General features: G+C 49.8%; 50 protein-coding genes, 3 tRNA genes, 1 other RNA gene and 1 pseudogene (1 of these 55 running past the window's edge). 28 read left to right on the forward strand and 27 right to left on the reverse strand.

From position 1 onward, the window contains the following. On the forward strand, positions 1 to 227 hold a 227-nt coding region (locus ACTRXD_RS08575), incomplete at its 5' end, for a hypothetical protein (RefSeq protein WP_442431409.1). Between the two features lie 53 nt (positions 228 to 280). Here the strand turns inward: ACTRXD_RS08575 and ACTRXD_RS08580 are convergent. From ACTRXD_RS08580 to leuC, 3 genes are all read right to left on the reverse strand, one after another. Then, a complete protein-coding gene (locus tag ACTRXD_RS08580; protein ID WP_442431410.1) occupies positions 281 to 2,275 on the reverse strand; it encodes a cation:proton antiporter domain-containing protein in 1,995 nt (664 codons plus the stop codon). 246 nt (positions 2,276 to 2,521) lie between these two features. After that, complete coding sequence (leuD, locus tag ACTRXD_RS08585) at positions 2,522 to 3,157, reverse strand: 3-isopropylmalate dehydratase small subunit (RefSeq protein ID WP_442431411.1); 636 nt, start codon at positions 3,155 to 3,157, stop codon at positions 2,522 to 2,524. Positions 3,158 to 3,226: 69 nt separating this feature from the next. Further along, positions 3,227 to 4,633, reverse strand: coding sequence for a 3-isopropylmalate dehydratase large subunit (leuC, locus tag ACTRXD_RS08590; protein WP_442431412.1), 1,407 nt, complete (start codon positions 4,631 to 4,633; stop codon positions 3,227 to 3,229). A gap of 412 nt (positions 4,634 to 5,045) precedes the next feature. On the opposite strand from leuC, the gene ACTRXD_RS08595 reads away from it, so the two are divergent. The 9 genes from ACTRXD_RS08595 (at position 5,046) to ACTRXD_RS08635 (ending at position 17,009) form a co-directional block, all read left to right on the forward strand. Then, positions 5,046 to 6,089 (forward strand): rod shape-determining protein, encoded by a 1,044-nt coding sequence (locus ACTRXD_RS08595; protein WP_376753394.1) that lies wholly within the window; start codon positions 5,046 to 5,048, stop codon positions 6,087 to 6,089. A 142-nt stretch (positions 6,090 to 6,231) separates the two neighbouring features. Next, positions 6,232 to 6,987: a rod shape-determining protein MreC gene (gene mreC / locus ACTRXD_RS08600; RefSeq protein ID WP_442431413.1), complete on the forward strand. Its 756-nt coding sequence runs from the start codon at positions 6,232 to 6,234 to the stop codon at positions 6,985 to 6,987. 9 nt (positions 6,988 to 6,996) lie between these two features. Continuing rightward, the gene (mreD, locus tag ACTRXD_RS08605) at positions 6,997 to 7,506 is read left to right on the forward strand and encodes a rod shape-determining protein MreD (protein WP_442431414.1); all 510 of its coding nucleotides are present in this window, start codon (positions 6,997 to 6,999) and stop codon (positions 7,504 to 7,506) included. A gap of 10 nt (positions 7,507 to 7,516) precedes the next feature. Beyond that, on the forward strand, positions 7,517 to 9,349 hold the full coding sequence (gene mrdA / locus ACTRXD_RS08610) for a penicillin-binding protein 2 (protein WP_442431415.1): 1,833 nt from the start codon (positions 7,517 to 7,519) through the stop codon (positions 9,347 to 9,349). 40 nt (positions 9,350 to 9,389) lie between these two features. Beyond that, the gene (rodA, locus tag ACTRXD_RS08615; protein ID WP_442431416.1) at positions 9,390 to 10,514 is read left to right on the forward strand and encodes a rod shape-determining protein RodA; all 1,125 of its coding nucleotides are present in this window, start codon (positions 9,390 to 9,392) and stop codon (positions 10,512 to 10,514) included. Between the two features lie 321 nt (positions 10,515 to 10,835). Beyond that, positions 10,836 to 12,389 (forward strand): Rne/Rng family ribonuclease, encoded by a 1,554-nt coding sequence (locus ACTRXD_RS08620; RefSeq protein ID WP_442431417.1) that lies wholly within the window; start codon positions 10,836 to 10,838, stop codon positions 12,387 to 12,389. A 242-nt stretch (positions 12,390 to 12,631) separates the two neighbouring features. Then, positions 12,632 to 13,768, forward strand: a complete 1,137-nt coding sequence (dprA, locus tag ACTRXD_RS08625; protein ID WP_442431418.1) for a DNA-processing protein DprA — start codon at positions 12,632 to 12,634, stop codon at positions 13,766 to 13,768. 68 nt (positions 13,769 to 13,836) lie between these two features. After that, positions 13,837 to 14,016 carry a hypothetical protein gene (locus ACTRXD_RS08630; RefSeq protein ID WP_442431419.1) on the forward strand — a complete coding sequence of 60 codons (180 nt, stop codon included), beginning with the start codon at positions 13,837 to 13,839 and terminating at the stop codon, positions 14,014 to 14,016. Between the two features lie 374 nt (positions 14,017 to 14,390). Next, positions 14,391 to 17,009, forward strand: coding sequence for a DNA topoisomerase III (locus tag ACTRXD_RS08635; protein ID WP_442431420.1), 2,619 nt, complete (start codon positions 14,391 to 14,393; stop codon positions 17,007 to 17,009). Positions 17,010 to 17,356: 347 nt separating this feature from the next. On the opposite strand, the gene clpX is transcribed toward ACTRXD_RS08635, so the two are convergent. The 4 genes from clpX to ACTRXD_RS08655 form a co-directional block, all read right to left on the reverse strand. Next, positions 17,357 to 18,616, reverse strand: coding sequence for an ATP-dependent Clp protease ATP-binding subunit ClpX (gene clpX, locus ACTRXD_RS08640; RefSeq protein WP_442431421.1), 1,260 nt, complete (start codon positions 18,614 to 18,616; stop codon positions 17,357 to 17,359). A gap of 20 nt (positions 18,617 to 18,636) precedes the next feature. Beyond that, positions 18,637 to 19,266: an ATP-dependent Clp endopeptidase proteolytic subunit ClpP gene (gene clpP, locus ACTRXD_RS08645; RefSeq protein ID WP_442431422.1), complete on the reverse strand. Its 630-nt coding sequence runs from the start codon at positions 19,264 to 19,266 to the stop codon at positions 18,637 to 18,639. An 81-nt stretch (positions 19,267 to 19,347) separates the two neighbouring features. After that, positions 19,348 to 20,673: a trigger factor gene (gene tig / locus ACTRXD_RS08650; protein ID WP_442431423.1), complete on the reverse strand. Its 1,326-nt coding sequence runs from the start codon at positions 20,671 to 20,673 to the stop codon at positions 19,348 to 19,350. A 53-nt stretch (positions 20,674 to 20,726) separates the two neighbouring features. After that, a tRNA-Leu gene (locus ACTRXD_RS08655) sits at positions 20,727 to 20,809 on the reverse strand. Positions 20,810 to 21,498: 689 nt separating this feature from the next. Between ACTRXD_RS08655 and ACTRXD_RS08660 the strand changes: the two genes are divergently transcribed. The 7 genes from ACTRXD_RS08660 (at position 21,499) to recR (ending at position 26,028) form a co-directional block, all read left to right on the forward strand. Next, positions 21,499 to 21,744 carry a hypothetical protein gene (locus ACTRXD_RS08660; protein WP_442431424.1) on the forward strand — a complete coding sequence of 82 codons (246 nt, stop codon included), beginning with the start codon at positions 21,499 to 21,501 and terminating at the stop codon, positions 21,742 to 21,744. 25 nt (positions 21,745 to 21,769) lie between these two features. Beyond that, on the forward strand, positions 21,770 to 22,576 hold the full coding sequence (locus ACTRXD_RS08665; RefSeq protein WP_442431425.1) for a hypothetical protein: 807 nt from the start codon (positions 21,770 to 21,772) through the stop codon (positions 22,574 to 22,576). 262 nt (positions 22,577 to 22,838) lie between these two features. Beyond that, positions 22,839 to 22,928 (forward strand) — tRNA-Ser (locus tag ACTRXD_RS08670). 89 nt (positions 22,929 to 23,017) lie between these two features. Continuing rightward, positions 23,018 to 23,117: signal recognition particle sRNA small type (ffs, locus tag ACTRXD_RS08675), an RNA gene on the forward strand. Between the two features lie 93 nt (positions 23,118 to 23,210). Continuing rightward, complete coding sequence (gene dnaX / locus ACTRXD_RS08680) at positions 23,211 to 25,043, forward strand: DNA polymerase III subunit gamma/tau (RefSeq protein WP_442431426.1); 1,833 nt, start codon at positions 23,211 to 23,213, stop codon at positions 25,041 to 25,043. Next, positions 25,043 to 25,369, forward strand: a complete 327-nt coding sequence (locus ACTRXD_RS08685; RefSeq protein WP_312645783.1) for a YbaB/EbfC family nucleoid-associated protein — start codon at positions 25,043 to 25,045, stop codon at positions 25,367 to 25,369. The genes dnaX and ACTRXD_RS08685 overlap by 1 nt, the downstream gene beginning before the upstream one ends. Before the next feature lie 20 nt (positions 25,370 to 25,389). Then, positions 25,390 to 26,028 carry a recombination mediator RecR gene (gene recR, locus ACTRXD_RS08690; RefSeq protein ID WP_442431427.1) on the forward strand — a complete coding sequence of 213 codons (639 nt, stop codon included), beginning with the start codon at positions 25,390 to 25,392 and terminating at the stop codon, positions 26,026 to 26,028. Between the two features lie 11 nt (positions 26,029 to 26,039). On the opposite strand, the gene ACTRXD_RS08695 is transcribed toward recR, so the two are convergent. Beyond that, positions 26,040 to 26,654: a hypothetical protein gene (locus tag ACTRXD_RS08695; RefSeq protein ID WP_442431428.1), complete on the reverse strand. Its 615-nt coding sequence runs from the start codon at positions 26,652 to 26,654 to the stop codon at positions 26,040 to 26,042. On the opposite strand from ACTRXD_RS08695, the gene ACTRXD_RS08700 reads away from it, so the two are divergent. Beyond that, entirely contained in the window at positions 26,638 to 26,931 is a 294-nt protein-coding gene (locus ACTRXD_RS08700) for a hypothetical protein (RefSeq protein WP_442431429.1), read from the forward strand. The two genes, ACTRXD_RS08695 and ACTRXD_RS08700, sit on opposite strands and share 17 nt — an antisense overlap. 422 nt (positions 26,932 to 27,353) lie before the next feature. Next, positions 27,354 to 29,189 carry a tetratricopeptide repeat protein gene (locus ACTRXD_RS08705; RefSeq protein ID WP_442431728.1) on the forward strand — a complete coding sequence of 612 codons (1,836 nt, stop codon included), beginning with the start codon at positions 27,354 to 27,356 and terminating at the stop codon, positions 29,187 to 29,189. Positions 29,190 to 29,271: 82 nt separating this feature from the next. Here ACTRXD_RS08705 and ACTRXD_RS08710 read toward each other — a convergent pair whose 3' ends face one another. The 7 genes from ACTRXD_RS08710 to pyrF all read right to left on the reverse strand — a co-directional run bounded on the left by ACTRXD_RS08710 (position 29,272) and on the right by pyrF (position 35,383). Continuing rightward, positions 29,272 to 29,868: a class II aldolase/adducin family protein gene (locus tag ACTRXD_RS08710; protein ID WP_442431430.1), complete on the reverse strand. Its 597-nt coding sequence runs from the start codon at positions 29,866 to 29,868 to the stop codon at positions 29,272 to 29,274. Positions 29,869 to 30,101: 233 nt separating this feature from the next. Further along, on the reverse strand, positions 30,102 to 30,701 hold the full coding sequence (locus ACTRXD_RS08715) for a nitroreductase family protein (RefSeq protein WP_442431431.1): 600 nt from the start codon (positions 30,699 to 30,701) through the stop codon (positions 30,102 to 30,104). Between the two features lie 49 nt (positions 30,702 to 30,750). After that, the gene (locus ACTRXD_RS08720; RefSeq protein WP_442431432.1) at positions 30,751 to 31,329 is read right to left on the reverse strand and encodes a hypothetical protein; all 579 of its coding nucleotides are present in this window, start codon (positions 31,327 to 31,329) and stop codon (positions 30,751 to 30,753) included. Between the two features lie 29 nt (positions 31,330 to 31,358). Beyond that, positions 31,359 to 31,730, reverse strand: coding sequence for a response regulator (locus tag ACTRXD_RS08725; protein ID WP_442431433.1), 372 nt, complete (start codon positions 31,728 to 31,730; stop codon positions 31,359 to 31,361). Positions 31,731 to 32,018: 288 nt separating this feature from the next. Next, positions 32,019 to 33,986, reverse strand: coding sequence for a response regulator (locus ACTRXD_RS08730; RefSeq protein WP_442431434.1), 1,968 nt, complete (start codon positions 33,984 to 33,986; stop codon positions 32,019 to 32,021). Between the two features lie 162 nt (positions 33,987 to 34,148). Next, positions 34,149 to 34,283, reverse strand: a complete 135-nt coding sequence (locus ACTRXD_RS08735) for a hypothetical protein (protein WP_442431435.1) — start codon at positions 34,281 to 34,283, stop codon at positions 34,149 to 34,151. Positions 34,284 to 34,612: 329 nt separating this feature from the next. Next, positions 34,613 to 35,383: an orotidine-5'-phosphate decarboxylase gene (gene pyrF, locus ACTRXD_RS08740; protein ID WP_442431436.1), complete on the reverse strand. Its 771-nt coding sequence runs from the start codon at positions 35,381 to 35,383 to the stop codon at positions 34,613 to 34,615. An 800-nt stretch (positions 35,384 to 36,183) separates the two neighbouring features. On the opposite strand from pyrF, the gene ACTRXD_RS08745 reads away from it, so the two are divergent. Continuing rightward, entirely contained in the window at positions 36,184 to 37,023 is an 840-nt protein-coding gene (locus ACTRXD_RS08745) for a PAS domain S-box protein (RefSeq protein WP_442431437.1), read from the forward strand. 306 nt (positions 37,024 to 37,329) lie between these two features. Here the strand turns inward: ACTRXD_RS08745 and ACTRXD_RS08750 are convergent, their stop codons facing one another. From ACTRXD_RS08750 to ACTRXD_RS08770, 5 genes are all read right to left on the reverse strand, one after another. Beyond that, entirely contained in the window at positions 37,330 to 37,965 is a 636-nt protein-coding gene (locus ACTRXD_RS08750; RefSeq protein ID WP_442431438.1) for an NUDIX hydrolase, read from the reverse strand. Positions 37,966 to 38,789: 824 nt separating this feature from the next. Then, a tRNA-Gln gene (locus tag ACTRXD_RS08755) sits at positions 38,790 to 38,863 on the reverse strand. 53 nt (positions 38,864 to 38,916) lie between these two features. Continuing rightward, entirely contained in the window at positions 38,917 to 39,612 is a 696-nt protein-coding gene (locus tag ACTRXD_RS08760) for a class I SAM-dependent methyltransferase (protein ID WP_442431439.1), read from the reverse strand. After that, the gene (locus ACTRXD_RS08765; protein ID WP_442431440.1) at positions 39,576 to 40,067 is read right to left on the reverse strand and encodes an MOSC domain-containing protein; all 492 of its coding nucleotides are present in this window, start codon (positions 40,065 to 40,067) and stop codon (positions 39,576 to 39,578) included. The genes ACTRXD_RS08760 and ACTRXD_RS08765 overlap by 37 nt, the downstream gene beginning before the upstream one ends. 88 nt (positions 40,068 to 40,155) lie before the next feature. Further along, a complete protein-coding gene (locus tag ACTRXD_RS08770; RefSeq protein ID WP_442431441.1) occupies positions 40,156 to 40,929 on the reverse strand; it encodes an alpha/beta hydrolase in 774 nt (257 codons plus the stop codon). Between the two features lie 103 nt (positions 40,930 to 41,032). Here ACTRXD_RS08770 and ACTRXD_RS08775 point away from each other — a divergent pair, with 103 nt between their 5' ends. The 5 genes from ACTRXD_RS08775 to ACTRXD_RS08795 all read left to right on the forward strand — a co-directional run bounded on the left by ACTRXD_RS08775 (position 41,033) and on the right by ACTRXD_RS08795 (position 47,482). Continuing rightward, complete coding sequence (locus ACTRXD_RS08775) at positions 41,033 to 41,839, forward strand: symmetrical bis(5'-nucleosyl)-tetraphosphatase (RefSeq protein WP_442431442.1); 807 nt, start codon at positions 41,033 to 41,035, stop codon at positions 41,837 to 41,839. Between the two features lie 378 nt (positions 41,840 to 42,217). Continuing rightward, positions 42,218 to 42,559, forward strand: a complete 342-nt coding sequence (locus tag ACTRXD_RS08780; protein ID WP_442431443.1) for a hypothetical protein — start codon at positions 42,218 to 42,220, stop codon at positions 42,557 to 42,559. A 530-nt stretch (positions 42,560 to 43,089) separates the two neighbouring features. Then, positions 43,090 to 44,049 carry an ABC transporter substrate-binding protein gene (locus ACTRXD_RS08785; protein WP_442431444.1) on the forward strand — a complete coding sequence of 320 codons (960 nt, stop codon included), beginning with the start codon at positions 43,090 to 43,092 and terminating at the stop codon, positions 44,047 to 44,049. Then, the gene (locus tag ACTRXD_RS08790) at positions 44,036 to 46,363 is read left to right on the forward strand and encodes a GAF domain-containing sensor histidine kinase (RefSeq protein WP_442431445.1); all 2,328 of its coding nucleotides are present in this window, start codon (positions 44,036 to 44,038) and stop codon (positions 46,361 to 46,363) included. Before ACTRXD_RS08785 ends, ACTRXD_RS08790 begins: the two co-directional genes overlap by 14 nt. Before the next feature lie 228 nt (positions 46,364 to 46,591). Next, a complete protein-coding gene (locus tag ACTRXD_RS08795; RefSeq protein ID WP_442431446.1) occupies positions 46,592 to 47,482 on the forward strand; it encodes a response regulator in 891 nt (296 codons plus the stop codon). A gap of 704 nt (positions 47,483 to 48,186) precedes the next feature. On the opposite strand, the gene ACTRXD_RS08800 is transcribed toward ACTRXD_RS08795, so the two are convergent. The 3 genes from ACTRXD_RS08800 to ACTRXD_RS08810 form a co-directional block, all read right to left on the reverse strand. Further along, positions 48,187 to 49,596 (reverse strand): sigma-54-dependent transcriptional regulator, encoded by a 1,410-nt coding sequence (locus ACTRXD_RS08800; RefSeq protein ID WP_442431447.1) that lies wholly within the window; start codon positions 49,594 to 49,596, stop codon positions 48,187 to 48,189. Between the two features lie 70 nt (positions 49,597 to 49,666). Further along, on the reverse strand, positions 49,667 to 50,644 hold the full coding sequence (locus tag ACTRXD_RS08805; protein WP_442431448.1) for a hypothetical protein: 978 nt from the start codon (positions 50,642 to 50,644) through the stop codon (positions 49,667 to 49,669). Then, entirely contained in the window at positions 50,631 to 51,212 is a 582-nt protein-coding gene (locus tag ACTRXD_RS08810; RefSeq protein ID WP_442431449.1) for a D-sedoheptulose-7-phosphate isomerase, read from the reverse strand. Before ACTRXD_RS08810 ends, ACTRXD_RS08805 begins: the two co-directional genes overlap by 14 nt. Before the next feature lie 136 nt (positions 51,213 to 51,348). Here ACTRXD_RS08810 and ACTRXD_RS08815 point away from each other — a divergent pair, with 136 nt between their 5' ends. Genes ACTRXD_RS08815 through lipB form a run of 3 tightly spaced genes read left to right on the forward strand, consistent with a single transcriptional unit; the run spans position 51,349 to position 53,730 of the window. Further along, the gene (locus ACTRXD_RS08815; protein WP_442431450.1) at positions 51,349 to 52,611 is read left to right on the forward strand and encodes a TIGR02710 family CRISPR-associated CARF protein; all 1,263 of its coding nucleotides are present in this window, start codon (positions 51,349 to 51,351) and stop codon (positions 52,609 to 52,611) included. Positions 52,612 to 52,629: 18 nt separating this feature from the next. Next, the gene (locus ACTRXD_RS08820) at positions 52,630 to 53,034 is read left to right on the forward strand and encodes an acyl-CoA thioesterase (protein ID WP_442431451.1); all 405 of its coding nucleotides are present in this window, start codon (positions 52,630 to 52,632) and stop codon (positions 53,032 to 53,034) included. 12 nt (positions 53,035 to 53,046) lie between these two features. Beyond that, positions 53,047 to 53,730 (forward strand): lipoyl(octanoyl) transferase LipB, encoded by a 684-nt coding sequence (lipB, locus tag ACTRXD_RS08825; protein WP_442431452.1) that lies wholly within the window; start codon positions 53,047 to 53,049, stop codon positions 53,728 to 53,730. A 220-nt stretch (positions 53,731 to 53,950) separates the two neighbouring features. Here lipB and ACTRXD_RS08830 read toward each other — a convergent pair whose 3' ends face one another. The 4 genes and pseudogenes from ACTRXD_RS08830 to ACTRXD_RS08845 all read right to left on the reverse strand — a co-directional run. Continuing rightward, a complete protein-coding gene (locus ACTRXD_RS08830; protein ID WP_442431453.1) occupies positions 53,951 to 55,480 on the reverse strand; it encodes a Dyp-type peroxidase in 1,530 nt (509 codons plus the stop codon). Beyond that, positions 55,422 to 56,039, reverse strand: a complete 618-nt coding sequence (locus tag ACTRXD_RS08835; protein WP_442431729.1) for a SagB/ThcOx family dehydrogenase — start codon at positions 56,037 to 56,039, stop codon at positions 55,422 to 55,424. Before ACTRXD_RS08835 ends, ACTRXD_RS08830 begins: the two co-directional genes overlap by 59 nt. A gap of 549 nt (positions 56,040 to 56,588) precedes the next feature. After that, a pseudogene (locus tag ACTRXD_RS08840) lies at positions 56,589 to 56,684 on the reverse strand (IS5/IS1182 family transposase); the annotation flags it as partial. Positions 56,685 to 57,002: 318 nt separating this feature from the next. Continuing rightward, on the reverse strand, positions 57,003 to 57,671 hold the 3' portion of the coding sequence (locus ACTRXD_RS08845; protein ID WP_442431454.1) for a TfuA-like protein. The gene runs 696 nt beyond the window's last position; 669 of the gene's 1,365 nt are visible here — the last part of the coding sequence; its start codon lies beyond the right edge, outside the window; the stop codon is at positions 57,003 to 57,005.

The raw sequence follows: 57,671 nt of genomic DNA on the forward strand, positions 1-57,671 counted from the left end.
GTGCGCAAGGCGTGAAGGCTCGAACCTTGCTTGACGAGACCCTTTTGTTTAAAACACGAAAGGACCCGTTGGCGAAGCATTCCTTCAGCGAAAGCTCAGACGGCATCGCATCTCCTTCACAGGACCCACCTGGGATTCATGTTATCTCCAGCATGGAGCCCTCATGGCAGGCAAGCCTGAGATTTCAAGAACTTAAGACGTTCACGCCCACCACGTTCTATAACTGAAGAAAAAAAGCCATGGTCTTTGGGTGGAATAGGCCTGGGGGAGACCAAGCATTTCACATTTTGACATCCACGAGCAGGGCAATGGCCTTACGGATTTGCTCACGAGCTCCAAGAAGGACGAGGACATCACCTGGCTCCAGAATCGTTTCGCGAGAAGGATTGGATCGCGTCACGCCACCCCGTGTAATCGCAATCACCGAAGCGCCCGTCCGTCCATGGATATGCAACTGTGCCAATGGTTTTCCCAGCACGGGAGAATCGTTTTCCACCCGGCAGGTATCGACTTGCACATCAGCCAATGTTCCAGCACGCAGATGGTGAGCTAACTCAGGGAGTTCCCCTCTCCGGAGGAGGAGATACCCCTCCCGACGAATTTGTTCAACTTTATCTTGAATCCTGTCCTTCGGCGTCTGATAGGTACGAAGAACTAAGGCAAAAATCTCTATTGATGTTTCGAATTCTTCCGGAACGACATCATTGGCTCCTAATTCTTGGAGGTCCTGCAATTCCTTTAAATATCGTGTTCGTACGACAATATGAAGAGTGGGATTCAGTTGTCGTGCTTGCTGGACAATCCGGCGCGCGCCAAAAGGGTCAGAGGTCGCCACAACGAGGACTCGCGCCAATAAGATTCCGGCTTGAGTCAACACTCTGGGATTTGTCCCATCCCCATAGAGCATGGTGCCCCGTCCTTTTTGATCAGCCTGCATGACATCAGAATTGACGTCCAGCACTACAAATGGAATCTCCATATCACTTAAAACCCTGGCAAGATTCCGGCCATTTAAGCCATAACCCACGATTATGACATGGTCTTTGACCTTAATCTTGGTACTTTGCAGCGTATTGATCTGACGTCGAGGGAACCAATGCTTCAGACGGTCAAGGGCCTCGGTTCGTCTTGCCAGACGGGGAGCCCATTGAATCAAAAATGGCGTAATTGTCATGGACAACACCGATACTGCAAGAAATATATTATAGGCATGCGTGTCCAATAATCCTTCTCCCTGACCCACCCGGGCGAGGATAAAGGCAAATTCTCCCACCTGCGCTAATGCCACCCCCGTTAACAATGCAGAAGAAACGGGAGCTCCAGCAAGGAATACCGCTCCGGTTCCTGTAAGGAACTTGCCTAGTACGACAAGCACCAACAATCCCATCACCAGAATGGGAAATTCCGCGATGACCGAGGGATTCATTAACATCCCCACTGAGACAAAAAATAAGCTATTAAAACTATCCCGAAAAGGAATGACTTCGGCCAGTGCCTGATGACTATATTCCGATTCAGAAATCACTAGCCCCGCGATAAATGCGCCAAGAGCCAATGACAATCCCGCGAGGGAGGTCAACCAAGCTGTTCCCAGCCCCAATACAATAATCGACAGGAGAAATAATTCTCGACTTCGAGTCCCCACTATAAGATGAAGAACATGAGGAACAAGAACCCGAGCAGCCAACACGATCAGCCCCACAACCATGACGGATTTCATGAGTGTTTCGGCAATTACACGTGGGTCACCATGGGAACTGGGTCCCAATACCGGCGTCAGCAAAATCATAGCCACGACGGCTAAATCCTGGAAAATAAGAATCGCCATGGTCGCCTGCCCATGCAGCGCATCAATTTCGCCTCGATCCCCTAGAATCTTGAGGACAATGGCGGTGCTGCTCAATGACAACAACAGTCCCCAGAAAACCGACTCTTCCCATGATCGACCCAGAAACCAACCCCCAAGTGCTACAGCACTCAGCATGCTTAAAATTTGCAGAGGACCACCAACCCATAAGAGCCTTCTGGATGCCCGTATGCGCGAAAGAGAAGTTTCCAAGCCTATGGTAAACAACAACAACACGACACCGATTTCGGCGAGAGTTTCGACTTGGTGTAGATCGGAAATGAGGTTGAGGCCGTAAGGCCCCACTAAGGTGCCAGAAACTAAAAATCCCGCAACCGCCGGTAGCCGGAGTTTTTGAAAAACAAAAACAACCAGAACAGAAATAGAAAAAATAATGAGGACATCCCGTAGGATGTGGACTTCACTCATCTTTCAGAGGTACGGCTCTGGGCAATGACAACCATTCAGGGAATTTCCAGCAATAAACAAGAACAGGATAAGGGAGACGGGGATGATCTCAAGAGCCCATCATCCCTCGGATTGAGAATAATGTCTACCATGCGCTGCGCCCCATTCAACTGACATGGGTCAATGCTAGTCCGGTTAGGATCGGAAGCAGAATTGAGATGTGTCCTTCCAGGACCATCCCGATTAGTCAGGAAGATGAAGAGATTTTCACAAGCGATCTGAAGGCGAAAAATCCTGAAAGAGCCAGGGAGACTCCTGAGCCCGGCGTTTTTCATAAGCGGCAATGGCAGATTCGTGTTGAAGCGTGAGCCCAATTCCGTCTAATCCCTTTAACAAGCAATCCTTGCGAAATGGATCCAAAGTGAACGAATACGTCTCCCCTTCAGGAAGGGTGACCACCTGTTGAGCCAAGTCGACTGTGACGTGATATTGGTCAGTATGGGCTACCCGGTCAAACAAAGTTTGGATGTCTTCTCCTGGAAGCTCGACGGGAAGAATCCCATTCTGGAAACAATTATTATAGAAAATATCGGCAAAACTCGAAGCCAGAATACAACGAATGCCATAGTCCAATAAGGCCCATGGAGCATGTTCCCTTGATGATCCACAACCGAAATTTTCACGGGTCAACAGAATCGTGGCCTCTTGATAGCGCGGTTGGTTGACAAAAAAATCAGGATCCGGAGACCCATCTGCCCGTCGCCGCCAATCGGCAAACAATCCCTCTTTGAGGCCGGTGCGATGGATCGTTTTCAAATATTGCTTCGGGATGATTTGATCCGTATCAACATTGCCCCGATTTAACGGAGCGACCGTTCCGGTCAATATCGTAAACGCTTGCATATCTATCTCCCGTATTATGCTAGAGAAAGTAATGGCCATCCTGAAGACAAAAAAATTCCCTCATTCATCTCACATCTTCCAATCACGAATATCCACAAAATGTCCTTCAACCGCAGCAGCAGCGGCCATGGCAGGGGAGACTAAGTGCGTCCGTCCGCCCTTACCCTGACGCCCCTCGAAGTTTCGATTACTGGTTGAGGCACATCGTTCTCCCGGTGTGAGCACGTCCGCATTCATGGCGAGGCACATACTGCACCCCGGTTCGCGCCATTCAAAACCCGCCTCGCGAAAAATCCGATCCAACCCTTCCTCTTCCGCTTGGTGTTTGACTAACCCTGATCCTGGGACCACCATAGCCTTGACGCTTTGAGCAACGCGCTTTCCTTTGACATACCGAGCCGCCACCCGCAAATCCTCAATTCGTGAGTTTGTGCAGGACCCGATGAAGACTCGATCGATCCGGATGTCACAAATAGGGATGCCAGCTGGCAATCCCATATACGCTAAGGCCCGTTCTGTGGCCATCCGTAATTTTTCATCCGCAATGGATCCAGGATCGGGCACATGGCCATTCACATCCGTCACCATTCCCGGATTGGTCCCCCAAGTCACTTGAGGAGAAACATCTTCCCCTCGCAGCTCAACAACCTTATCAAACCTGGCTCCAGGGTCGGTTTTCAAATTCAGCCAATCAGACTTCGCCTGTTGAAACAGCGCTCCTTTCGGACTGAGGGGTCGGCTCTTCACGTAAGCGACCGTCGATTCGTCTGGACTGACAAGACCAGCGCGGGCTCCCGCTTCAATAGACATGTTGCAAAGGGTCATCCGGCCCTCCATTGAAAACGATCGGATCACCGAACCCGTATATTCCACGACATAGCCGTTTCCACCACCAATACCAATTTGCCCGATAATCGCCAGAATCACATCTTTGGAAGAACAATAGTCAGGAAGCGCACCCTCCACACGAATTTCCATAGTTTTTGGTCGTTTCTGTACCAAACATTGGGTCGCCAGCACATGCTCGACCTCGGATGTCCCAATGCCAAACGCCAAGGCGCCAAATGCCCCATGAGTGGAGGTATGAGAATCTCCACACACAATGGTCATCCCCGGTAGCGTCAACCCTTGCTCAGGTCCGATCACATGAACAATGCCTTGACGAATATCTTCCATCCCATAATAGATTATTCCGAATTCTGCACAGTTACATTCCAAGGTTGAAATTTGCAATGCACTCATGGGATCGGCAATGCCCTGCGACCGGTCGGTGGTTGGAACATTGTGATCGGGAACAGCAAGCGCCGCGGTTGGACGTCGTGGCCTTCTTCCGGCCAACCTAAGCCCTTCAAAGGCTTGAGGAGAGGTCACTTCATGCACCAAATGTCGGTCAATATATAATAAGGTAGTTCCATCTGGTTCTTCACGAACCACATGTTGATCCCAAATCTTTTCAAACAATGTTTTGCTTGCCATGGAATGTTTCCTTCTTTTTGGAATTTTTTCGGACTCTAATTATCTACATTCATCCCCTTCTGGCAAGAGCCAGGAAGAGTTTTTTCCAGAGTTGTATTCATCTCGGCCTTTTCTTTGTGGTCTTTTAAGACTTCTGATATACTTTTGCCTGCGACAGGGGACAATCCAACCTTATGGCTCCACCTGCTAACTACTTAGGTGGAAATAAGTGAGTGCCGACAACGATTCATCCAGCCCAGAACCAGATTTAAGTGGTTTCCGGCCAATCGCGAACAACGACCAAACGTCGATGCACCCATAAAGTGGCAAAGGTTATCTATTTCCCCTGGAGCGCAGAAAGACTCTAACAATCCTAATTCCGATTCCGCCATTGTCGCCCACCCTCTGAAATTAATAGGTCTCAACACTTCACATGGGTATATTCAATTATTGCATTAGCCATTTTTCCCAAGACATGGCCATCGATCTGGGAACTTCTTCTACCCTAATTTATATCAAGGGGAAAGGGATTGTCCTGAACGAACCTTCCGTCGTGACAGTTGAGACAAACTCCAAAAAACTTCTCGCGGTTGGGGAAGAAGCGAAGCGAATGATCGGTCGAACCCCGGGCAATCTCACCGCCATTCGTCCCATGCGAGAGGGAGTTATTGCTGATTTTGACATGACGGAACACATGTTACGTCACTTTATCCAAAAAGTTCATCGCGGGGGAACTCTCCTCAGGCCACGCATCATTATTGGTGTCCCGTCCAGGATCACACAAGTCGAACAACGTGCCGTCAAGGAATCAGCTGAGCTCGCTGGTGCCCGTGAAGTTTATCTCATTGAGGAGCCTGTGGCCGCTGCCATTGGAGCAGGATTGCCGATTACCGAGCCTTCCGGCAACATGGTCGTCGATATCGGAGGAGGGACTACCGACATCGCCGTGATCTCCCTGGGAGGCATTGTATACAGTGAATCGGTCCGTATCGCGGGCGATCAACTAGATGGAGCGATCACAAGCTATCTCAAGCGGGAATACAGCTTGTTAATCGGCGAACATATGGCAGAACGCATCAAGATGGAAATCGGCTCAGCCTACCCTTTGCCTGAAAAAAAGCAAATGGCCGTCAAAGGGCGAGATGTGGTGTCCGGCATCCCCAGAACGATCCTCGTTGACGACAATGAAATACGAGAAGCGTTACAAGATTGTCTCACCACCATCATCCGAGCCATCCGTCTGGCCTTGGAAAACACTCCGCCTGAATTGGCAGGGGATATTATTGACCGGGGGATCGTGCTGACCGGAGGCGGATCGATGCTTCAAGGGCTGGATAATCGACTACGTGAAGAAACGTCTTTACCCATTGTCACGGTCGATGACCCCTTAACCTCGGTAGTCTTGGGAGTAGGGAAAACTCTTGAGGAATTCAGCCTCCTTCGGAAAATTTCCTCGCATTCCAGGCTGAATCCCTGAGCTTCCCTCAATTTGCATGCCTCGATCAGAGCCAAATTTTCCCATATCCACAAGTATCCGGCGAGTTCTAGGAGTTATCTTCATTCTATTCCTCGCCCTCCTGCTATTTCTGCCGCGACAATCTCAGGAATGGTTGAGTCATGTGGGCGGGCCTTTCGCACGAATTTTGGAAGTCCCCCTTCATGTTGTCGCCTCGATACAGGATTCTATCAGTCACGCTTGGGACCACTACATCGCCTTACAGAATGTGTGGGAAGAAAACCAACAGCTAAAGCAGGAAATTCAGCGCTTACAAGGTGAGCAGAATTTCCTTCGAGAACATGCCATCTTTGCCATGCAATCCCAACAACTGCTGGCGTATCAGCAAACCACACCCATGACGACCCTTCCGGCTCGAATCATCGGCCGGAACGTGTCCAATTGGTATCGGGCGATGATCATCAATAAAGGCAACCTAGACGGTATTCATCCGGAAATGGGAGTCATCACCGATGCCGGAGTAGTAGGACGTGTCGTACGAGTAAACCCCACAACGGCCGTCGTGCTTCTGCTTTCCGACCCCAACGTCGCCATTACCGGGATGATTCAAAAAAGCCGGGATGAGGGTCTGGTACAGGGAACCCCTCAAGGAACCATTCATATGAAATATCTGCCTCCTCTATCGCCTGTCCAACCAGGAGATCCAGTGGTCACATCTGGATTAACGGATGATTTTCCCCGTGGACTCCAAATTGGCCGGATTCAACAGGTCACTAAAGCTGATACCGACTTATTTCAATTGGGTGAAATTGATCCAATTGTCGATTTTTCCAAACTGGAAGCGGTCCTCGTGATTACCTCGTTTCAGCCTGCTCTCCCATCATCATTACCAAATCCGATTGTCTCTCCTACTCCCTAATGGAATCTCGTGACTATTTTTCTTGACATCCTTCTATGCTTTGGAGTGGTTCTGGCTCAAGCCACCTTTAGCACAATTCTATCCGCCAAAGGGATTTACCCCGACCTATGTTTCATTCTAGCCTGTGTCATGGGATTTTACTCAGGGGAATACAAAGGACTCAGGATCGGACTGACGGTGGGACTTTTCCAAGATTTATTCAGTCCTGGCGGAATTGGGCTCAATATGATCTTAAAGGGACTCGCGGGAGCCCTGGCCGGTGTCACAACTCACACGTTTTCGACCGTCACCAGTCCCGCAATTCTGCTTGTCAGCCTTGCCCTGTCCTTAGGATGCGGACTGGCCTCTCTCGTTGTGGCATATCCGGTTGTGGATGCCCCGATCCTTTTTCACGCCCTCTCCTCCAGACTTCTTCCGCAAGGACTCTATAATAGCCTCCTGACCTTAGGGATGTTCTGGGCTATGAAGTGCATTGGCCCATCGCTGAGTATGGTACACTTAGGACGGGGACCACGATAAGACCCGCACAATGCTGGATACTTCCCGCCAGGCTAATGAACTTGCCGATATTCAAAATCGGTTAATATTCGTCAAGATCGGCTTTCTAATGCTATTGGTGTTGCTGGGATTACGCCTTTGGCAATTACAGGTTCGAGACGGATTGCACTATCAAGAACTTGCCCGCGACAATCGCACTCGATCCATTGTCTTAGAACCGGCTCGAGGACTTCTGTATGATCGGAACGGAGAACTCCTCGCCAATAATATCCCCAGCTTCCAACTGTATGTTTCCTTGGAAGACATACAGGACCGTGAGGCCCTTTTAGCTCAGTTACCTCATTACGTAGATATTGACCAACAAGAGATTTCCAATAAACTTTCAATAAAAAGCCGAAGAGGCCGAGTCAAGATTAAAGCCGACATTACGCTGAAAGAGGCGGCACTCATCGAATCGCACCGGCTTGAACTCCCCGGTGTAGTGATTCAGCCTGAATATCAGCGTCACTATCCACTTAACACCTACGCCTCGCACGTCCTGGGTTACGTGGGTGAAATTTCCGAATCACAGCTTAAGGACCCGGAATTTTCCCATCTTCAGGGAGGACGTATCATCGGGCAAAATGGAGTGGAGCGGACATTTGATGAATATCTTCTTGGAGAAACCGGAGAGGAAGTGATTGAAGTCGATGCGCTGGGGTATCCAAAACGGTCTCTCTCTGTTCGACGTCCCCTGGCCGGGGATGACCTGTACCTGACTCTGGACATTCGACTTCAGCGCCTCGCAGAAGACCTTCTGGGAGAGGAAGCGGGGGCCATTGTAGCCCTGGATCCCTGGAATGGAGACGTTCTGGCTCTTGCGAGTAAACCCGGGTTTAATCCAAATGATGTTTCGGGAGGGATAAGTGCCAAGGACTGGCAACGATTTCTCAAAGATACACGCCACCCTCTCACCAATCGCGCCATTCAAGGCCAGTATCCTCCAGGGTCGGTATTTAAAATCATTATGGCCGCGGCCCTCTTGGAGACTCAAACCCTCAGCGCACAGGAAATGATCCCCTGCCATGGAACCTTTCCCTTTGGAAGGCGGGTCTTTCGTGATTGGAAGGCGGGAGGCCACGGTCAGGTCGACTTAACCAAAGCGATCGCGGAATCGTGCGATGTCTACTTTTACAAAGCCGGCAATCAATTGGGCATTGATCCCATCGCCACCTATGCTCGTCAATTCGGATTAGGTGAAAAGACCGGCATTGCGCTCCCTTCCGAACGGTCGGGCCTTGTTCCGTCCTCCGAATGGAAAAAAAGGGTAAAACGGGAACCATGGTATCCAGGCGAAACCATTTCCATTTCCATTGGACAAGGATTTTTAACCGTGACTCCGATTCAGATGGCCAAAGTTGCCGCCATCGTCGCAACCAATGGACGAGTGGTCCAACCCCGCTTGCTCAGAGCCTCTCGACTTCGGCGAACCGGCACCCTCAAAGAAAAGCCAGAGCCACCCATTCGACAATTGCCCATTCCTCTCCAAACGTTTGCCCATATCAAGGAAGGATTGGCGGCAGTCGTCACGAAGGGTACAGCCAAACTGGCGCAATCAGAATTCGTGAGCATTGCAGGCAAGACTGGAACGGCGCAAGTTGTCGCCCTGAAACCGGATGGAGACAAGGACAAAAACAAGGAGCCTCAAAAAGAATTTCGAGACCATGCGTGGTTTGTGGCCTTTGCTCCCGTAGAACACCCGAAGATTGCCGTGGCGGTATTAGTTGAACACATGGGGCATGGAGGCTCAGCGTCCGCCCCCTTGGCCAAGACACTCATCGAAGCCTATATGGGTTTTGAGACCACCCAAGAGCCTTCTCTTTGAAGAGGAATCCCTCTCTGAAGGATGGAGAGCAACGCATCTTATGTCATTAATGAACGACAATGTGAATCGCCGTGGACTGGATACCTTCGATTGGTGTTTCCTGGGTGTCATTATGGCAATTATCTCTGTGGGCATCCTATCCATTTATAGCGTAACCAACCCTCAGTCGACGACCGGATTCCCTATTTATCTCAAGCAGGCCACATGGATGGTCGTCGGCTCCTTAGCCTTTCTGGTCGCGGTCGGTATTGATTATCACAAGCTCGCCCGTCTGTCATATCTGCTCTATGGGATCGGGCTGCTCTTACTTATCATCGTGTTAATCGCAGGAAAAACCAGTCGGGGCTCTCAACGATGGATTCCTCTCGGCCCCTTTGCGGTCCAGCCTTCAGAATTCATTAAGATTCCATTGCTACTCATGTTGGCTGCCTACTATGGGGCAACCACCCGTGAAGGCTGGGTTCGTCGATTGATCATACCCGGACTGATCGTACTTCCAGGATTTTTACTCATCCTCAAACAACCTGACCTGGGAAGTAGCTTGGGGTTTCTGGCTATTTTTCTTGTGGTGATTCTCACGGTAGGCATGAAATCCAAGGCCTTTGGGTTTGTGCTTTTGGCAGCTCTAATGTTGTTCCCCTTTGCCTGGGGCGGGGTCTGGGGCTCCCTTCACGAGTACCAACAGGATCGGATTCTCAGCTTTGTTGATCCCAATTCTGATCCGGGGGGCAAAGGTTATCACGGGCTTCAATCGCGCATCGCCATCGGTTCAGGCCAATTACTGGGAAAGGGATTATATGGGGGAACGCAAACCCAATTTAAATTTCTTCCTGAGGGCCACACCGATTTTGTGTTTGCGGTATTCGCAGAGGAATGGGGCTTTATTGGGTCAATAGTCTTACTTTCCCTCTATATTCTCTTATTTTTGATGGGATTAGAAATCGCGTTGAAAGCCAAAGACATTGTCGGGACTCTCTTGGCTGTCGGAGTAGTAACCATGATAGCCTTTGGAGTTGTCGTCAATATTGCCATGACATCCGGGCTGGCCCCCGTTGTGGGCATTCCTCTTCCTCTCATGAGCTATGGAGGCAGCGCCATGGTTGTGAATCTCACCGCTCTGGGACTCTTGCTCAACGTGAAACGGAGACGTCTGTCACTCCTTTAGGTATCATGAACCCTATGGCTTGATTTTGATAGCGTGGGCCAGGTATTCGCACAAAGAGGAAAACACCGGATAATTTGAATCAGAAAAGTCCCAGAGCCGTGGATTTTTTCACATACGTGCGGGAACAAGGAAGTAGGCACACAGAACCATCCTCAAATGGTTCCATAACAATATTCATTTACAATTATTGACAGAATGGGCACAAAGCTATTTCAGATTTTGACAGGCAGATCCAACCAATTGGCTCAGCGACATCTCTTCAACAAGCATGTTGACGAAGAATAGCTTTTGGTCCCTTTCTGAGAATGTAAGGAGATCACTATGGGAGTAGAAATTGCGATTAGTGTCACTCGTGAGGAAACACGGGTAGCCGTGCTCGACAATCGTGTCGTAACAGAATTGTATGTCGACCGTCCAAGAAAAAAAGATTTTGTGGGTGACATTTACAAGGGCAAGGTCATTAAAGTTCTGCCAGGTATGCAAGCGGCCTTTGTCGATATCGGGCTGGATCGGGCCGCGTTCATCCATGTATCTGATCTATCGGTCGGAACCGAACCGGGGGACACTCTTGTGGACAGTGAAGAGGATGAACGCAGTCAGGAGGTGCCGCGCCCTCGACGCCAAACAGCACGTCCCATCGAAAACCTGTTGACAGAAGGACAGGAACTTCTTGTCCAAATTTCCAAAGGCCCCATTGGCACCAAGGGACCTCGTATTACCACGTACGTCTCCCTTCCCGGGCGATTTTTAGTGCTCATGCCCAATGTTGACCATATTGGCGTGTCGCGAAGAATTACGAACGACGAAGAACGTCATCGGCTGAAAGATCTCATGCGGCGTATCCGGAAACCCGAATATGGATACATTGTCAGGACCGTGTGCGAAGATGTACCGGAAGAGGATCTGCAAACAGACGTCAGATTCCTGAGCGCATTATGGGAAGACACGCTCAAAGCGGCCAACAGCCAACCGGCTCCATCCCTTTTGCATACGGATCTGTCCCTCCCGCTCCGTGTGGTACGAGACCTATTCACCAAAAAAGTCGATCGACTATTAATTGACGCCAAAGCGGATTTTGAGGAAGTGAAAGATTTTGTCCGTCGCTATCTTCCGGAACAAGCGGCACGCGTTCATTTCTATGACAAGAAGCAGGAAGGGTTATTCGATCACTTGGGGATCGAATTGGAAATTACCAGAGCCCTGAGTCGGAAAGTCTGGCTTAAGTCAGGAGGACACATTGTCATTGATCACACAGAGGCCATGACGGTGGTGGACGTCAATACGGGCCGATTTGTGGGAAAACGCGACCAGGAAGAAACCATTTTAAAAAACAATCTGGAAGCCGCAAAGGAAATTGGCTATCAGATTAAATTACGAGGCATTGGGGGCATTATCATCATTGATTTCATTGACATGGAACGGGAACGGAACCGTGAAAAAGTGTATCAGGCCACCCTGGACGCCCTAGCGGGCGATAAGGCTCAAACACGTATTTCCCGCATATCCGATCTTGGGCTCATCGAGATTTCCCGTGAACGTGTCCGCGAAGATCTGTTACGGACGTTGTCGGAAATTTGTGGTGACTGTGAGGGGAGAGGCTACACCAAATCCACCATGACGGTGGCGTATGAAATCTTTCGGGATATCCGGCGCATCGGAATGACTCGTGGACAACCACAACAAATTGTGGTCGGGGCCAACCCAAAAGTCATTGAGCTTATTTTCGAAACCGAACACAGTAGCATTGAACAACTCGAACAGGAATTTCAACAACCAATATTATTTGAGGCGGATCCATTACTCCACCTGGAGCAATATGACATCGTCGTGGTGGGAAAATTGACCTCACGCGCCGAATCCCGGAACGCATCCTAACCACGAGAGAACGATTAAATCATGAACAATGCCCTCCACGATTCTTTCTCATTATCCGTAACAATTGCCTCAGGGAACAGAAAGGAATGGGGACCCAGATCTCTCCTCCAATTCTGGAAAAATCCGGGTGTCTTCATCCTGCGGAGTCCAACCTGGAGCAGTTTCTGGGTGGAGAGCCATACAGGCAGACCATTTCACGATAATATACGGACTCGTATTCGCCATCCTCACAAAGGATCTGGATGACTTCACCTCTGCAAGGCTGGTTGGAACTTCTGGCAGTCAAAGGACTTGGCCCTGTTACTTACACCAGACTCATCAACAGGTTCGGCTCACCAGAAGCCATTCGTTCCTTGGACACCCATACACTCGTATCAATGGGTGAAATTTCGCCATCATTGGCCATGGCCATTCATCAACCCATATCTGCTGAGGCACAAGATCACATTGCCAAAGAATTGCAGGCCGTGCAGGATCGGCGATACGCTATCCTGACACTCGCAGACGCTCACTATCCGCCCCGATTAAAAACCATTACGGATCCTCCTCCGGTACTCTGGTATACAGGCCAGCTCCAAGACCGAGACCAGCAGGCCCTTGCCCTCGTCGGTTCAAGAAAAGGCTCGCACATCGGGCGGACATTCACGCGACAACTGAGCGGCGATTTAGCTGCACTGGGCTTTACGATTGTGAGTGGGCTGGCCAGAGGCATTGATGCTGCGGCCCACGAAGGCGCGCTGGCTACATCTGGGAGAACCCTGGCGGTTCTTGGATGCGGCATTGACCGCACCTATCCGCCTGAGCACGGTCCACTACGACAACGCATTGAACAACAGGGAGCCGTACTCTCTGAATTTCCCATGGGAGCCCCTCCACATTCTTACCATTTTCCTCAACGTAATCGAATCATTAGTGGACTCTCACTTGGGGTGATTGTCGCGGAGGCCACCTCGCGCAGTGGGTCCCTCATTACCGCTCGGATGGCCCTCGAGCAAAACCGTGAAGTCTTTGCCGTACCGGGAAATGTGACCAATACGTTGACTCGTGGCCCTCACCGCCTTATTAAAGAGGGAGCGAAATTGGTCGAAAGTTCTTTTGATGTTGTGGAAGAAATTCTTCCTATGTTAGAACCCTCCTTCCGGGAGCAACTCGAGAAACAACAAGGCGCGTTTCAGCCTCAACCGTCCGCGCCTGCACTAGGAACAGAGGAACAACAGCTATTCGATTGCATAACACTAGAACCTGTTTCCCTGGACGATTTAATCAATCAATGCTCCTATGCCCCATCTGAAGTCATGAGCATTCTCTTGTCTTTGGAGATCAAAGGGCTTATAAAGCAGATACCGGGCCTACAGTATCTCCGGATGTGCATCGGATAGTACATCAGCATGTCTTTTCCCTCTGGAAAATTTTACTCGTAAACAATTCATGATTGCCATCACGGTCTATGCCTAAATCATTCGTCATCGTCGAATCGCCTAACAAAGCCGAAACCCTGTCTAAATATTTTGGACGCAATGACCAAGCCCTGGCATCTGTGGGTCATCTTAAAGGCGTCCCGTGGAGCAAACTGGGCATTGACCTCGAACACCACTTGGGAGTTCTGTCGCAAAAAAAAGACTTATAAGATTCGCCACGGGTTGTCATGTTGGCCCGAGTTGAAAAAACCAGTAAAGATAGCCATTTTCATCTGTCAGATACGGAGCTAAATCCTCTTATTGCCTTCAAAAAAAATATGTGACAAAACCGTCGGCAGGCTAGCCTTAGCGGCTGGTTTGAACGGCTGCGGCCGCTGGGAAAAATGAGTTGAACGCCCAGCCAAACTTGCCTCTACCCTACGCCATCATTATGATGAGCACGCGAAAAAACCAGTCACATCCCAGCAGGTGGATTGTGACGGCGACATTTTCGCCCTGAGTTTGTAGTGGATCTTACACACGTGAGTATCGGTTTCCCTTACATCAAAGATACCAAAGGAGCCTTCCCTGGTAGTGGTTGCTAATGAGTAAATCGCTGATAATTGCCGAGAAGCCCTCTGTTGCAGCCGACATCGCGCATTCGCTTGGCGGACTGAAACGCGAGAAGGATTATTTTGAAGGTGACGACTATGTTGTAACTTCAGCCGTTGGGCACCTACTTGAAATCAAGGCGCCTGACGACGTAGAAGTCAAACGTGGCAAGTGGTCTTTTGCCAACCTGCCGGTCATTCCCGATCACTTTGACCTGAACCCAATCGCCCGCACCGAGGACCGGCTCAAGTTGCTCGCCAAGCTGATCAGCCGCAAAGATATCGACCGAATTATCAACGCCTGTGACGCCGGGCGCGAAGGCGAGCTGATCTTCAGACTGATTGTCCAGCACACTAAGGCCAGGCAACCGACAAGCCGGCTTTGGCTACAGTCCATGACGCCCAAGGCCATTCGCGAAGCATTTGAGGAGCTGCGCGATGATGAACAAATGAAGCCGCTCGCTGATGCCGCCCGCTGCCGAGCAGAAGCAGACTGGCTGGTTGGCATTAACGGCACCCGGGCTATGACGGCGTTCAACTCCCAAGACGGGGGTTTTTACCTCACCACCGTTGGCCGAGTTCAAACACCCACCCTGACCATCGTCGTGGAGCGCGAGGAACAGATCAAGCTATTCGTCTCGCGGCCCTACTTTGAAGTGCATGCCCAGTTTGATGTCGAGGCCGGACAGTATTCCGGTCGCTGGTTTGATACGGACTTCAGAAAGAATGACGAAGATGCGGAACGGCGCGCAGAAAGACTTTGGGAACGCAATCAGGCTGAAGCAATCAGGCAGGCCTGCCAGAGGCAGCAGGCGGTGGTCACTGAAGAAACCAAACCGACGACGCAAAGCGCACCGATGCTGTTTGACCTGACGAGTCTACAACGTGAAGGCAACGCCCGGTTTGGCTTTTCGGCCAAGACAACATTATCGCTGGCGCAGGCACTCTATGAACGCCACAAGGTGTTGACGTATCCAAGAACCGATTCGCGCGCTCTGCCGGAAGACTATCTCTCTACCGTGCAAGATACCCTGGGCATTCTGCGTGATGAGGCAAGTGAGCGTTTGTCAGCCCTGACCGGCGGCAGCGGCGGCAATCCGATAGGGCCGCATGCGGCAAAAATTCTGACCAATGACTGGGTCCAACCGAACAAACGTATTTTCAATGACGCGAAAATTTCTGATCACTTCGCCATTATTCCCACATTGCAGGCACCCAAGAACCTCAGCGAAGCCGAAGCCAAAATATACGACCTGGTCGTGCGTCGATTCATGGCAGCCTTTTTCCCACCTGCGGAGTTTCGTAACACCACCCGTATTTCCCAGATTGACAGGCACCACTTCAAGACCGAAGGCAAGGTAATGGTCAAGCCTGGTTGGTTGGCCATTTACGGCCGTGAAGCCATCGCTGGTGAGGGCACGCTTGTAGCGGTTAGGGAGAATGAAAAAGCCACGGTTAGCGATATTGAAATCCGCGACATGGCGACCAGACCACCGGCCAGATATACCGAAGCCACACTGCTTTCTGCGATGGAAGGCGCCGGCAAGCTGATTGATGATGATGACTTGCGCGAAGCCATGTCTGGAAAAGGTCTGGGCACACCGGCAACCCGCGCAGCGATCATCGAAGGCTTAATTAGCGAGAACTATCTATTGCGCAAAGACAAGTCACTGATACCCACCACCAAGGCCTTTCAACTGTTGACCTTATTGCGCGGCCTGGGAGTGACCGAACTCACAATGCCGGAACTGACCGGCGAATGGGAAAGCAAACTTTCGCAGATAGAACGAAGTCAGTTGGACCGCAAAGCGTTCATGGAACAAATCAGCAAGATAGTTGAACAAATTGTTGCGAGGGCCAAAAACTACGGCGCAACGACCGTTCCAGGCGATTACTCAACATTGCAGTCACCCTGCCCCAAATGCGGCGGCCTGGTCAAAGAAAACTACAAACGGTTCTCCTGCACAGAATGCGATTTTTCAATTACGAAAATTCCTGGCAGCCGTCAATTGGAAGTTTCCGAAGCAGAAATTCTGATTGCCGAACGCACGATTGGTCCGTTGCAGGGATTTCGCAGTCGGCTTGGCCGGCCGTTTGCGGCAATCCTTAAACTGAACGATGAACACAAGCTTGAATTTGACTTCGGCCAAAATGATGACGATGAAAACAGTGAACCGGTTGATTTTCACGGCCAAGAATCACTGGGGAGTTGCCCGAAGTGTCAGTCCTCAGTTTATGAACATGGAATGAATTATACTTGTGAAAAGGCGGTCGGCCCGAACAAGACTTGCGACTTTCGAACGGGCAAAGTCATACTGCAACAGGAAATCGAACCCGCTCAGATCAGAAAATTGCTGAGCGAAGGCAGAACCGAATTGCTGACCGGCTTTGTTTCATCACGAACCCGTCGCAAGTTCAAGGCTTACCTGAAATGCGGGGACGACGGGAAAGTCGGCTTCGAATTTGAAGCCCGTAAACTCAAGACCGGCGACGACCAGGCCGCGAGCGGCAAAAAGTTGCCCGCGAAGAAGGCCGAGACCAGGAAACCGTCGGCAAAAAAATCGGCTACTAATAAACCAGCTCGTACAGCCAAAAAACTCAAATCCCGTTAATGATCGTGGAACGCGGCCGATTTTGCAATTTCCCCGCCTGCTCTCAATACCCTGAATGTAAAACCACAAAACGCCTAAAGTTAGGAAACCAACCCGCTGTCAATGATTGCGGGGGGGGCTGGTTCAAAAGCGGACCAAAAAAGGCAAGACATTTTATTCCTGCAGCAATATCCTACGTGTAACGTTGCGATCTGGGATCGACCCATCAATCGTCCCCGCCCACAATGCCAGGCTCCATTCTTGATCAAAAAAATCAGGAAACATACGTGAAGCAGAATTCTCTGTCACAATGCAGAATGCGGATATGAGAAGATAGCGGCACCAACGGAGAAGAACCAGGAAGTAGCTCAAGATCCGACGGCGGGCTTGATGCCTTTCTGATGCTCAAAGACTTTGATAGGCTCACCTTGGCCGTGAATAAACTCTTCGGTCACCAACACCTCTTTCACCTCCGCCTGGGACGGCAGTTCATACATCAAGCCCAACATCACCGACTCTAAGACCGCCCGAAGTCCACGTGCTCCTGTTTTTTGCAAATGGGCTTTTTTGGCAATTGCCAATAACGCTCCATCGGCAAACTTTAATTTCACTTTATCCAAAGACAATAACTTCTGATATTGCTTGATCAAGGCATTTTTGGGTTCCGTTAAAATGCGGACCAATGCCGGTTCATCCAATTGATCAAGAGCCGCGACAATCGGCAAACGACCGATTATTTCAGGAATTAATCCATATTGCAGTAAATCTTCCGGTTCCACTTTGGAGAATAAGTCACCAATTTGGTGTTGACCACGTATCTGCACATCGGCGCCAAAGCCCATCCGCTTTTGGTTCAACCTCCGCTCAATGATGGAATCCAATCCCACGAACGCTCCACCACAAATAAATAAAATATTAGTTGTATTGACTTGAATAAACTCCTGATGTGGATGCTTTCTTCCCCCTTGAGGGGGCACATTGGCCACGGTCCCTTCAATGAGTTTTAACAAGGCCTGCTGGACACCCTCACCTGAAACATCCCTCGTAATTGAAGGGCTATCGGCCTTGCGGGTAATTTTGTCAATTTCATCAATATACACGATTCCCCGTTCTGCACGCTCAACTTCATAGTCCGCAGCCTGCAGAAGTTTTAAGATAATATTTTCAACGTCTTCACCGACATACCCGGCTTCCGTCAGGGTCGTCGCATCTGCAATCGTAAATGGGACATCCAGGTAATGGGCTAATGTCTGAGCAAATAAGGTTTTTCCTGTTCCGGTCGGTCCGACAATTAGAATATTGCCCTTTTGAAGTTCAACATCCCCGATTTCATTTGCTGATATACGCTTATAATGATTATAGACGGCAACCGAGAGAACCTTTTTTGCCTGATCCTGTCCGATAATATATTGATCAAGATGTTGGTGGATATCCACCGGCTTGCACAGTTTCGCCGAAATCTCCTGGCGAGACTCCTGCCAATCCTCGGAGATAATTTCATTACACAAGCCGACACATTCATCACAAATATAGACGGTCGGACCCGCAATAAGTTTTCGAACCTGATCACGGTTCTTGCCACAGAAGGAGCAACGAAGATTGGCTTCGGACTTCGCTTGTCTCGCCATTAGAAATGCCTCCTTTGCCCTTAATCCTTACTTTTTGAACCTGACTTGGTGTCGTCTTTGTGTCCCTTTTCCTGACTTCGGATGATGACCTCATCAATTAACCCATACTCTTTGGCTTCTTCCCCCGACAAAAAATAATCCCGTTCGGTATCTTGAGAGATTCTATCCAGAGGCTGCCCTGTATGATAGGCCATAATTTCATTCAATTTTTCGCGGATTTTTAAAATCTCGCGGGCATGAATATCAATCTCCGTCGCTTGGCCCTGAAATCCTCCCATAGGTTGATGAATCATCACGCGTGCATTGGGAAGAGCAAAACGCTTCCCTTTAGTCCCTGCGGTTAATAACAAGGCTCCCATGCTTGCCGCCTGACCTAAGCAGATGGTGTTGATGGGCGACCGCACATATTGCATCGTATCATAGATCCCCATTCCGGCCGTCACACTTCCGCCAGGCGAATTGACATACAGATGAATGTCCTTTTCCGGGTCTTCGGATTCCAAGAACAACAGCTGTGCAATGACCACATTTGCGAACACATCATCAATCGGGGCTCCGATAAAGATGATCCGGTCTTTCAAAAGACGTGAGTAAATATCATATGACCGTTCACCTCGATTCGTTTGTTCAATAACCATCGGAATGAGCATTCCCTGAGACCTCCTCGTGTTGTAAATAGGTATCAAATACAGATATCAGAACAGGTAAATTCAGAAGGGTTGTACGACCCGTTACCCCTGAATGACCGCATTTTGATAGACGAACTGCAAGGCTTTTTCCGCCTTCATCCGCTCGCGGAACTCCTCCTGAGCACCCTGCCCCCCAGCCTCGACCATGCGTTGAATTTCCCCAACCGGAAGCTTTAAGGAAGAGGCCAATTTTTGAATTTCGGCGTTCACTTCATCTTCAGTGACATGAAGGCCTTCCTTCTGAACGATCGCATCCAGAATCAAACTCAGCTTCACGCGCCGCTTAGCTTCCGGATGCAATTCCTGTTGGAGGCGCTTAGCCTCTTCTTGTAATCGCAAGGGCTCTTCCACGTCATCTTCACGATGGGCATGGCGGTGGTCCTTCAGCATTTTTTGTCGGATAAGCGTCTGAAGCTCCCGTTCAATCAGAACCTCGGGAATTTCAAAGTGGTGCATCTGCAACAGGCGTTCAATCACCTGATCTTTATACCCTTCTTCAAGATCCTGTTTCAGGAAATTATCCAATTGGGTGTTGATGGTGGTTTTAAGATGCTCCAGGGAATCGTAATCGCCGCAATCCTTGGCGAATTCATCATCCAGTTCCGGGAGTTTCTGCTCTTTCACCGCATCAATCGTCACCTTGAGAACCATCGTCTTTCCGGCGAGGTGACCATCAGGATGATTGGCGGGAAAAGGTTGCGGAATATCAATCGTGTCACCGGCCTGTTTTCCGACGAGATACTCATCTAACTCCACACCAAGAATCGGCGATTTGGACCCAATGTGAAGAAGTTCCCCTTTTTTTTGAGTCCCTTCCAACGGCTGGTCCTCTACAAACCCCTCAATAGACAATACCGCATGCAATCCTTCACGAAGAGGAGTTCCTTCAGGAACCACGTCAAGCTCGGCATGTTGCTCCCGTAGGCTTTGGAGAGCCTTTTCAACCTGATCATCTGTAACCGTTCGGGAATCCCGTTTTAAGGAAATAGGATTCGGTGGTCGATAATCCCCTAATTGAATGGTGGGCTTTATTTCCACTGTAGCCGTAAAGGTAAATGGGCTATTGGACTTCACTTTCATTCGTTCCAGAGGGGGAATATCCACTAGGATAGGGACCACCCCGGCTTCCTTCACCGCTCGTTGGTAATAATCGGGCACCAACCGCTGCACCACATCTTGCTCAACAAGATCGGCATACCGTTTTTCTAATAACGCGATCGGCGCTTTCCCGGGTCGAAATCCAGGGATTTTGGCTTGACGCCTCAACTGGGCATACACCTTTTGAAATTCGCTTTTGACCGCTTCTTCGGGAACTTCAATTTTTAACGACCGTTTCACCGGCCCGAGCTCTGTCATTTCTAACTTCATAAGAGCATTCATCCTTGTAAAAAAACACAATAAAGAATATAAATGTTAAGAAATGGTGCGAGAGGGGGGACTTGAACCCCCACGGTTACCCACGAGATCCTAAGTCTCGCGCGTCTGCCAGTTCCGCCACTCTCGCCCGTAACCGTTTTCGCCTCATTCCACCGAATTTGAAAAGAGGTTCTCTTCCGTGGAATCCTCAGGGGAAACAAGACCCCTGCACCCTACCAAGCCTCCCTATTATAAAACGTCCATCTCCTTCAGGCCATCCTAAAATTCAGGTAGCAAAAATAGTCCTCCCGGAAGCACCGCAGCTACATTCCGAGTTGATCGGGGGGAAATATTCGAAGATGAACGATTCAATGGTCCTCCTTAACCCGATCGGCTTCATCTCTCCCGCATCAAGTAATAATGTTGCTCGATGAGTATGGGTCTGTTGAAAAAAGCCGCCAGCGGCGTTCTCGCCATTTTCCCGTGCTCACGTACTCAGCGTACGGTCCGCGCGTAAAAACGGCTACGGCCTTTCCTTCGAGGGGCCTCAGGACAGGACTGGACGGGCTTGAACCGACCCGGAGCCTTTGATGAGTAATCTAATCCTGGGCAAATTTGCCCTTGAACATCTATATTATTCAACACTCCCAGTATTATAGTTTTTATCGTGCAGAAAAACCCTTATCAGCCAAACTATACCCACAATTACAAGATTAGAACAGACCAATGACCGCATGCGCATTATCATGGGGAGCAAACACCACCCACCTGCTTTCCCAACCTTTTTATGGATTTTCCTCTTGATCGACTTGAGTGAGTTGGGTAAGGTACCACTCTATGACCTTAAAACAGCTCTATCACGATATTTACCAGAAATTTCTGGATAAAAAAGATGAATATCAAGGGTATGACTTTCAAGAGTCACCGGTAGGGTCCGCGACCCCTCCCTCACCCACTTTTGCGGATCACGTCAAATGGTGGACCTGGAATCGTCCTAGTCGGCTACAGAAAATCAGGCAGGACCGCGATCAGCGCCAACAGGACATCATCAACATACAATCCCCTCCGCCAAGCAAAGATTAAAAACTGCGGAGCATTCCCTCGCCTCATGCAGAGTTTCTTCCAGGCAACAGTTCGACTGTACCACCAAGCGCTACTCGCCTCAATCCAATCCTTCACACGTGCGTGGATCTTGATTCCGGTCCTCCTCGCCTTTGCCTTAGGCCTCCTGCTTGTCACCTCCCTAATCGCTCCGCTTGGAATGATCGGAGGGTTTATCCTGGGCGCCCTCAATGCCCTTGTTATTGGTTCCACCCTGAGCCTGACGGAACAGGCCGTCCTTGGCGCACGTCGTGTGAGTTGGCCGGATATCCTGCCAAGTATGGGGCAATATTTTTGGGAGGTCATTTCTGTTGGATTTATGGTGTGGTTTCCCTTGTTATTCCTCGAAATGGGGCTCCAGACCAATCCCTACCAACCGCTGATCGGCACAGCCGTATTTTTCTTAATTTTCGTCTTACTGAATCCAGTACCGGAAGTCATTTACCAGAGCAGGAACGGATCCGCTCTCGAGGTTGTTCGGGAAAGTTATGATTTTGTCGTTGAAAACTGGATCGAATGGTTTTTGCCTGTGGCCATCGCCTTCGGCCCATTCGGCCTGACATTTTTCTTTGAAATGTCCAGCCAGGCGGGAAGACGGGGGGGACTGGACTTCTGGCATCTCATCACGTTGCCCTTTTCCGTACTATCTGAATGGCTCTCTTTGTTAGGGATGTCCTCCGACATGAGTTTTGTTATCGTCCTCGGACTCACTCCCATTGTGACGGTTTTCATGCTCTTCTTTCGGGGCCATTTGTTTGCCGCCCTGCATCGAACTTCACGACGCCAACGAATGTTCCAATCCCGAACTTCCTAACTAATATAGGGAAGGCATGGAACGTTAAAGATTGAATGGCGGGAAAAGGGTGAGCATCCTTTCCTTGTCCCTTCCTCGCCCTATTCGTAACTATTCCCCCTCCTTGCTTGTCGCCCCCAGACCCCCATGGTAAGATGACAACCTTTCACCAAACAGATCCCCGGTGAAGAAGAGTACTAAGAAGATGGGATAAACAGATCCCCTCCAAAAGACAAAGGGCTTCATCAGAGGTTCAGTCGCCGCAAAGTAGATACCCATTCGCGGAGAGGTGCGAGAGTGGCCGAATCGGCGTGACTGGAAATCACGTGTGCCAGCAATGGTACCGTGGGTTCGAAACCCACCCTCTCCGCCATATTTGGTCCGCCGTGAGGATCACTGATATCCTCAAAAGATGATTTTCGCCAGTCCGTGAGGCGATGGACCATCGAAACTGCATTTAGGGGCTGGGCCCTGTGCGACAGAATCCTGCAAACCCCGCCAGGTCCGGAAGGAAGCAACGGTACGTGGGCTAGTCTGTGTGCCGCAGGATCACCTGGCCCCGACTAACTTTATTGCTGGCTCTCCGTGTTTTTGTACCAGACCGAAGTCTTCGAGGGCACATAACGAACCGCTCTTTTTCTGATTAACGCGAATTATGGAATTTCAAGTTTCCGCACGGAAATACCGCCCGACCAATTTTCAGGAAGTCCTGGGGCAGTCCCATGTCGTGCAAACACTCACCAATGCGATCGACCGCAAACGGGTCGCCCATGCCTATGTTTTCTCCGGCATGCGAGGAGTCGGCAAAACCACTGTCGCGCGCATCCTGGCCAAATCTCTTAACTGTGAACAGGGTCCCACCAGCCATCCCTGTGGAACCTGTCCAAGTTGCGTCGAAATCACCCGAGGCAATTCGGTGGATGTCATCGAGATTGACGGAGCATCGAATACCGGAGTAGACGATGTCCGTGAACTTCGTGAAAACGTTAAATTTGCACCGTTTCATGGCACCTACCGTGTCTACATCATCGACGAAGTCCACATGCTGTCCAACTCGGCATTTAACGCCCTGCTTAAAACACTGGAGGAACCCCCGAGTCACTCCGTCTTTATTTTTGCGACAACTGAAGTTCATAAAATTCCTGCCACCATACTTTCACGCTGTCAGCACTTCACCTTTCGACGCATTTCCCGCTTAGAAATCATCACACAACTACGCCACATCGCCACTCAAACGGGTGTGACTGTGGAAGATCGAAGCTTATCGGCACTGGCTCGTGCTAGTGAAGGCAGTATGCGAGACGCATTGAGCCTCCTGGATCAGGCCGTCTCCTTCGGTGGAGAACGCATCCAGCATGGCGATTTGGAAATGTTGATTGGGTCCGTGCCCGACGAACTCGTCCGGCTCATGCTTGACGCCATCCTTGGGCACCAGGCCGCCCAAACAATGGCTCTCGTGGGGCAGTTGGTCGACCAGGGTTTTGATGTCCGGGTATATTGCCGGGAACTGTTGGAGCGATGTCGCAATCTACTAGTGGCTTGCGTGGTACCATCACGCTCACAAGTACAAACCCTTCTTGAATTAGGAGACGAGGAGGTTGATCAGGCCATCGCGCAAGCCCAACAACTCTCCGAGCCCTATTTACAGGCCCTTTTTGCCATTTTCTCCAGAACAGAGGACAGTCTTCGAGGAAGCTCCCATCCACGGTTTCTCATTGAAGCCGCCGTGGTACGGGCAGCGATGCTGGATCCTGCGACAGTCACCTCCGCCACAACTGAACAGAAGGCCAGCGCACCCCCTCAAGTATCTGTCCTACAGGCAAAGGTATTGCCACCTGTGGCCTCGCCTCCGCCTCCCGCACAACCGGCTAAAGTCCAGGCGCCTGCGGATAAACCGGTAACTCCTACAAGCCAGACCCGTCCCAGGTCCGGTGGCGGCGCCACAACAATGTTTCCATCCTCAACACCACCAGGTGCGGAAAAGCCGGTACCGACACAGACCTCATCTGCCAACAGCGAACCCTCGGTGGCTTCTCCCCAAACGGCTGCCCAGCCTTCGTCCGGCCCACCCGTCACGTTAAACTGGGAACTTGTCGTTGAACGCATGATTAATGACCATCCTAATATCGGGAGTTTCCTGGAGAAGGGGAGTGTCGTAACCATGACGGCAGACTCCGTTGTCCTAGGATATTCCAAAAAAGATTCGATTGCTCGCTGGAGAACGGACAAACCCGAAAATCGCGTGCTGATCGGTCAAATATGTGAGGAATTCGCCGGCCGGCCGATAAAAGTCCAAGTCATTGAATTTCAAGAGGGGCAGGCTTACCCGCCGTCAACCGGAGAATTACGAGCAAAAAAAAAACTTGAGCAGGACCAGGACCTCATTGAAAACGTGAAGGCCCACCCTTTGGTGAAACAAGCATTGGAACTATTTGGGGGCACAGTCGTATCGGCAGAAAGAACCCCGCAAAATGAGGAGGTACGTTAATGTCTAAAAATCCATTCTCCAATATGGGCAATCTTTTGAAGCAAGCCCAAGCCATGCAGGAAAAAATGGGAAAAATTCAAGAGGAGGCTGCCACGAAAACAGTCGAGGCTTCAGCCGGAGGCGGGATGGTGACCGTGCAAGCCAACGGAGCCATGCAATTAACCAAGCTGACCATCGATCCGGAAGTCTTGAAATCCGGGGACCATGACATGTTGCAAGACTTAATCGTCGCCGCATCCAATGAAGCCTTGCGAAAGGCGAAAGAGCTAATGGCCGAAGAAATGAAATCCCTCACCGGAGGGATGGGCATTCCCGGCATGTTCTAATTGACCAAGCGAGGTTTATTATGCTGGAAACCACTCCAACCAAACACACCAGAGCCAATGGCCAACCTCAAGGGCTGGTCGCTCGTCTGAGCCGTGAACTCGTACGATTGCCCGGCATTGGCCAAAAAACGGCTCAACGATTGGCCTTTCATCTCATGAAGACGGAAAAAGAAGAGGCGCTACGGCTGGCCGATGCCATTCGTGATGTGAAAGAAGGGGTCTCCTTCTGTACTCAATGCCGAAATATTGCCGAAGGCCCGCTCTGCGAGATTTGCCTGGACCCGAAACGGGACACCACGATCATCCTCGTGGTGGAAGAGCCCAGCACCCTGTATGCCATCGAACAAAGCCGGGCCTTTCGAGGCCTCTATCACGTCCTCTATGGGGCACTCTCTCCACTGGACGGCATCGGGCCGGCAGATATCCGCACCCATGACCTGGAAAACCGAGTCCAGAACGGAGCATTTAAGGAAGTCATCGTGGCCACCAACCCCACAATTGAAGGAGAGGCCACCGCCATTTACCTGACCAAGCGATTAAAACCCTTGGGGGTCAAGGTCTCCCGTATCGCCTATGGCATTCCGGTCGGCATGGATATCGAATATGCCGATGAGGTCACTCTGCTCAAATCCATCGAAGGCCGCCGTGATCTTGGGTAACCAGAACCACGCTACCGTTTCGCGAAAACTTTCTGTTCAATCTGTTCGAACTGCTGGGGAAAGTAGCCCAACCACACCCCAACCTGTCTGATTTCATCCCGCCATTTTTTCTCATAGGCTCCTTCAGCCAACGCAAACCGGATGAAGTCCGTCAGGATCTGACTGACTTTGTCCCCTCCCACGCCATCCGCAAACAATTTGGGAATCGTGAACCCTTGCGACAAGCGAAGAAGGTTATCTTTTTCTTGAGAGGGAAGATCCAAATGACGAAGCACGGCACGAAGCCGCTTGAACTCTGGATCGTTCGCTCGTTCAATTGCGCAGACGAAAAGGCCACCAAGATTATAACGTTCCGTGAGAGAGAGCGGTTCTCCTCCCGTCTTCGTTTCGGCTGAACGGGTAGGGGATGGAACTGATCGACTAGGAGCCTTAGTGACCACCTTTTTTGCTATGGTCGAACCTGCGTTCTTTTTGGACACCAACCCCTCTTGCTTTGTGACCACAGACTTCGGATTAGAGGCCTTTCCTAAAATGGTTGTTTTCTTCGCGACAGAAACCTTCTTTTTGTAAGTTGACGGTTTTTGAGCCGCAGGCTTTTTAGCTTTGGGCTTGAGAGCCGTTTTCACCACATTCTTCTTTGTGGTTGTCTTCTTCAATGCAGGTTTTTTGGCAGACACACCTTTTGAAGAAGTCGGTTTGGCTTTCGTTGCCACAGTTTTTTTCGAACCAACCGTCTTTTTACCGGATGTGAGTTTTGGGGCAGCCTTTTTCTTTCTCATAGCTGCACTGGTTTTTCCCGCCTTTTTCGTCGCAGCAGATTTAGACGCCACAGTCTTTTTTATTTTTATTGAAGGTTTCTTGGAAGGGGGTGTTGAAGCCACGCGACGAACAGATTTCTTTTGAGCCATGCAGAGTCCTTTCTATGAATCGATAAAGAAGAGAAAAAATTGAACCAACGGTTGGATCAAAAAAGAAATGATAGCCTTTCCATCGGACTCCAGCAATACGTGAGGGAAGAACAGTCCGATTTAGACAATTTTCACAGGATGGATCTTTCAGTCCAACCGCAAAAACCTCTTGAACATTTAGGGAATTCCTGGGAAGCTTAAAGGCCAATTAAAAAGATTCACCTCTTATAGAGCATTTAATATAAACCCGCGTTTAACACCCTCAAAACCCATATGAAAGTTTTCATCTCCTATTCCCATAAGGACGAGGTCCATCGGAATAACTTGGTTACCCATTTGGCCCCGCTGAAGCGAGATAGAATAATTGAGGTCTGGCACGACCGGAAAATTTCGGCAGGCCGTGAATGAGCCGATCAAATCCACGAAAATCTGGAGCAGGCCTCCATTATTCTACTGCTCATCAGTTCTGATTTTCTGGCTTCTAATTATTGCTGCGACAAAGAAATGGATCGTGCCCTAGAAAAACATCAACATGGGGAAGCCCGGGTCATTCCCATTATCATTCGTTCGGCCGACTGGACCTCAGCCCCGTTTGCCATGCTCCAGGCCCTACCTCAAAATGGAAAACCAATTGCCAGTTGGAACATAGAAGATGAAGCCTGGACCGATGTAGCTAAAGGCATTCGTCTGGTTGTCCAGGAACTTTCCGGCCAACCCAAACCTTCTACCAATCAGAGGCCCAAAGAGCATCACAAATCTGTTTGGAACATTCCGCTTGAGCGCAATCCGTTTTTTATGGGCAGGGAGGATATTCTTGGGGAGATTCGTGAAGCACTTCTATCATCGGGCAGGGCTGCCTTTTCCAGATTGGGAGGAATCGGCAAAACACAAACGGCTGTGGAGTATGCCTTCCGGCACAAAGACGATTATCCGCATATTTTCTGGATCAAAGCCGAATCCAAGGAATCTCTCATATCAGACTTTGCCCAACTCGCCTTGGTGTTGAAATTACCGGAAAAGGATGCAAAAGATCAGCAAGAGATCGTCAACGCCGTCCTTCGGTGGCTCAAACAACATGACGAATGGCTTTTGATCTTGGACAATGCCGATGACCTCTCCTTGATTTACCCTTTCATCCAGGGACTTCAATCCGGCCATATTCTGCTCACAACAAGAGCACAAGCCACAGGGACGATCTCAGGGGTAGAAGTCAAAAAATTACCGGATCAGGAGGGAGGGATTTTTCTTTTACGACGTGCCAAATTGATCACCAAAGACACTCCCTATGAAACCGTTCCCAAGGTACTACGAACCCAAGCCCTTGCTATTGTCAGGGAACTAGACGGTCTGCCACTCGCCTTAGACCAGGCTGGCGCCTACATTGAGGAAACACAGTGTGGATTGGCTGGTTATCTCGACCTCTACCGGACGCATGGTGTCGAGCTTATCAAGGAACGAGGTCTCTTTGCATCTGGGCATCCCGATCCCGTGGCCACAACCTGGGTCCTGTCCTTTCAAAAAATCGAACAGGCAAATCCCGCCGCTGCTGAGCTTTTACAGTTCTGTGCATTTCTTCATCCCGATTCCATACCCGAAGAACTCATCACCGAGGGAGCGTCCGAACTCGGTCCAGTTCTCGGATTGGTGGTTGGGAATGCTCTATCGTTTAACAACGCTATTGGGGACATTTTAAAATTTTCCCTCATCCATCGAGGCATGAACACCCACACATTGGAAATCCATCGCCTGGTCCAAGCCATCATCTTGGAGAGTCTTAACGACGAGACCAGAAAACAATGGATTGAACGTTTCGTCCGAACGATGAATCGTGTGCTTCCGGATGTAAAATTTGAAACATGGCCCCATTATGACCGCTTGCTGAGTCAGGCACAGCAATGTGCCTCCCTCATTTCTCAAGAAAATCTCATGCTCTTAGAAGGGGCACGAATGTTAAACCAAACGGCCCATTATCTCTACGAACGTGCCCGGTATGCCGACGCGGAACCCCTCTACCAGCGCGCCCTGGCCATTCGGGAACAGACCTTGGGACCCACGCATCCTGAAGTCGCCACGAGCCTCAACAACTTAGCTCTGCTCTATTACGCCCAAGGACAGTATGATAAGACCGCACCTCTCCTTCAGCGCGCTCTAACAATTCGTGAGGAAGCCTTGGGTGCAGAGCATCCCAATACCAAATCTTTAAGACAAAATTATGAAAATTTAGTAAAAATGATGGAGAGTGAGAACGTTTGAACACCCATAACCAAGGACAGGATGGTCAAAATGACCATTCAGCGAAGCGAGAACAAAGCTGATGGCCATTTTCACCATCCTGTCAGGGAGAGACGCCGCTTTTAAGGACAATTTCGCATATATGATCCAACCGTTCGATATGCTCATAGGCCGACCAGGGGTCGGATGCCATAGAGCAAACTCCGTGGTTGGCTTGGCCAACAATATCGTAATCGCCTGCCGGATTGGCTTCTGTGACCCCCAGGGCTTTCGCCGTGGCTTCGCCCAGTTCCGAGCTGATGGCAGGAAGGGCGGGCACCGTTGGGCCAATCCGGGTATAGCGGTAAATCTCGGGAAAGTCTTTGCAGATTTTCTGGAGATCGAATCCTCGATAGATCGCTCCGACCACATGGGTTGGATGCACATGTACCACCGCACGCGTTCGATTCATCCCTCTGGTCAGGAGATAATGCATGTGCAGCTCACCGGAAGGATTGGTTCCGGGAGCCACCTGCAACTTCCCGTCTACGAACTTAATTTTGACCATATGCTCAGGATGAACAATCGTCTTTCGCCAGCCTGAGGGGGTGACGTACAGGTAGACGCTCCTCGCTCGTCTGAGGCTACAATTTCCGTCACGACTGGTAATCCACCCGCGCTCATAACACCGCCGTAACACATCGCCTATGGCTGTAATCATAGAATGGTGTCTCCTTCCTTACTGTTTAGGCCTTAATTTCTTGCGATTAAGTGAATCATCCTGTTTTGTTTTCTCCTACCCTATCACCGAGCACCTGTCTGCCATTTAAGAGACAGGCTCCTGTGGGCAGACAGAAAGCGCTCTCTGTTTCCAATGAGCAAGGAGACATGTTCATAAAAGTGAGAACCGGGATGGAGCGCTCTGAAACAGGGGCCGAGGGGGATATAGTGCGCCTACAAGCATTCCGGGTTCCGTCCCCACGTCTCGGAGAACACAAATTCCCTCAACTCTTTACGAGACCGTGGGGCCAATTCCCGTTCACGAAGCGGGACCGGGAGGGTAGATGTATCTCCCTGATACCCGATGGCGATCCCGGTTACGGCTTCATAGCCGGCAGGAAAAGCATAGCGTTCGCAAATGGTGTGAGGAAGAATCCCGGCCATTTGATGGACCACCAGGTCCATGGCTGTGGCTTGCATGACCAGATTTCCTACGGCCAATCCGACATCATGATAGGCATGGCGGTTAACCTGTCCATTATGATCAAAATGGAGTTTTGCGACCGTGAGCAGAAGAAGTGGAGCACGTTTTGCCCAGATTTGATTTCCCTCCACCAGACAACTCAGAAGCTTCTGATGGCTTTCGGGGTGCTCCCTTGTTGCAAGAATAAAGACCCAAGGCTGTTCGTTAAAACAGGAGGAAGCCCATCGTGCTGCTTCCAACAAGCTTTGGATTTTCTCTCGTTCTACCGGCTGATCGGCAAACGCTCTTGGACTCCAGCGACGACGCAATAGGTCATGAATGTCAAATTGAACGTCTGCTGGTTTTTCCATGATTTCTCCTGAGAGACTTTACGCCACTTCACTTATTGATGAATCGGTCTTATGGTAGACGCCACTGGCCACATTCTTCTGGCTCCGGAATGCGCCAGGCGGGCTCCTCCACCGGGATTAATTTGAGCTTGTCAGGATGCGGACGTAATCCATATGAGAGATCAATGTCAGACCTGTCTGTGTGGTCTCCACATAGACAGCAATCTGATTCATCCGCATCCGCGTACAATAGTTCCATAAATTCATGATCCCAGAAATACCAATCGGTCATTGTTTCGAAATCCACCGGCCCAAACCGGTATCCCCCCAACACGGTAAATGACACCGATTCATCATGAACCTGATCGTTGTGCCAGAGACAATAATTTTTGAGGCTTCCGTAAAGTAGAAGCCAATGATAGTCGGTCAATCGATAGACCATCGATGCCTCATGGGCAACCAGCAATTCCTCAAGCGTGATGAGTGCACTATAGGGAGTAAACAATATCCCGACGGCCGGATACTCCACTAACCAGGCGTCGGTGTCATTGTGAGATGCGACACGCCGTACGGATTGAAGTTCGTAGTCAAGCGCCTGCCTCACAAACGGAATAAACACGGCATCAGGTTGAGTCCGAAAATACAGCATTGCTCGTGTTCCAAACAGGTAAACCCTGGCTAATTTTCTTGCAGGGCTTGCGTAACGAGGTCCGTAATGGCGTGCAATTGGAAAGGCTTATCGATGGTGTGTTGAGCCCCTAACCGACGAGCGAGATCCAACAAATCGAGTTTGGCTCGCTCACTTCCGCCCGACATGGCAATAATTTTTACCTGAGGAAATTCACGCCGCAAATCCAGTATGGTCTCAAGCCCCTCTTTTTCGGGCATAAGAATATCTAAAATAATGAGATCGGCAGGGTGGTTGCGATATTCCTTGATGCCTTCGACTCCGTTTGAGGCACAGTCCACAGTATATCCCTGGTTTTCCAAGGCTTGCTTCAACAGGTCACAAACCTGCCGATCATCATCCACAACAAGAATGTTTGCCATAACTTTGTCTCTTTCCACGCCCCACTCCGGATGGTCACCTTCCTCTTCTCCAGGAAATGACACATTACGAACTGTGCGACCAACTTTTGATCCTTTAAAAAATAACGGTTTGTGCCAAACTGACAACTTCTCGACTATCAAACATGACACGAACAAAACCCTATCCGCTTCTGGAATTCATGATTATTGAATAGCCATCCCGGAATGGCCTGCACTCAGAGGGCTATGTTATGACCCACCACAAACTCATAGAACCATACCTTTCCCATTTATTCCTTTTGCGATATCTCAAGACTCGGCTAACGATGAAGATGTTTTGTCGAGGACATGGCGAATAATCGGAACCAGGTCCCGGATCGCCAATGGCTTCATTAAATAGCCCTGAATACCCAATGCCTTCGCTCGCTCAGCAGAGATCACATGACTGAATCCTGTACACAAAATGATGGGGAGATCCGGGCGAATCCGCAGAAGCTCACGGGATAAAGCCTCCCCGGTTAATCCCGGCATAGTCTGATCAGTAATCACGAGATCAAAACGATGAGGGTCTTGCCTAAATGTCCTCAGGGCTTCGATGGAACTCGTGTGCACTTCCACGGTATATCCCAGTTGGGTGAGAAGTTCCTTCCCCAGACGCACAATCGTCTCTTCATCATCCACAAATAAAACGGACTCTTTCCCAGTCGGAATGGCTTTTTGATCATAAACAGGCTCTAAGACCTGTGTCGGAACGGTCGGGAGGTAAACATCGATCTTCGTCCCCTTGTTCACGATACTATCAACGACAATGGCTCCTTTGTGACTCGTAATGATTCCATGCACCACGGCCATCCCCATCCCCGACCCCTCGCCAATCGGCTTGGTAGTAAAGAAAGGGTCAAACAGCCGTTCGAGTACCTCAGGCGTCATGCCCGAACCGGTATCTTCCACCGTCAATCGAACATGCGAGCCAGGATGTAATCCCGAGATCGCTCCGGTGAGTTCCTCTGTCACTTCCACATCTTCCAGGGTAATGGTTAAAATCCCGCCAGGTTCTCGCATAGCATATTCAGCGTTAGTGCATAAATTGATAATGATCTGATGCATTTGGGTTGGATCCGCTAGAATGATGGCCTCTGTGTTAAATGCTTGACGGATCTCAATGGTCGTGGGAATCGTGGATCGTAAGAGTTTCAGGGCTTCCCGGACGATCATGTGGAGAGGTGTGGGCTTCTTCCCCTGACCTGCTTGACGACTAAAGGTCAAAATTTGAAGCACCAAGTGTTTGGCTCGGTGACCTGCGGTCAGCACTTCTTGCAGATTTCGTTGAGTACGGCTTTCCTTTGGCACCGTGGCCAACGCCAACTCGGTATAGCCCAAAATGGCCGTTAAAATATTATTGAAATCATGGGCGATGCCGCCTGCCAACGTCCCAATGGCTTCCATGCGGCTTGATTGTCGAAATTGCCGTTCAGTTTTCGTCAGAGCCTCATCCACACGCTTCCGTTCTGTAATATCCTCCGCCACTCCCGCAAGGCTCAGCAAGTCCCCATTAGGCTTTCGAATGGGAACCGTTTGAATTCGCACCCACCGCATGGTGTTATCCGGTCTCACAATCCGGCATTCTCCCTGAACCCCATTCACATCCGGTGCAAACTGGTGTGTGTGAAATCGTGGTTGATCCTCATGATGAATCGCATTCCATAGGCTTCGCGGATTTTCCAAAAGACTGGCACAACTCCGGCCCCAGACCGTTTCATATTGAGGGCTGATATACCAGATCTCAGACTGGTCAGGGGCAAAGACCCAAAATACTTCTTTGATATGGTCCACAAGTTGCCGAAATCGTTCATCCCGCTCTGCCAGCGCGACCTCCAGTTCCTTTGTGTATTTCGTCAGTTGGTCACGGAAGGTCTGACGGAGAGTACTCAGCAATTCCGATGGGGACCCATCCCGTTTAAGGTAGGCAACGACGCTCTCACCAATGACATCTTTAGCTGAACCCAGAGTAGCAAAGGCCGGATTCAGGATCATCTGAATCTCTGCATTCTTCGCCTTGAGAAGAGAAAGCAATGAGACTTCGGAAACATCCGGCGCCTGCAGATCGACCACTGCGACCGCAAAGCTTTCGCATTTCGCACATTCCGAAGCCTCCGCGGCCGTCCTGGCCCCTACCACCTGATAGCCTTCTTCCCCTAGAACATTGACGAGCGCTTCCAATTGGTCAGGACGGTCTTGCACAATGAGGATTCGCAACCATTCCCTTCGCATCGTCATATATCCCTCCATGATGTCTACCGTCCAGAACTGTGTGCGTGACTCTCGGAATTTATTCAAGGATGTATTTGGGGCTTTCTGCCTTAGAGGTGTTTGAACCTAGACTTTCCAAAACAGGATCCACTTGGATTTCCACCTCTCCACCGGTTTCTCCGGCGCATCCTACTTCAGCATCGACCACACAGGATGTTGGTTTCGCTCACGGGATTGATCGCGGCTCATGGCCATCCGGAAACCAATCCCCACTATTTCCCAATTATCCGGCCCCATCATAACAATCCCGGCATTAATGGTCACGCCCCTCCTCATCAACAAGAAGGGAGAGAGGATACCGGGAAAATGAATACTGGGGAGGGGTCTTCTGGGTATCACAACCGCTCCTGTGATATTCGGAAAAACGGTGTATCACGGTCCGGTTTACCAAGAGGCCACAATACAGTCGAAATTACTTAATAGAAGAGGATGCGTATCAACCGTTGGTCATTCAGGGGTGAGGCAAGCTACCTAGAGACAAAAGGAAGCGTGAGAAAGGTTAAACACCCCCCTAAAATAAGGAAGGGAAAAACCGTGCAGGAAATTTAATGAAGGGCCACTTTGGTTCCGTAAGACTCATGGGATGTTGCCACCTATCGTTCCCCAGCCAATGTCCGCTCTTTCGAGGGACCAGCCTTGACCGCTGAGGCAATGTCCTCTTGAATCCTTTCGGCCATTTTGCGCCGATTGTCCGCATCGCGAATAGGTCGCCCAACGACTAAATAATCGGCCCCGGCTCGAATGGCATCAAATGGAGTTAATGAACGTTGATGTTCATGGGTGTTCTGTCCGGCAGGTCTCACGCCTGGAGAGACAATGAGCGCCTTCGGACCAAACCGTTCTCTCAGAATTCCAACATATTTTCCTGAGGCGATTAGACCATCGCACCCTTGGGCCATCGCCATATCGGCTCGCCATAAGACGTAGTCATCCAGAGAATGAAAACGTCCGGGCTCTCCTGGTTGCACACTCAACATCCCCAGGTCTTGAAGATCTTTTTCCCCCCAACTCGAAAGGAGCGGAACGGTCAATATTTGTATTGACCCGGCGCCTCGACCCAACACTGCAGCTTTGGCTGTGGCATGATTTCCCAATATGGTAAGAAAATCAACATCAAGATCAGCCGCCAGATTCACAGCTCGGCGCACGGTTTCATCGATATCATTCATCTTCAGATCTAAAAAAATCCTGCAATTTTGTGCACGTAATTCCTTGATAAAATCCGCATTTACCGCCAGAAATAATTCCAGGCCGATTTTATAAAACCGGGCGACACCCTCTAAATCCTTCACATATTGACGGGCCTCCTCTACGGAGGGAACATCAAGTGCGACAATTAACCGTTCCTGTATGGGGATAACCATGTTCATTCCCAGATCACCAAATACGCCAGCGGTTCAACATTCATGGGAAGGACCGGATGAGGAAACCATATACGGCCCAAGGAAAGGGAGCACGGGGCATTATCCCAGGCTTTTTTACCAGTAAGCCAAACACCCAAATTCCGCATGAACACTAATTCTTGTTTATCAACAGTGGAGAGTGCCATAACCAATGGATGAACTCAAGCCACACCGCATCGAGGCCAAACCTGCCCTTGATGACTCATCGATTCGAACCATTTCGCCGAAAATCCCTGGACCTGCATAGGTTTCCTGGATCGACTCCCTTCCACAAACTACCCCGCAGGATCCGTATCCAACATTTTTACGGTTCTGCCCTAGGCAAAAGCGCCGTTTCCGGTTTTGAAGCCGAATGGTGCCCTTCACAATTTCACGTCGGGTGGAATCCGATTGTTGAGGCTTGGAGACAGCTAGTTGACCTATTAAAGAAAACAGATCGAAAAGACAGGGCAAATTCGCAAACACATTTGTCGGTCAATTCAATCTCGTGGAGTATACAGGTCAAGATTGTGTATCCATTTGGATAATTGGGTGTATCCAAACAGATATATAAATTTCCTTTTTTCATATAAAAAAGTCAATAACACAGGGACTTTCCTTTGCAAAATTTTCACAAAATCACATTTTTTTCCAAAGGCTTATCGCTCAACCGATTCAACGTATGCCGTAATTGGTACGTAGATTGCGTGTTCAATCATTATAAGCCCATTCTCAGGACCATCTGCCTTGAGGGACAATTACGCCAGACATGAGGTCAGACCATGGCAAACGCATCCCCGATACCATCCTCTTCCTCATCCCCCATTCTAGTCGTCGACGATGAACAGGATATTGTCCTGACTTTACGAGATCTTTTGGAAGCCGACGGGCATCACATTAATGTGGCTTCAACAGGCGGCACCGCATTGGAATGCGTAAAACTTCACTCGCCTAGTGTGGTAATCCTTGACGTCAAACTCCCTGACATGGATGGGTTACTCGTTCTAGAGAAGATGACAAAAGCGGTGCCAGGTCTTCCCATCATTATTTTGTCGAGTTACACCACTCTCGATGATGTGACCGGCCCCCTGGAAGAACAGGGCGCCTTTGCCTATCTTCATAAACCCATCAACCGTTCCGAAATTAGAACCACGGTGCGTCAAGCGCTCAAGGCTTATGCCTTGGCAAAAAAAATGGAACGCGCCCGTCACGCCTTATATGAAAGCGAAATCCGCTTTCAAGCCGTCTTTCAGGCAGCCATTGATGCCATTGTATTAGCCGATCACACCGGCCGCATCATGTCCTGGAATAAGGCTGCTGAATCGATGTTTGAATATACCGCCGAGGAAATGTTTGGAAAACCACTGACACTGATCATGCCCAGTCGCTACCGGGAAGCTCATACCAAAGGCATGAACCGGTTACAAACAACAGGCGAATCTCACGTCATCGGGAAAACGGTCACACTCCATGGATTAAGAAAAAGCGGGCAGGAATTCCCCATCGAACTCTCTTTGAATTCCTGGATGACAGGGACGCATCCTTCCTATTCAGGATTTATTCGAGACCTCTCAATTCGAGAATCAAAGAAGGAAAGGCCTGTGCAATATCAGAACGTATGAGACCCCTGGACCGGGCATGGCTCTTTATTTTTTGAGCGGTGAGGCAAAGAGGATCGTCTGAACAAACATGAACTGAAGAAGAGCGATCCCAAGCAGGTTAAAGGATTCGGTGCGAGCAGGAGATAATTCCTGCCGTGAAACCCTTCCAATATGACTCCTTCGGTTCACCTATCCAGGCGCATGTAATCCCTCTTTCGTAAACACACGTTGTTTGTCGTAGTTTTTCCTCACACTCAGGTCCCCTGAGAACTGCTTGGGCCTGCTCATTCCCATCGCAAGATTTCCACACAATCGAAAATTTAATAGTCAATCGGATTTCAATGTAGCAAGGGCTGGCTCAAGCCTTGGAAGATCATCATTCAAGAATCTCAGATCGGTTGAAAATATGTCGTACTTGGTTAACTCATGCAAAGGAACGAACCGTATATTTTTGATCTCGGGAGAGCGGGGGCGTATGTGCCCGGAACTCAGTCTCGCACGGAAGATTGCGAAACCGTCCTGTGGAGCACAGCGGAAGTAAAAGTGCAATCGAAAGGGACCGGGTTCTTCCGGAAGATAGGGAATAGCATCAATTCTAAGGAGGCTGTTCACCCTAATGGCGATTCCGAGTTCTTCGGACATTTCCTTGCAAAGAGCTGCCTGAATAACATCGTCAGGCGATGAAGTGTTACTTGGTCTGGTCGGATCTCCGAGAGTCGATTCGAGAGACCCACCAGGAAGGCCCCATGCTCCTTTCGGCCGATAACTGTGCTCAACCAAGAGTACCTCCGGAGGTGATGAATTTTCGTCGATCATGACGGCTATTGCCCCCACTACCCAGCTTCTGGCAAGCACCCCTTTAAAAAATCCTGCCACCCGTGGCGGAAACAGCCTCCAAATATAAAGGGCAAAACGATGAAGGTTGGGGTGATGCTCAATAAACCGTGTTAACCATGCGAACATATCTTTTTACGGTATCTATGAACACCCAACCCGGCAAGGGGGTTTAGTGAATGTTTCACGAGGTCCGTTGTTTTTTTCAAGTTCATGTCCTTTTGTCCTATCACTATGCCTTGGGTCAATAACGCCAATACACTATGCATAACTCTCTAAGATAAATTGAATCCTCAATTTTGGATCAAAAATCATCCTTTGGTTTTTCCACTTGGATTCGATTCACTATAGCTATCGACTTATTGGCCACACAGCATTGCTGCTTGATAGTTTATTGCCCTGCCGCTTATGGGACCTTTGTCCCAAGAAGAAAATAGGTCACATATCTGGGAAAAATTTCCCTATTTTTTTGATTGGAATTTTATACGCTCATACGCAATAGAATGAGAGGATTCCATACTGTAAGGATCCCCTTACGGAGATAAACCTTTCAAAACGAGACCTTTAAAATTTTCATTGCCCGTAAAGCAGCTACACATTTTTTCTCTACCAGACCTAAAGTTCATCCTGAAAATTGAATACTCACCCTGGACGACGTACTGTTTAAAGAAAAGGTAAAAAAATCTCGCGCGGAGAGGTTTTCGATCAATTAGTGCTTCAGCCACTGATCAGGAGAATTGCAAATGTGATTGCTCCAAAAAATAATACTTGAGCATCGGAATGGCCCCATGACCATGCGGTATGCTCGCCTTTCGCCGGGCTTCCGCCATGAGCCTATCAACCACGGAAGTTTGTTCGAACCCGGGACCAAAACCAAGACCAGTGGGGTTGAAGGGCCAATACCGGAAAAGAATGACGTGAGGGAAGTGTTTGAAAGAAAAAATGAAATTGACTGGCTGGGGGACCAGGAATCGAACCTGGGTTCTAAGATCCAAAATCTTATGTCTTGCCCCTAGACGATCCCCCAACCGAACAGGCACTTTAAGACTTACGGGTCTAAAGCGTCAAGATCTTTCAAGGTCAGTACACACGCCCGTACACGATCCAGTGCCGATCATCCGGGACATCTACCATCAAGCGGCTTAAATTAAGTTCTGCGAGGTGGGCAGCCACCTCATCCTCCGTAAAGGCCGCCAACAGGGAGTGAAAGAAATCCTGGCGTAATCTCTCTGGTTCATGAGCCGCATACTGCTCAACGAGCGCCTGCGCCTCGTCGGGAGAATCCGGACGAAGGAGATCCATGACCACCACTAGCCCACCTGGCTTGATCATTTTTTTTATTTCATACCAAAATCGTAAAGGATTGGGAACATGGTGGGCCAAACTGTTCGACATCACGGCGTCAGCTGGAGTAGCCAATCTGGCATCTTGAAACCGTTGGGAGAGAAACTCTATTCGATGAGCTAACCCGGCTTGCTTCACTGCCTGTTCCGCCCAGGTGATCATGGGAATGGAAGCATCAATTCCTGTAATCAGACAGGTGGGATGATTACGGGCCAGGCGGATGGCGATATCTCCGGGGCCGCACCCCACATCCACAACATGAGGGCCATCACGGTCCTCATAGAGTCGAAGAAAGGTATCCACAAACCCCTGATTTTCTTCTTGAAAATCCGCTTCGGCATAGGCCTGAACTTGCACCGGATCATCCATAATTTCCGGTTCGAGAACCCGTTCCATCATTTCATATTCCTTTTCGGCGACGTCACGACCCACACACCATCACCTTGCCGCACCCGTCCTTCAGACAAGACACGAGCATACAATCGGCTCCATCCGGGGTGTTGCCGGTGCGAGATTCGGGAAAAGTCGCCATTCACAAACCATTGCGCATTATGACGACACGGTTCACAATAACTTGTCAGTTTGATCTGCACCTTTTCTCCAATTTTCAGATGGTCACCTGGTTTCAACTGTGTCCAGTTTAGTCCGGCTACGGTCAAATTTTCTCCCGAGGCTCCAGGGTGAACTGTGTGCCCCTCTTGTTGTAAGGCCTCCAGGACCTCAAACGAGAACAGGCATAAGGCCCGATCCGGGCCGCCATGCAAAGCCCGATTCCGATGCCGGTCTCCATCCATCCCTTTGAACGTAATACACGCATCGGGCACGGGCAGCTTGGGGAGTCCACCTGGAGAACGATTAATTTGATAGAGATACGCGACAGAACCCATAAAAATCTTTACATCACCGGCATACTAGTCCGAGACGAAAAGCATGGTAGCCATTGATCGAAAGGGTGGTCAAGCCGGACAACATCAATCACCCAGACCCTCCATGCTCTTTGGAGATTAAAGTCTGAACAAAGCTCGTGATATTCTGAAAATAGGAGGTTCCCCCAACAAAGGGCATATCATTATGTCCCGCACCCACTACCACATACCATTGTTTAGGCTCATGTGCTGCATCATAGACCTGCCGCCCCAGGGCCACCGGAACAATGGAGTCCTTATCGCCATGAATCACCAATAGCGGACGCCTCAGCTTTGCCACCTTTTCAGTCAGATTGAAGTTCACATTTAGCAACCAGCGGGCGGGCAATCCTAAGTAATGGTGGTCCGACATGGCCTGGATAGAAGGAAATGCCCCCTCAAGAATGACTCCGGCCGATGGCCGGAGAATGGCCACTTCACAGGCCACACACGCGCCCAAAGATCGTCCAAACAGTACAATCCCGCTCGAGGCAATCCCACGTCGGTTTAAGACATAGTCATAGGCGGCAAGAGCATCCTGATACATGCCGGGCTCTGAAGGAGTGCCCGTGCTCCGGCCATAGCCGCGATAATCAAAGATGAAAACAGATAATCCACGCCGATACAGCTCCCGGATATTGTCTAACCGATGACTAATATTACCCGCATTGCCATGACACCAGAGGAGCACCGGTTTGGTCGGTCCGGCGCTGACAAACCAGCCGAATATCGTGACTGACTCATCAACCGGGAGCCACACCTCTTCTAAAGGCAGTCCACTGAGACTCGCCCAATTCCGGTCTTCCCAAGAAGAGGGCTGAAATACAAAGACTCCTTCAAACATCGGCCCATTGTAGCAAGGCGGGGACACCAACGCGGATAAAAAATGCTAAATTAGGGTATATTCTTCCAGTAGAAATTTTTTTACCATTCGAGGATCCTTCACGATGGCTACTTATGCAATTGGAGATGTACAGGGATGCGTCCAGGCTTTACACCGTTTGATAGAAAAGATTCACTTCAATCCCGCATCCGATCGTCTCTGGTTCGTCGGGGACTTAGTCAATCGAGGACCGGATTCCCTGGAAGTGCTTCGCCTCATCAAGCAGTTAAGGAACTCGGCCATCACCGTGTTGGGCAATCATGACGTACATCTTCTTGCGGTGTGGGCCAAGGTCACCACTCTAAGTCGTAAAGACACCTTACAATCGGTACTCTCGGCACCCGATGTGGATGAATTGCTCACCTGGTTGCGGTTTCGACCCCTTGCCCACGTCGAAGATGGATATTGCCTGATTCATGCAGGCCTCTTACCTTCCTGGTCCCTATCCCAAGTATTGGAGTTCGCTCGTGAAGTGGAGGAAGCCCTGCGGGATGATAATTTTCACCAGTACTTACCGGCAATCTATTTTCGAAAACCCATTGTGTTTTCCCCCCATCTGAGCCTTGACGAACGATTAGGTCTCACGACCAATGTCCTGACACGCCTTCGGGTCTGCACCAAAGAAGGAATTCCTGAGTTCTCGTTTAAGGGGCATCCCGACGACGCCCCTCCAGGGTTTATGCCATGGTTCCAAGTTCCCAATCGGGCGACACAAGAGGACACAATTATTTTTGGCCATTGGTCAGCCTTAGGAGTCGTGAAAGGACCACGCGTGTTTGCGATCGACGGTGGATGCGTGTGGGGACGGGAACTCATTGCCCTGCGCCTGGAAGACCAACAACTCTTTCGCGTCACCTGCTCAAAGATATAATCAGATCACCCTTCCCGCCGCAGGATGAAGAGCCAGGCAGTCGCCCCTTTTCCATACACACCAAAATCCCCCCTGCCGTTCCCTAAAAATTTACACCTCCCACCTCATGTATCTGATGAGATACATTCTGTATCCATTTAGATACCTGGTGATACCTCCTTCCCCTCTGCCCTTGTGTAAGCTTCAATTTTTTTTAGCACCATATAGTGCTTAATAACTGTTGGCATTTACTCCCTAGGATTTATTCATGTTCTTCAGGCACTTCTCTTGCTTGAACCTCTAGGTAACACCGGGAAGCGTAAATAACGATGGAAAACGAACAATCCTGAAGACTAAAGGCCACCTCACCACTGCATTTATTTTAAGAAAGGGATCCACATGATGAAATCCACTCTCCAACAAAGAACCAATTCATCCGCGAATAACCCGGCCACCACGCTCAGAAAAATTCGCCGACGCCATACTCGTATCCATTTGGATTCTCTCAGACCCGATCCATCGGCCTACTGTGCCGACACACTCGCGCAATGTCCAAAATGCCAAGGCCTGGTGCATCAAGAGGGTGGAGAAACTTCGAATGAAACCGTGGTCCGCTGTCTTAATTGTGGATGGCAACCGCATTATCAGACTCCCATAATACGTGAAACGGCAGAATCCAGATTGATTCGCTCACTTACCGCCCAGTTTGTTTCAGAATACGAGTGGCATCGCGTACCATAAAGTTATTACAGACACAGGCATTCGGTGCCAGAGTGGGATTGGGTATAGTTGCGAACACCGAGATATTTCCTCCAGTACTCTAAAGAGACTTTCCCATTCCATCTGAGTATCTCTCCTAGACGGTTTCCGCTCTTCCTTGCTTCCTAGGCCCCCATCCACTTAATTTCCTGCTCATTTCCGACCAGGAAATTTCCCGACATTTGGTGACGAGCTTTCCACCGGTACTACCCTTGCTTCTTTTCAAAATTTGGGTGAGACTTCAGGGTGAAGATTGCGTTTGCCCTTCGACCAGGGAAACGCTCAGAGAAAATAAGATTACTCCTGATGAGAGATCAGAGCCTAAATTGGCGATGAATGGAATTCCCTATTCTTTCCCCCACAAGCAGGAAAGAATATGAAAGAAGAATCCTTATTTATACCCGGACACCCGACCATGAAAACACTTTTTTATCGTTTCGAATGAATCAACAAGAAACCATTTCCTGACCATATTGGTAGGACAAACAACCTCATAAACGTCCCTGAGAACGATGAACAAGTTGAGGGCTATTTGCCACCGATCAGCCTATTGGAGGAGGCTTATCCGGGCGATCGTGTGTGTGGGATTATTCCTCAACCTGTCCACTGTCACCTTTGCCGAGGAAGTCGCCATCCTGAAGTCGGCAGACATCAACGCCTACTCTGAAGCCATTACTGCATTTACATCGGCTCTCCCTTCCTCCTTTCACGTGACCGGGGAATACGACCTCCAGGGAGACCTGGCAAAGGGCCGCATTCTATCGCGGCGCATTCGCGCATCTAACGCCAAGGTTGTGTTAGCAGTGGGATTAAAAGCGGCTCTTGCTGCCAAACTCGAAATTCCGGATATCCCCGTCATATTTTGTTTGGTTCTTGATCCGGAAAAATATGGCTTGCCGACCGCCAACATGGTCGGTCTCTCTCTGAAGGTCCCCTTTCGCCAACCCCTACAATCTTTACACACTTTAGCACCCAAGGTTTCACGCATCGGAGTGCTTTTCGATCCGCAAAAAACAAACGAGATGCATAGTCAACTGCTCCAGGACGCCAAGGCATTGGGCATCAAGATCGTCTCTGAAGAAGTACATCAAGAACAAGATGTCACCTCCGCCCTCAATGCCCTCAAAGGCCACATCGACGCCTTGTGGCTGTTACCGGACAGTACCGTTCTCACGGAAAACACTTTGGACTTTCTGTTAAGTACCACTTTGGAATACAAGATTCCCGTCGTGGGTTTTTCCGCCGGATTAGTGCGTAGCGGCGCAGTTGTCGGCGCATATTTCCATTATGTGGACATTGGCAAACAGGCCGCCCAGCTGACCCAACAACTGGCCGGAAAAACGGCTTCATCTCTATTGGGAACGATTATCCCTCCTGAACGCGTCCATAAATCCATCAATCAGAGGTCCGCAAGGTATTTGAGCCTCTCTCTCACTCCAGACGTCCTGAGGCAATTCGATGAGCAATTTTAAACCTCAACTCAGCCAATCCCCATCACCTCTCCCAACTGAACCCACCGGAATTCCGAGGGGATTTCTCACGTTACGAGCGAAATTTTCGTTGTTTGTTAGTCTGGTCATCGTTCTTGCCTGCTCAAGTCTCAGTGGATACCTCATTCAGCAGGAAGCCGAGGTCATGAAAGGTGCGCTACTCAAAACAGGAACAATTCTGGTTAAAACACTGAACAATGTCAGCGTCAATCGACTCATCATTCAAGATACACATTATCTGGAGACGATGTTAGATGGCGCGTTATCGGCACCGGAAGTCGTCTACGCCATCGCACGAGACCAGGACGGAAACGTGTTGGTCGGAAAATCAAAAGGAAAATTAGTGAATACGACGAAGCTCACTCGTGACGAAACGCACCCTTTATTCCCGGATGATTCCCTCACAGAGGGTCTGATCACATCAGCTCCCAAAAATTCCATTATTGAGCCACTTTTGACGGTCTTACATACCTCACCGCTGAAGGAAGGACTTCTCCTTGTTAGGTCCGCAGAACGAAAGGGTGCAGAAGGATTCAGAGTCGGATCAGAAACCATTTATGATCTCGCCCTTCCAGTCTACCGGCAAGATAGGCGGCTCTCCACAATGGAATTGCTGTTGTCAGAAAACCTTCAAGACCGTCTGACAGTTTCCCCCAAACCGTCCGGCATTATCGGCATCATCCAAATCGGCCTCAGCACCGCACACATGCAACAATCGCTCAATCAAACGGTGTGGCACATCGGGCTCCTCACCGTGGGAATCATCCTCGTGGGTATTCTTCTCACAATTCTGCTAGCCAATCGCATCGTCACACCCCTTCAGCGTTTGGCAGTGGCCTCTAGAAAAATCGCTGAAGGGGATTTGTCCGTGACGGTCGCGACAGACACCCAGGATGAAGTGGGACAACTCACCACCAGCATCGATCGGATGGCGCGAGCCCTCCAACAACGTGAAGAAGCCATCTCTCATTATGTTCACACCATCACGAAGCAGGTCACGCAACTCAGTACGCTGCACCAAACCGGAATTGTGATTACTTCGACACTCGATGTCCAAAAACTGTTTTCCACCGTCCTGAAGCTCCTTCGAAAAAATCTGGGATTCCAACGTATGATCCTCGTTCTCCAGAATCCTGGAGGCACGAAAGCCAGGGTCTCCGATGTGTCAGGGGTGCCCCTGGAATTAGAGAAGCAAATTCGACACCTTGAATTTCCCATTTCTCCAGGAAGCATAGATGAAACCCTTTTGCTCCACGGACGTCCGGTTTTGGCATACGATCTGGAGGAAATTGCCCATCAGATGAGCCCTCTCATTCTGCCCATCTGTCGACAAATGGAAGTGATCTCTTTTGTGTGTGCCCCGCTGCTGAGTCATCAACGCGTGCTGGGGTATCTGGGAGCCGATCGGGGCCATCAACGCTGCACACAGGAAGATCTGGATTTGCTTTTGACCATAGCCAGTCACGTGGCGGTTGCCATCGACAACGCACAAAACTATGAGGAAGTCGAAAAGCTCGCTCAAACTCTCGAAGAACGAGTCAAAGAACGCACGCAAGATTTGCAGTCCGCCAATGAACGTCTTCAGGAATTAGACCGGTTGAAGTCCTCCTTCGTGTCCATTGTCTCACATGAACTTCGCACGCCGATGACCTCTATTAAAGGGTTGGTGGAAAACATGTTGGATGGTTTGGTCGGCGATCTGAATGACCGACAATCATTCTATCTCGAACGGATGAAATACAACATCGAACGACTCACTCGGATGATCAATGATCTCTTGGACCTTTCCCGCATCGAAGCAGGCCGCATGGACTTGCACCGGAGCCCCGTTAACATGGGCAGCCTCGCCAGAGAGGTGGTGGAAACGTTGCAATCTATCGCGCAGGAACGTTCACTCATTCTCGAAGCCCATATTTCCGATCCCATCGGATTCATCCAAGGCGATCGGGATAAGCTCATTCAGATTTTTACCAACCTCATCAACAACGCCCTCAAATTTACAGAGTCTCCCGGAACTGTGAAAGTGGAAGTCAACCAGCGGGACGACGACATGATCCAAACATGCGTCATTGATAGCGGCTGCGGCATTCCTCTCGAGGAACAAAAGACGATTTTTGAACGGTTTTACCGTGGGCAATCTTCTGAAATGAAAAATCGGGGAGCGGGGCTCGGCTTGGCTATTACGAAGAGTTTAGTCGAGCTGCACGGCGGATCGATTTGGGTGGAAAGTTCTCCCGGAGAGGGTAGTCGCTTCTGTGTTATCTTGCCCGTAACCCTCTCGACCACACCCTCCTGAGAATCACCAATGCGGTCTGCCAAACATGTATCCGTTTAGATACAAAAGTTATCTGAACAGATACATTATTAATTTTAACAGCTCCCTCTTTCTTCGAAAAACAAGCATTTACCTAAGCCTATAAATTGCAGAGCTTTTTGAATGGCTGGAGGAAAGTAGGGATATTTCCAGGTGACTTTTTCTACCAAAATTTGACAATCCTCTGATTCGCCTCCAAAGAAAGGAAACATGTCAACCTTGTCCACGAAGCCGCGCATTTTGCTCGTGGATGACGACACCGACATCCTTCTTGCCCTCTCTGACTACCTTCGCCAGGAAGGTTTTGAGGTGGATTCTGTAGAGACCGGAGGGGCCGCCCTCCAAAAAAGTACGGTATCATCGTATGATATCGTGCTTCTTGATGTCGGACTTCCAGACCGGGATGGCATTGAAGTGCTCAACGAACTCTCTCAGACGCATCCACATCTTCCCGTCATCCTGTTGACCGCCTTTACCTCCTTACGAAGGACGGCCCATCCGGACATCCTCGAGAAGGCCTTTGCTTACCTCACCAAACCGTACCAACGGCAGGAAGTTAAATCCGCCATTCATCGAGCCTGTTTGGCACGAAACATCGCGATCGCAGGTTGGCAAAGCTCTTTCGCATCCACACATCCCAGTGCCACCTTCCCTTCCCTTCTTCAACCAAGCTCAACCGGGGCTTCCCTTCATGACGCAACGCAACACCCATTGAACCTCACCGCATATGAACAGCTGGCAGAGTATGCTCAACTGATGCAATTCGCTTTTGATCATGTACCCAATGGAATCATGGTGGCGGATTCGGATAAACGCTTACGTTTTGCCAATCAGGCGGCTTGCGTCGCCTTAGGGTATACACAGGAAGAACTTAAGACCCTTCGTATTCCCGACATTGCCCCCTACCATGACAATGAAAAATTCCAACAACGCCTGGAAAGCTTGCGGAAGGGTCAACCCCTAGCCTTTCAATCAATCCACCGTACCAAAAATGGCCAGGAGTTCCCTATTGAGATTTCAGTATACCTGCTCAATTTTCAAGGCCAGGAATTTACCTGCGCGGTGACTCGTCCTGCAGTGGAGAAATCACCGAAGGCCTAAAATTTTGTTCGGCATCCAGGTCCTCAAACCACTCCTGACATGGCGGGGTCTGAAATCATGAAACACCTTTACGAAGCTCATATGCCAGAGAATCTGTCCGCAGAAAAAAGAGAGCAAGTCAGAGGAATCGAATACGACTACTCAGGAAGGAACGAAAAAGCATGAGGGACCTTTGAGTTGAGCTGAGGAAATTCGTGGGGTTAGGCAAGGTGTAACCCTCAATGATCAAACTGGCATTCAGAATGCCTTTCAAGAGCCTGCACAATTATCAGGATATGGCTGTGTCTGTTTTTTAGTCCTCCTCTGCTCGGCACGGATCTGAAACCCCTTTTCTTCCTCAATGACCGAAGTAACCGACATCTTGGCATTCTTTCAAAAGAAGAAAAGTCCCCAGCCTTTTGATATTGGAGAACTTCTTGCCCCCTCACCCAACCCGGACCACCACCACGGTTGCCCGGCACAAAGTATTTCAGTTGCCTGGGGCTTATGGTGTTCCCCATGTCTAACCTGCCTGAATCCCCTATGCCCGCAAATTGGTTTTTCGGAACCCAGCAGGGGGTTTTTCATAGGGATATCCACTATGAATGCCAGCATTCAGGCCAATTCTAATAGGACAATAAGCCCTCATTCCCCCTTTACCAATAAATAATTGGTCGTTTGAACCTTGGGGAGTCTTTTCCCGGTTCCTCGGAATCCCAAAATGATCAGGAACTCTCAGTCCCCTGCTGAATGCCTTTTTGCTTGAGGAGGCGGGAGAGGTAAGTGCGTTGAAGTCCAAGGAGTTCTGAGGCTTTGGTTTGGCTCCAGTTGCTTCGACGCATGGCCTGCTCCAGAATGCGGGTACCGAACCGGTCCAGGGATTCATGATAAGGGAGGTTATCGATCTCATCGAGTTCGTCTTTTCCTCCCCCCAAGCCCAAGAGATCTGGAGAAATTTCTTCCTCTACTCCCAACACCACTGCTCGAGCAATCGCATTGTCCAGTTCCCGAATATTACCGGGCCATGCGTAGCATCGCATCGTCTTAATGGCAGACTTGGAAAAACTCCGCTTCCGTTTTTTCATTTCCCGCATGTGGCGGGCTAAAAAATGTTCGGCAAGAGGAATGATATCTTCGGGACGATCCCGCAATGGTGGCAATAACAAGTTCACGACATTCAGCCGGAAATACAGGTCTTCCCGAAAGGTCCTCTCTTTAACCGCTCGCTTCAGATCTTTATTGGTGGCCGCAACCACCCGAATGTTGACGCGGACCAATCGCGTCCCACCCACCCGGGGAAACTCATGATCCTGAAGCACCCGGAGTAATTTAGCCTGAAGCCCCAGCGGCATATCGCCGATTTCATCCAGGAAAACGGTTCCCCCATCCGCGGCTTCGATTTTTCCTTTCTGGAGAGAGTCTGCACCGGTAAACGCCCCCTTTTCATGCCCAAAGAGTTCGTTCTCTAAGAGGGTTTCCGTGAGAGCCACGCAATTGATGATACTGAACGGCATATCCCGCCGGTCGCTCCACTGGTGAATTGACCGGGCAAACAACTCCTTCCCCGTCCCGCTTTCTCCCAGCAGCAACACCGTGGCATCAGCTTCGGCAGCCCGCTTTGCCAACTCCACCATTGAATGCACCTGAGAACTATTCCCCACGATTTGGCTATACCGGCTTTCCACCTCCGTGCGCAACGCGGCAACCTGCCGTCCTAATGCTTCCCGCGTGAGGACCTTTTTGAGGACGATGGCCAGATGGTCCAGCTCAATAGGCTTCGTGAGAAAGTCATACGCTCCGGCTTTCATGGCTTCAACGGCTTTGGAAATTGTGCCATGAGCCGTCATAACCACGACAGGCAACGGGAGGCACTCTCCTCCGCCAAATGTCTGAGAATCAGCCTCTCCATTTTTTTTCACACCCATTTTGGCTAATTGTTGCAACACTTCCATGCCGGCCATCTGTGGCATTTCTAAATCCAACAACATGAGGTGAGGAAAGTCCTGCTCATATTTCTCCAACGCTTCTTGGCCATTTCCAGCGGAAATCGTGTCATAACCCAGGGCCTCTAAACGGTCTGTAAGCATGAGGACAATGTCGGGATGATCATCGACAATGAGAATTTTCTTTTTCATGAGGGTTCTCCTCCTTAAGCCCGCACCTGATTATCCCGTATCAATAAAGTCGCAGCCACCCAAGAATACCTCACCTCCCAAGCGCCTCCAGCACGGCTGCGGCCAAAAGCGGAACCATCAATTCATGATGGCCGGTCAGCGCATAACCCTTTCCACCTTTTTGCGTTGGCCGTTTGACGACGTTGGTCATCGGCCGGTAATGGGGAAGAAAATCCATATTTACCGTCGTGATCTGCTTTAAGGCTCGTCCCAGATTCCGCCCCAACGTTACGGTTTTGAGAAAGACTTCCGGCATCATGACCGCTGATCCCAAATTAATATACACGCCCCCTTCCATCTTCGACACCACTGCGGCCAGCTTGCGAAAATCCAATAACGAGCCGCCACCAATCGCTTCACCATTTGCCTGGGGATGCATGTGAATAATATCGGTCCCGATCGCCACATGCACCGTGACGGGAAGACCAAGTTGCGCACCGGTCGCCAGCAAGCTCCTTCGCCGATGTGGAAATTGCCTGGGATGCTTCAAAAGATACCGGCCGACCGCTTCTCCAATGCCCAAACCCTTTTGCCATCCCTGCACAATCGCCTCATTTAATATACGTCCCGTGTCTTCTGCCATGCCAAATCGTCCGGAATCAATTTCGGCTTCGACCTCCTCCGAGGTTTGCCCCAGGTAGGCTATCTCAAAATCGTGAATAATGACGGCTCCATTCATGGCCACGGCAGTAATCACACCCTTGCGCATCAGGTCCACGACAATGGGATTGAGACCGACCTTGGTCGGATGGGCCCCCATGCCCAGAATCACCGGTTTTCCCCGTCGCCTGGCATCAACGATCGCCGTCACCACGGCTCTGAAAGTTTTGCCAGCTAAAATATCCGGTAAGGTTTTAAGGAAGGCTTGAAAGGAACCACCACGCTGCCAGGGTGAACCAAAATCCGCCATTTTCACTTTGGAATGACGGGTTTGAAGCGGGTAGGTGCGAAGCCGGGCGAGATTCAGCTTCGGAGACGTACCGGTCGGCAATGATTTAGCCCTGATCACCAAAAAGACGCTCTTCAATAAATTCGCACAACACGTGACCCAACGTAATATGACATTCTTGAATACGTGCCGTCACCGAAGAAGGGACCCGAAAACAATAATCGACGAGATCTCCTACTTTACCCCCGGTGGCGCCTGTCCAGGCCACGGTGACAAGGCCACTGTCCGTGGCCGCTTCCACACCACGGATCACGTTAAGGGAGTTTCCGCTGGTGCTAATGGCAATAGCCACATCCCCTTTGCGGCCATGCGCTTTTATTTGCCGTGAGAAAATATCTGTATAGTCATAATCATTCGCAATACAGGTAATGGCAGCCATATCACAGGCCAATGCCAGGGCAGGAAGGGGATCCCGATCGCGCCGGTACCGACCCACAAACTCCGCGGCAAGATGCGAGGCATCCGTGGCACTCCCACCATTCCCAAAGAGCAAGACCTTTCGGCCTTCACGAAATGCGCGGATCAGCAATTGACCAATTTCAACGACACGTTCCGCGTGGGTCCGGATAAATTCATTTTTGACATCGGCACTGGTTTCAAAGGCCTGAATAACCGCATCAATATTCATCGTGGCCGATTCTATCAGGATAGAAATCAAATTTCACACTGTGCGAAGAGAAATACCGGAATTCGCCGTTGAGAGCATCATATCCAGCATCGGTTTTCTTGCCGGGCTCCTCCACCGATGATATAGTCGACCCATTGTGAGTGCCCATATCCCCACCAAAGCACTCCTACTCGCCATTCAAGCCGACCCTTCGTCCGCCATCGCCATTGTCCGGCACTTGAATCCTGACATGGTATGTTTTTTTCTGCATGAGTCCCATAAACAGGTCGTGGAATCTCAGATCCCCCCGGCCTTGTCACGCATGCCACAGCGTTGGGACTGGATTTTCACCCCTTCCCCTGAAAGTTTTTCTGCTTGCCAGAAAGCCCTGGCTCATGGGCTTGGCCCTTTGCTAACGACCTGGAACGTGATGCCCGGGGAACTGGTGATTGATATTACCAGCGCGACCGTTGGCATGGCCTCCGCCATGGTGCTGACAGGATTTCCCTTTTCCACCAAAGTGTTGTCGTTTCCCGGCCACCCTTTTCCATCTGCTGACCAGGCCGTCGAAGCGATCACCAAATTGTTGTCGCAATCTGAAGCCTCTGCCAATCCTTGGGACGAAGAAGCGCCGCATCTGCGACACGAGACTTGTTACCATTTCAATCATGGTTCTTATGATGCGGCCGTTAAAGGGTTTCACACGTTGGAACATCGAATCAGCGGCGGACTGAAACCCTTTTATCGTGCCCTAGCCGATGTGGCACAGGGCTATAGCCTGTGGGATCAACTCCTGTATCGTCCGGCCTGGGAAAAATTAAAGGGCGGGATCAAAGCCTTGGAACTGGCCTCTGTTTGGGGCGGCCCGCCGGGCACGGATCGCCTCATTCACCTCCTCAAAGCAAACCTCTCGTTCCTTGAACGAATTGTGCTGGATTCGAAAGATATTAAGCCTGCCGTGGCTCTCGACTTATTGGCATGGGCAAAACGCCGTGGAGATCGCGGGCGTGATCTGGAAGTTGCCACTCACGTCCTCCTTCGAGCCTTGGAAGGCTTTGCTCAATCCCGTTTGTATACCCAGTACCACCTGAAAAGTTGGGATGTGAACCTCGATCAACTCCCGGAGGACCTGCGAGAAACCTGTCGCAGGCAATATCTGAATGAAATTGACGGGAAATACCGCCTTCCTTTACAGGCGCAATTTCAGGCATTGGCTGCGCTTGGAGATCCCATGGGGCAACGCTTTGTCACGGATTGGTCTAAAATGAAATCCTTATTTGATGCCGCTGATCATGCCCTACTGGGTTACGGATTTGAACCGATTAAACCCGAACGCCACCATCAACTCTATGACCTGGTGATAAAATTAAGTGGCGTGGCTCCCACCGACCTTCCAGAATTTCCAACCATGAATGTGTAGGGGAGGCGACCGGCCGGAATGGAGGTACGGGTCTATTATGAAGATACAGATTGTGGAGGAGTCGTCTACTACGCCAACTATCTAAAATACTTTGAACGAGCCCGAACGCATTACTTTGATAGCCATGGCCTGTCGGTTGCCGCATTAATACAAGAAGGAACTGAATTTCGCGTGATACGCGCTGAACTTTCCTATCGATCAGCCGCCACCTATGGAGACATCCTGGAGGTCGAGACGACGGTAGCGGCCGATCGACGAACGTCTCTCACATTTTCCCATCTCATCAAAGATCGCACCAGCAAAAGATTGGTCGTGGAAGGATCGGCAACTCTTGTGGCCGTGGATACCAACGGCAGAATCAAACGCCTCCCACCTCCTATCCTGAAAGCCCTGGGCCTCCCCCTAGGGTCCACTTCCTCCTGAGATCGCATTCCTATGGCTCTCGTCGATTCTCGACAACCGGGAATGGTGCTGACGTTCCCGCGGCTACTCTATGCGGAAGCCTTGGAGCTTCAACAGTTACTGGTTACCCAACGTCTTGAGGACCGTCGGCCCGACACGTTGTTATTGACCGAACACGAACCTGTCATCACATTGGGACGAACAACTAAGCCTGAACATTGGGAGCCTCGCTGGACCGAACTACAGCACATGGGGGTCCACCTTCATCAGACCGGGCGAGGGGGATCCGTGACCTATCATGGCCCCGGACAGATAATTGGATATCCGATTTTACGACTTCGAAATTACTGTCCTGGTCCAAAAATCTATGTCCAGCAATTGGAGGAGGTCCTGATTCGCACGTTAGCGGAATGGGGGATTACCGGATGTCGTCATGAATCGTTTCGGGGGGTGTGGGTGAAAACATCCGCCATGTGCATGGAAAAAATTGCCTCCATCGGCGTACGAATTTCCCGTGGGGTGACCATGCACGGATTTGCCTTAAACGTGAACGTCGATCTCCAACCGTTTACCCTGTTAGCGCCATGTGGCATTGAAGGCTGTACCATGACCTCCATGGCAAAGAACCTTGTGAGATCAATTGATTCGCATCTGGTGCGGACACAAATCACTCACCATTTTGGGGAGGTTTTTAGAATTGCGTGGGCGAAAGGGTAATTATTGAGAATAGCCTGCTCTCATCTTTGATTTAGTTCAGGAAGCCCCACTGCCTGCCTGTTGGTCATATTCTCCTAGAGATTGAAGCCATCTGTGAGACGTCATATATCTTATGGAGGTATGCTGGTTTGCCCTGCTCTACTCGAAAGCCATGTTTCTTTAATTTTTTACTTTTTTCCCGGCTTTCTGCTCTCTTTTTTTCAAGCTCTAATTGCTCGCCTTACCCAATGCTTTTTAAAAAACTCATACTTGGCGCGAAGAAATATTCTCCGCCTTTCAGTGTGACGAATCCTTGGAAATCAAATGCTTGGGTTTTTCTGTTTTCCCCAGCCCATTCACAAGGCCATTGTTGTTGAAGTGGTATTTTTTTATCATCTGTTTGGCCGATGATAGGATCAAGTCCACCGGTTGTGGTATTAGCCATTTGCTGCAATTGCTCAAATTGGTTCGCAATATCAGCTTGAAAACACATGAAAAGAAGACCGACTCCATTCTCAGGGTGATCCGCCATATCTTCTCTCCGTTTCCCATAAGTGATTCCCCGTCTGGCAATTCGGTGCCCCCGTTCTTCTTGTGATTGCTCACGGGGATTGACCTTTCGAATGTGTCCCTGAAAAGGACATTTGGATCCATTCCTATCATTTTGGTAGTTAAAATTATTAAAAGCGGGATCATCCATTCCATCACGCTTTTGTAGTGTAATCGGTGTCCCATCTTCAAAACGTCCTACAACCAGAGCTCCTGCTCTCTCGGCTTCTTCATCTTCAAGTTTCAATACTTCTGCTAGCTGTGCTTCAGCATCTTTAAATCCTTTCACATTCTGTTCAAGTTTTCTGAAGACAAAATAACTTCCATAGCTCTGGCTTCCTTTTCCACCGTTAGGGTCTTCTATCAGCACAGAACTGAGGGGAGTGGAGGGATCATATTGGTCAATGCCCTCCTTTCTTTTTTGGGATTCGATATCCTCCTGGAGAAAAAGAGGTTGGCTACGACCATCAACATATCCAAAGTGTTCCACGATATTTCCGTTGTTATCCAAGGGGAGTACTCTGCCCTCCTCGGTTGCGATTTCCTTTACAGCCCCCTTGGTATTTTCTATATCATCCCGCAATTCCCTGCTTTCGACTTTTAAGAGTGCTTCATTTTTGTGGGCCAAAATAATCATGGCATGGATTTCATCTCTATATGGCTTGTCCCATTCTTGGGAAGGCCGGTCATTGAGGCCTTGGCCGGAGGCTTTCATTCCCTTTCGAAATTTAGGATCAAAGGGGATTTGGTCATTTTTGAAACCTAAAGCTTGGTATCCTTTGGCAGAGAGGCCAAAACCCCTGAATGTCGTTTCCTCCCAATTTGCGCCTGAATCAAGAGCCTTCCGGCGGGCAAGAGCTACTTTTCGTTGGTGAAATGCAGTGGTGACGCTTTCTGAAAATTTCTTTACCCATTTTCTGGCTTGGGTAGTATCCTTCCCGAATTTTATGAAAATGTGAGCCGTATGATGCCGCCCGTGACCTTTAAGAATATTGCCCTGTAGGTCATCCATCATTGCTGCGTGTTGAGGGGAATCTGGATCCAGTGGAATGACTTTGGTCGGATCATGGGGGTCTAAATTATTCAGCTTCGCTGTCATTGGAGCTACTCCTTTCCGAAGCATGCGGATGAGTCGGGATACCATCCCGCTCCGACATGTTTTCCTAGGCGTCTGTTTTCCCACCGATCGCAAGCATGTATATCGTCGAATGGGTGATACCATCTAAATCCAAATACTCGTCTATCTCACGGTCAAAATAGCCGCCGATGTTGACACACCCTAACCCGAGAGCATTGGCAACAAAATTAAGATTTTGAGCAACATGCCCGGCCTCCAGTAAAATAAACCGATAGCCGCGTTCCCCGTACTCAAAAGTTGAACGTTCAAAAATAGCGGTTATGAAAATAATTATCGAGGCTCCTAGCCCAAGCTCAGGCTGGACTAGAGAAGCTGAAAATTCCCGAGTTTTTTCTACAGTTTGTAAGCGGCGTAAGCCACATTCTATTGCATTGAAATGGTATACTCCTGCTTGTAAATCCTTAATACATGCGCTGTAATAAAATAGTTCAAGTGGAAAAAGACCTCCTCCAGAAGGAACAACACGAACAGAACGTGGGATATTTGGGGTTTGGCCCACCCTGGTGCCATAGGCGAAATGAAAAATGGTTGATAATTGCTCCAGATCTAAGGTAACCGGCTTGAGGTTCCTATACGATGCTCGAGTAGTGATAGCCTCTTCCAGAGAAAAAGTTAGCGGATGATGAGGCTTGGGAAGTTTGATGAAAGGATATCATTTATACGGGAGTGATTGGTGTAAGAGAGACATGGTGGCTCAGGTTACAAATATCTGGAGTCATATGGAGCCTGCTCAAAAATCCAACCATGGGCCGCAGTAACTGGAACCAATCCAAAGCGGCCGAGCTCCCCAGACTTCAACGCAACGACCTCTCTCGTCTTCTCAAGCAAAGAAATATCCAACAGAGTACCGAAAAATCCTGAAGGCTACCGAGCTGGACCTCAAGGGAGATCCAGAACCTATGTGAGCCGTAATATATTTTAAAGAGATGTGCTTACTAGCTTCAGCTCTTTTTGCTAGGCTTATTCATCCTTCCTATATTCTTTTAATGACCAAAACTGGGTGCGAAAAAATATTCGCCACCTTTCAACCTCACGAACCTGCGGAATTTAAACGGCTTAGTTTCTCTTTTTTTTTGGCTGCCCATACAGTTGGCCTCTTGATGGAAGTCGTTCGCAAAGTGAAAACGCAAGGGGAGCTCGATGGGAGGATTTCCGCAGTTAGTAGAGGTCCTGCCCTTCTAAAAGTAAAGACCCCGATCCTGCCCCCTTTTACGCCTGCGGCGTGTTGATGGGCGCGAATGATTGTGGCATCGATCATCAGCCATTCCGTGTCGGCATCGACCGCCAGGGTATTGAAAATCATGTGCTAGATGCCGCTTTTTCCCACCGCCGGAATCGTTGGTGGAGGCCAGACCAAGGCCCGTGCCCTAAAGGTTCCTTAATCCATGAAATGGCAACGTGTATCAACGTTTTCATCAACCCTTATTCCCCGTGTTTTCAAATTCTGCTTCGCCAGTGGCGAGACTGTTCCCATCACCTAGAGTTCGATGTGACCCTTGGTCCCACGGGTGTGCTGCCGACCCACCAATTGCTGACTGGCCCGGTAAATAATTTTTCTCCATACCCCTCGATTCATTCGCCTATCAACCTAGGTCACATCATCATGTTAGGAACGCTGGTCCTCGGCTTCAGGTGATAGGAAACCCACTCCAGGAACCGTGAACAACTCCTCGCGGAATCTCTTGGCCAGAGACAAATCCTCTCGGTAGTCCATGATCCATGACCACAATTTGTCATGAGAACCAAGTTCGGCCTGCAGCGCCTCCCAGCTCCCAAAACCGTGAACATTGGCGATCTCGCCATCGGCAAGAAATCGGTGCTCCGAACTCGGTTTCCACGACCGCGCGCGCGCCTCCGCAGCCGCTTGGGTAAATGCCCGAAACCGGTAAATCATTGGGTCCAATTCCCCAGAAATCACAAGTTCCCCCCATAGGGCATCTACAATGACTTGTTCATGTTCAACCAAGTCCTTGCAAAGGTGTACCAAATCCGTCTGGCGAGCAAGGGAACGAGCCAAGTCCTCAATCCTGACTGCACGATGCTCTAGCCAGCGATTCCGATCCATGCCAGTTTTGCCAACAAGGAAGTCATCAACGATCGATTTGTCGAGCACAGAGCCGCCAGATCCATCCCCAGCCCAGGACGGGAGCAGGCTGAGCAAGGGCAAAATATACCAACGATATCGGCCACTCGCCATTAGCCAGCGCCAGATCTTATCCTTGAGCTCGTTTGGTTCGTCACTACCGATTGGATCATGTGGCAGTTCACGGGTATA

Source organism: Nitrospira sp. T9, assembly GCF_052156535.1.
GTDB lineage: Bacteria > Nitrospirota > Nitrospiria > Nitrospirales > UBA8639 > Nitrospira_E.

What these genes read in the sequence shown, in the direction of transcription:
- ACTRXD_RS08580 (WP_442431410.1), bottom strand. Translation starts at nt 2,275, where the DNA reads ATGAGTGAAGTCCACATCCTACGGGATGTCCTCATTATTTTTTCTATT.
- leuD (WP_442431411.1), bottom strand. Translation starts at nt 3,157, where the DNA reads ATGCAAGCGTTTACGATATTGACCGGAACGGTCGCTCCGTTAAATCGG.
- leuC (WP_442431412.1), bottom strand. Translation starts at nt 4,633, where the DNA reads ATGGCAAGCAAAACATTGTTTGAAAAGATTTGGGATCAACATGTGGTT.
- ACTRXD_RS08595 (WP_376753394.1), top strand. Translation starts at nt 5,046, where the DNA reads ATGGGTATATTCAATTATTGCATTAGCCATTTTTCCCAAGACATGGCC.
- mrdA (WP_442431415.1), top strand. Translation starts at nt 7,517, where the DNA reads ATGCTGGATACTTCCCGCCAGGCTAATGAACTTGCCGATATTCAAAAT.
- rodA (WP_442431416.1), top strand. Translation starts at nt 9,390, where the DNA reads ATGTCATTAATGAACGACAATGTGAATCGCCGTGGACTGGATACCTTC.
- ACTRXD_RS08620 (WP_442431417.1), top strand. Translation starts at nt 10,836, where the DNA reads ATGGGAGTAGAAATTGCGATTAGTGTCACTCGTGAGGAAACACGGGTA.
- dprA (WP_442431418.1), top strand. Translation starts at nt 12,632, where the DNA reads ATGACTTCACCTCTGCAAGGCTGGTTGGAACTTCTGGCAGTCAAAGGA.
- ACTRXD_RS08630 (WP_442431419.1), top strand. Translation starts at nt 13,837, where the DNA reads ATGCCTAAATCATTCGTCATCGTCGAATCGCCTAACAAAGCCGAAACC.
- ACTRXD_RS08635 (WP_442431420.1), top strand. Translation starts at nt 14,391, where the DNA reads ATGAGTAAATCGCTGATAATTGCCGAGAAGCCCTCTGTTGCAGCCGAC.
- clpX (WP_442431421.1), bottom strand. Translation starts at nt 18,616, where the DNA reads ATGGCGAGACAAGCGAAGTCCGAAGCCAATCTTCGTTGCTCCTTCTGT.
- clpP (WP_442431422.1), bottom strand. Translation starts at nt 19,266, where the DNA reads ATGCTCATTCCGATGGTTATTGAACAAACGAATCGAGGTGAACGGTCA.
- tig (WP_442431423.1), bottom strand. Translation starts at nt 20,673, where the DNA reads ATGAAGTTAGAAATGACAGAGCTCGGGCCGGTGAAACGGTCGTTAAAA.
- ACTRXD_RS08660 (WP_442431424.1), top strand. Translation starts at nt 21,499, where the DNA reads ATGACCTTAAAACAGCTCTATCACGATATTTACCAGAAATTTCTGGAT.
- ACTRXD_RS08665 (WP_442431425.1), top strand. Translation starts at nt 21,770, where the DNA reads ATGCAGAGTTTCTTCCAGGCAACAGTTCGACTGTACCACCAAGCGCTA.
- dnaX (WP_442431426.1), top strand. Translation starts at nt 23,211, where the DNA reads ATGGAATTTCAAGTTTCCGCACGGAAATACCGCCCGACCAATTTTCAG.
- ACTRXD_RS08685 (WP_312645783.1), top strand. Translation starts at nt 25,043, where the DNA reads ATGTCTAAAAATCCATTCTCCAATATGGGCAATCTTTTGAAGCAAGCC.
- recR (WP_442431427.1), top strand. Translation starts at nt 25,390, where the DNA reads ATGCTGGAAACCACTCCAACCAAACACACCAGAGCCAATGGCCAACCT.
- ACTRXD_RS08710 (WP_442431430.1), bottom strand. Translation starts at nt 29,868, where the DNA reads ATGATTACAGCCATAGGCGATGTGTTACGGCGGTGTTATGAGCGCGGG.
- ACTRXD_RS08715 (WP_442431431.1), bottom strand. Translation starts at nt 30,701, where the DNA reads ATGGAAAAACCAGCAGACGTTCAATTTGACATTCATGACCTATTGCGT.
- ACTRXD_RS08720 (WP_442431432.1), bottom strand. Translation starts at nt 31,329, where the DNA reads ATGCTGTATTTTCGGACTCAACCTGATGCCGTGTTTATTCCGTTTGTG.
- ACTRXD_RS08725 (WP_442431433.1), bottom strand. Translation starts at nt 31,730, where the DNA reads ATGGCAAACATTCTTGTTGTGGATGATGATCGGCAGGTTTGTGACCTG.
- ACTRXD_RS08730 (WP_442431434.1), bottom strand. Translation starts at nt 33,986, where the DNA reads ATGACGATGCGAAGGGAATGGTTGCGAATCCTCATTGTGCAAGACCGT.
- pyrF (WP_442431436.1), bottom strand. Translation starts at nt 35,383, where the DNA reads ATGGTTATCCCCATACAGGAACGGTTAATTGTCGCACTTGATGTTCCC.
- ACTRXD_RS08745 (WP_442431437.1), top strand. Translation starts at nt 36,184, where the DNA reads ATGGCAAACGCATCCCCGATACCATCCTCTTCCTCATCCCCCATTCTA.
- ACTRXD_RS08750 (WP_442431438.1), bottom strand. Translation starts at nt 37,965, where the DNA reads ATGTTCGCATGGTTAACACGGTTTATTGAGCATCACCCCAACCTTCAT.
- ACTRXD_RS08765 (WP_442431440.1), bottom strand. Translation starts at nt 40,067, where the DNA reads ATGGGTTCTGTCGCGTATCTCTATCAAATTAATCGTTCTCCAGGTGGA.
- ACTRXD_RS08770 (WP_442431441.1), bottom strand. Translation starts at nt 40,929, where the DNA reads ATGTTTGAAGGAGTCTTTGTATTTCAGCCCTCTTCTTGGGAAGACCGG.
- ACTRXD_RS08775 (WP_442431442.1), top strand. Translation starts at nt 41,033, where the DNA reads ATGGCTACTTATGCAATTGGAGATGTACAGGGATGCGTCCAGGCTTTA.
- ACTRXD_RS08780 (WP_442431443.1), top strand. Translation starts at nt 42,218, where the DNA reads ATGATGAAATCCACTCTCCAACAAAGAACCAATTCATCCGCGAATAAC.
- ACTRXD_RS08785 (WP_442431444.1), top strand. Translation starts at nt 43,090, where the DNA reads ATGAACAAGTTGAGGGCTATTTGCCACCGATCAGCCTATTGGAGGAGG.
- ACTRXD_RS08790 (WP_442431445.1), top strand. Translation starts at nt 44,036, where the DNA reads ATGAGCAATTTTAAACCTCAACTCAGCCAATCCCCATCACCTCTCCCA.
- ACTRXD_RS08795 (WP_442431446.1), top strand. Translation starts at nt 46,592, where the DNA reads ATGTCAACCTTGTCCACGAAGCCGCGCATTTTGCTCGTGGATGACGAC.
- ACTRXD_RS08800 (WP_442431447.1), bottom strand. Translation starts at nt 49,596, where the DNA reads ATGAAAAAGAAAATTCTCATTGTCGATGATCATCCCGACATTGTCCTC.
- ACTRXD_RS08810 (WP_442431449.1), bottom strand. Translation starts at nt 51,212, where the DNA reads ATGAATATTGATGCGGTTATTCAGGCCTTTGAAACCAGTGCCGATGTC.
- ACTRXD_RS08820 (WP_442431451.1), top strand. Translation starts at nt 52,630, where the DNA reads ATGGAGGTACGGGTCTATTATGAAGATACAGATTGTGGAGGAGTCGTC.
- lipB (WP_442431452.1), top strand. Translation starts at nt 53,047, where the DNA reads ATGGCTCTCGTCGATTCTCGACAACCGGGAATGGTGCTGACGTTCCCG.
- ACTRXD_RS08830 (WP_442431453.1), bottom strand. Translation starts at nt 55,480, where the DNA reads ATGGTATCACCCATTCGACGATATACATGCTTGCGATCGGTGGGAAAA.